Below are 45,654 nucleotides of genomic sequence, written 5' to 3'. Positions count from 1 at the left end.
GCTACGAACCAGGCGGTCGGAGGTTCGAATCCTCCTGCGCCCACCACTCTTTACACACTCTGCTTAGAGTATAAATAAGTTAAAGTGTTTGGTTTAAAACCAAATCGGTCGGAGGTTCATTCTTACAAGATACGTCCTGCTTCCAGCACTTTTTACACACTCTGCTTAGAGTATAAATAAGCAAACAGTAAAAGTGGGCGCATAGCTCAGCTGGATAGAGTACCTGGCTACGAACCAGGCGGTCNAAGTAACTAATGAAAGTGGGCGCATAGCTCAGCTGGATAGAGTACCTGGCTACGAACCAGGCGGTCGGAGGTTCGAATCCTCCTGCGCCCACCACTTTCTATTACTACTTAAGTTAATAGAAAAGAAGCCGACAAAAGTCGGTTTTTTTGTGTCTGAATTTTGAGAAAGTTTTCAGCTATCAGCTATCAGTTAAGCCAAACAAACACCTCAGCTAAAAATTTCAGCGTAGACGTAGAGCTTGCTCACGTTAGAAGCGCAGCTTCTAATTACTTACGTACAGCTCAAAACCATTCACTGCTCTTTAACTTAAGCTGTGGTATTTTAAACACCTTGTTTAAAAGGAACTTGCTGTATGTTTAAAGCTGTATTCATCACCTTTGTTTTACTATTTATCACTATTTTTAATGTGGGCGCGCACGCTCACACAGCTCAAACAACGCCAATTGTTGGCGCTGCTCAATACAAACATTATTTGCCGCAGCTACAAAATAAACGTGTTGGCCTTGTGGTAAATCAAACATCGCTTGTCGAAAATACTCATTTGGTTGATGCTTTACTCACTAAAAATATAACCATAACCAAAATTTTTGCACCTGAGCATGGCTTTAGAGGCGATCACGACGCTGGTGCCCATGTTAAAAATGCGGTTGATAGTAAAACCGGTGTCCCGCTTATTTCTATTTATGGTAAAAACAAAAAACCAAGCGCTGAGGCTCTGAGCGAAGTAGATGTTATTATTTTTGATATACAAGATGTGGGCGTGCGCTTTTATACCTACATAAGCTCTATGCATTACATGATGGAAGCCGCAGCCGAGCAAGGTATTGAGTTTATTGTGCTTGATAGGCCAAACCCCAATATTGCCTACGTTGATGGGCCAATACTTGAGCGCCAATTTAAATCGTTTGTAGGTATGCACCCAATCCCCGTGCTGCACGGCATGACGGTAGGCGAGCTTGCTAAAATGATCAAAGGCGAAAGCTGGATCAATAAAGCGGCTGATTTAAAGCTTACTGTGATCCCAGTTGATCATTACACGCGCTTAACATCCTACAATTTACCTGTAAAACCCAGCCCTAATTTACCGAACGATCAATCAATTGCGCTGTATCCGTCGCTTTGCTTTTTTGAAGCAACCCCTGTAAGTATTGGCAGAGGCACCGACTTTGCGTTTCAAGTAATTGGCTACTCACCCGTTGCGCTTGGGAATTTTAGTTTTACACCGCGCTCGATAAAAGGGGCGGCAGCAAACCCTAAATTTAAAAATACCCCTGTAAAAGGGCTCGATTTACGCACAGCAAACACGCGCGGGCTTGATTTAAGTTACTTAGTAACGGCTTATAATAAATTAACTGAAAACAATATTACCTTTTTTGAACGCGCTGATTTTATGGATAAATTGGCTGGCACTAACAAACTACGTTTAGCTATTGAAGCAGGGCAATCAGAGCGGCAAATAAAACAAAGTTGGCAGCAAGGGCTTGCAGCATTTAAAAAGCAACGAGCGCCGTATTTGCTGTACAAGTAAGGGGTATAAATGGCTTTAGTAATAAAAAAAAATTAAGCAGCTGTTTTAAAAAGGCTTTATTGGCACTTGTTAGCGCGACTCTTGTAGCGTGCAGTACGGCAAATAAGCCAAATGAGTTTACAGCAAGTGAGCTTAAGCAAAGCAAATTAGTAACGCTTCCAAACGCCCAAGTTATTGTCACTTTTCCTGAGGCTAACCCAAGCAGCCGTGAGTACGTAAATAACCGTGGCACATTTAAAGCGTATAAAGGGCGAGGGCAGTTATTAATTCAAAATAATAACGCGATAAGCGCCGATATTTTTATAAATAACCAAAAGCTTAATATTACCAACCAATTAGCCGCTAATACTTTATACGAGTATTCGCTAGCAAGGCGCACTCACAACGGTGTAAATACGTTTAAGGTTGAAAATATTAAACCTAAAGGCGCAAGCCTTACCTTGCGCTTTGAGTTTCCAACCTTAAATACCGCTGCGCAAAGTAATATAGACTTTAGCCAGGTCGATGCCCTTATTGAAAAAGACATACAAGCTGGTTTTCCTGGTGCGGTATTGGCTGTTATTAAAAGTGGCGAACTCATAAAGCTTAGTGCCTATGGCGATGCCAAACAGTACCAGCAAAGTGATTTAATGCTACTACGCCCAGAGCCAATGCAAACACATACTCTGTTTGATTTAGCCTCTAACACCAAAATATTTGCCACTAACTTTGCCCTTATGAAACTTGTAAGCGAAGGGCTTTTAAATATAAACAAGCCCGTACAAAGTTACTTACCCGAATACAAAGGTGATGGCCGCGAGCTGCGCACAGTTAAAAATTTACTTACGCATACAGCGGGGTACCCGCCTGTGTTTGATTTTCATCGTAAAGGTGCTAAAAATGGCGATGTGTATTTTTCGCAAAATAGCCAAACCACAAAGCAGCTGTTACTTACGCAAGTGCCGCTGAGCAATAAATACCCCGCACAAGCCGTTTACTCCGATATTGATTACATGATTTTAGGCGTACTGGTTGAGCGTATAACCGGGCAACCACTTGATGACTACCTAGAGCAACACATTTACGCCCCACTTAAACTGACCAATACGGTATTTAACCCACTTAAAAAGGGCTTTAAACGCGCTGAATTTGCAGCAACCGAGCTTAGCGGCAATACCCGTGATGGCCGTATTACCTTTGATAATATTCGTACTAATGTTTTGCAAGGCGAAGTGCACGACGAGCGAGCATTTTATTCGTTTGATGGCGTAGCAGGGCATGCCGGTTTATTTAGTAATGCACCCGATTTAGCTGTGCTTTGCCAAGTACTATTAAACCAAGGTGGCTTTGGCAATACCCAGTTATTTAGCGCATCAACCTTAGCGCAGTTTGTAACGCCACTATTAAACAACGAAACCTATGGCCTAGGCTTTAGGCTTGCAGGTAACAACCAAGCTAGGCGTTGGCATTTTGGCCCTTATGCAAGTGCACAAGCGTATGGTCACACCGGCTGGACGGGCACAGTAACGGTTATTGATCCAACCTACGATTTAGCCATTATTTTATTGACCAATGCGCGGCACACAAAAATAAAAGGAAGCCAAAAACATTACCAGTTTTTGGGCAAACAATACGAGACCGCGCAATATGGCTCGGTGGTATCGCTTATTTACGAAGCACTACTAAATCAATAAATTATCGTTTAGGCTAAAACGGCCTAAGTGCAGTGCCTTAAGTGATTTATTTGCAGGTGACTTAACTAAGCCAATCCATTAAGCTAAGCGGTTTACAAATTCAGGCCACATTTTTAAAACGGCCTGTAAAATAAGCGTTTCAACGTGAATAAAGCGAACGCACTTCGCTATTAATAAAGGTTAATTTATGTCTTGGTATTCTATATTACCGCCGCTCATTGCTATCGCTATCGTATTTTGGCGAAAAGAAGTAATAATGGCACTTTTGGTGGCCGTGGCTTCGTCAGAATTTTTACTCGCTATACAAGGCGAGGGTAATACCTTATTTGCTACATTTTTAAATACCATTGAGCGCATAATATCGGTGGCCAGCTCGCCGGGTAATACTCGCATTTTAATATTTAGTATTATGATTGGTGCCTTGCTTGCCTACATACGCGAATCAGGCGGCGTAGCAGCCACCGTTAATATGCTAATGAATAAAGGCATTGCAAAAAGTAAGCGCCAAGTTGGCTTTTTAACCATGTTTACCGGCATCGCGGTATTTATAGAGTCAAACCTCAGCGTATTAACCTCAGGTATTGTATCGCGTGGCTTGTTCGACAAATTTAAAATGAGCCGAGCGCGTCTTGCTTATATTATTGATAGCACCAGTGCACCGGTGTGTATTTTAATATTACTTAACGGTTGGGGCGCATTTGTACTGGGTTTACTTGGCAATTACGAGCTAAGCGAATCGGCGGTTTCTATTTTATGGGGCAGCGTAGGGTACAACTTTTACGCCATTATCACGCTAGTCATTGTGTTTTACACTATCGCGTTTGATAAAGTACACGGCCCAATGAAAGAAGCCGAGCAAAAGCTAGAGCTGCAAAAAACTGATCTAAAAGAAGAAGTAAAAGGCTCTAAAGCGCGTTACATGCTCGTGCCATTACTTACCTTAATTGTGAGCATGGTAGGCTTTATGTTTTACACCGGCAACGGCGTACTTGCAGAAGGCAGCGGCTCTAAATCGGTTTTATACGCAACGGTATTAGCCATTGTGGTTGCATATGTTTTAATGATTAGCTCGCGCCAATTTACTCACCATCAATTAGTCGACACCGGCTTTAAAGGCATGGGCGAGTTATTACCGCTGGTGAGCATTGTATTGCTTTCACTTACACTGGGCGCAAGCTTAAAAGAGCTAGGCACGGGCGTATTTGTCGCATCACTAGTGGGCGATTACCTACCTATTTACTTAATTGTACCAGTGCTGTTTTTAACCGGCGCGGTTATGTCGTTTACTACGGGTACCTCGTGGGGCACATTTGCCATACTTATTCCTATTGGCGTACCGCTTATTCAAGCGCTCGGTTTGCCACCTTCACTGGTGGTAGGCGCTATTTTAGGCGGCGGTATATTTGGCGATCACTGCTCGCCTATATCCGACACCAGCGCCGTATCGGCACTCGCCTCGGGGTGTGACTTACTCACCCACGTTAAAACGCAGCTACCGTATGCGTTATTTGGCGGCGCACTGACGTTTATAGCGTACTTAGTAACAAGCATAATAGTGTTGTAAAATTTGCCCGTTTAAATACTCAAAGGCCTGCTTAATCGCAGGCTTTTTTGTTTTAAATATGCAGTTAAGTACCCGTATTTATATTTTTTAGGTTATTGTATGGCATGAGCTTTAAGCTTTTTAATAGCTATAAATTCTTACTTTTTAACTTATACAAGGCTGTAAACCCACACTATGTTTGTAATAGATAATATCATTCTTGTTAGTGCCATTTTAATTTTACTAGGGGTTATCTCGAGTAAGCTATCTGCGCGCGTTGGCTTACCCGTGCTGGTGCTATTTTTACTGGTGGGCATGCTTGCAGGTGAAGACGGTATTGCAGGTATATCATTTGATAACGCAGAGGCGGCGCATGCTCTGGGCACGTTAGCACTGGCTATTATTCTATTTGATGGTGGGCTACAAACGCCAACCAGCTCTATTAAACAAGTGTGGAAACCTGCTTCGGCTTTAGCAACGGTTGGGGTGCTATTAACGGCTGTAATTACCGGCCTTGTCGCCACTTATATTTAGACTTACCCGTATTACAAGGCGTTTTGCTGGGCGCTATTGTGGGCTCTACAGATGCCGCTGCCGTATTTGCACTTTTACGTAGCGCCGGTATTCACTTAAATAAAAAGCTTAAATCAACCCTTGAAATAGAAAGTGCCTCGAACGACCCAATGGCTATTTTTTTAACGGTTGGTTTGCTCGAAATGCTAGTGAACGACATGCCAATAGGGCTGGGTTTACTGCAGTTATTTGCCCAGCAAATGGGCGTAGGCGCCGTTTGTGGGGTTTTAATTGGTAAGGTGTCGGTGTGGTTTATTAATCGAATAAAATTAAATGCATCAGGTTTGTATTTAGTAATGGTAACCGCATTTGGGCTGCTTTCTTTTGGCCTTTCTGCAACGCTTGGCGGCAGTGGCTTTTTAGCTGTATTTATAACCGGCGTTATTTTAGGTAACAGTAAATTTGTATATAAACGCGGCATTTTTCTTTTTCACGATGGTTTAGCGTGGCTTGGGCAAATAACCATGTTTGTTGTGTTAGGGCTTTTAATTAATCCCTCGTCGTTGGTTGATGTATGGCTAGAAGGGTTGTTAATTGCACTGGCACTTATTTTTGTTGCTCGCCCACTAGCGGTAGCGCCAATTTTAAAATTATTTGGCTTTAATAATCGTGAAACATTATTTGTATCTTGGGTGGGGCTAAGAGGCTCAGTGCCGATTATTTTAGCTATATTCCCACTGTTGTTTGGCCTTTCAGGGGCGGAGCTTATTTTTAATGTGGTTTTTTTCGTGGTGTTAATCTCGGCCACGTTGCAAGGCTCAACTATGCCTTGGATGGCTAAAAAGTTAAGTTTAATAGAGCCGCCACCCGATTTAGCAGCTGCAACGCTCGAAATTACCGCCCTAAATGATATTGATATAGAAATTGTAGAGTACACGTTAAGTGAGGTTTCTCGGGTTTCTGGGCGCAGTTTATCACATGCTGCACTGCCAGAAAGTGTAGTTGTAGCCATGATCACACGAGGGCCTTCAATCATACCGCCACGCGGCTCAACTAAATTAAAACCAAACGATCATTTATTTGTTGTTTTAAAACCCGCTAACAGACCTTTTGTTGATTTAGTTTTTACAGCAACCGATAAAACAAACCACCAAGATAGTTACTTAGCGCGCAACGAACTTAAAGTGAAAGGGGTTACGCTAGTAGGCGATATATTTTACTCATATCACATGAAAATAGACGCGCCAGAGGGCATAAGCTTGGAAGAGGTGATCAACCAAAAGCTCTCAGGAGAAATCAGTAAAGGCTCAATTGTGGTTATTGGTAATGTTCAACTACGCGTTATAACAATGGTACATACACGTATAGTGACCATCGGCCTAAAGTACTTACACAATCCAGAACAACGACTTTTAAAGCAGTAGCCTTTAAGGATTTTCTTTTACCTAGGGCGGTTTCAAATAAACTAACGAGATAATAAATACAAAGGAATGATATGAGTCAAATTCTTGGTGATACAGATGATAAGAGATCTTTATATGAGGCTCTCACTAGATACAACTATTTTCCAAATCAACGAGCTAATATAGGTGAGTTACCACCGAGTCTCGATACGAGGCAATTTACACCAGAGGTGGCAGAGGCTATTTCTAAGCTTGAAGAGTCTAATGGCAGATCTGGTTACGACTTAGTTGAATATAAGGCTACAAGATATAATAACGTGCCTAGAGTACTGGGACTTGTCCATCCTAGAGCTTACTCATCACTAGCCAAGTGTATACATGATAATTGGGGGGAGCTGAAATGTGTTACTGAGAACGAAAATAGTATAATTAAGCCTGAGTTTCACCAAAGTGAAAAGCGATTAGTTGTAATGAATTACGAAGAGCCATTCGTAAAAATTAGTCGCTCCCATACTTCTTCTTTTGCAAAACGATTTAGAGTTCACACTGATATAGCTAACTGTTTTAATAGTATTTATTCTCATTCAATTGCATGGGCTGCTGTTGGAGTTAAAGAGGCTAAAGCACAACAAAAAAGCAAAGAGTGGTTTAACCGTTTAGATACCTACCAACGAAAAACTAAGCGTAATGAAACTCAGGGAATACCAATAGGTTCTGCAGCCTCTAGTATTGTGAGCGAGTTAATCTTAGGCAAAGTTGATGAATCCTTAAAAGATAAAGGTTATGAGTTCCATAGATACATTGATGATTATACTTGCTACTGCGTGACTAGCGAAGACGCTCAAAACTTCATTCAAGATTTAGCCAACTCTCTCGCTATTTTTAAGTTAACACTAAACTTAAAGAAAACATCAATAATAGAATTACCAGCAGCTTTTGAAGATGAGTGGGTGTTAGATTTAAAAAGTGCATTACCAAGCCGTTTAGGTAACGCAGGAGAAAACGAGCCAAAAATTTCTGCTGACGAAGCGCTTACGTTTTTAAATAAAGCTATTGGAATTAATAAAAGCACGCCAGATGGAAGTGTATTAAAGTACGCAACGTCGTTAATCATTAATTATTTAGATGAAAATGCGGATATAAGTTTATTGGAAGCTCTTTTGAACCTTGCTTGGCATTATCCAGTTTTACTTCCGCTATTCGATAAGCTATTAGAAAAAGCAGAAATAAATGCAGGGGTTTTTGAACAGCAATTAAATGTAATAATACAAGAAAATGCTGATAAGTTCAGGTCTGATGGCATGTCTTGGCCTCTTCATACAATGCTAACTAATAACGTCATACCAAAAAAGGAAACTGCTGAAAAGGTCATTGCGAGTGGTGATTGCGTTGCAATTACTTTGCTACTAGAGATGCATGACTTCAACGCAATGATAGTTGAATTTGCGAATACTATAATTGCTGGTGATGATAACTATGAAAAAGATAGTTATTGGCTATTACTTTATCAATTATACCTAAAAGACCTGTTAATTGATGAACCTTATACTGACAAGGTATTTCGTTGTTTAAAAAAACATAAGGTTAATTTTATACCCCGAAATACGAAAACTAAAGCTGAAATAAACTGTGATAAAATTCAAAGTGAAATGACATCAAATGCGTTAAAAACCGTATTTTCAGAAATGACTATACCTGCTGTAAACAAAAATCCAGATGAAGATTCGGCTGTCTTCTAGTTTTTATAGAGTATTATTTAAAGCTTTTGTTAATGAAGGTGAATAAAGTTAGCTATATAGTGATTTTCCCTCTGTGCAGCGCGAAGCGCCTCTGTGTTCTCGGTGGTAATAAATATCTAAATTACCACCAACATTAACTGAGCTAAACTACCTAAGCCCCACACTGCCTAACTCCAGCACCCGCATGTTTAAGTGCTACAATCTGCCCTTTACCGTTATGCGCCATAGCCAGCATATCACCCGTATTTAGACCACTTTCTACCGCATGTTTACCCTTTAAATCACTGAGCAGTGACTGCTTAATTTGTACCAGTACCTCGTCATTACAGCTGGCTATGTACCAGTCGTTATCAACCTTTACGAGCGTGCCGTATTCTATGTGGCGTTGTTGGTGTAAGCGCAAGCTATTAGCGTGCTGAGTATCGAGTGCGTGTTTTTGCTCGGTAATGGCGCTTGTGTAACTGCCCGATGGGGTTATTTCGTGGGTTTTAATAATTGAGTAGTCGTGAATATCGATAGTGTTAAGCACCGTTTTAGGTGCGTAGTTAATGCCATTGCTGTTATCAAATACAATAAATGCGAATACGCCCAGTGCGCAGGCAAGGCTGGTTAACTGTAGCGTAAAACTAAGCCTTGAGGGCTTTTTATGGCTGGCATTATTAAGTAACGCTTTTTGTTGGGAAGCGCTGAGTGTAGTGCGTGCTTTTCGCTCTTTGTAGTGTTGAGTGAGCTTTTGATCAAACTGCTCATCAGGCTTGTTCATTGTTTGCTCCTAATAAACGTTTAAGGTTTTGCTTGGCATAGCGCAGCCTTGTTTTTACGCTCTCATGGTTGCTTTGCGTTATAAGCTCTATGTCGGCAAGGCTAAAGCCTTCTTGTTGTAAGGTAATGGCTTCGCGTTGCACAAAGCTCAGTTGCTTGAGTGCGCTATCGAACGCTTGGTAATTTATATTGCTAATACTGTTGTTATTACCTTGCTCATTTTGCTGCGCGGGTAGGTGGGTGTTTTCGTCAAGCTCTACAAAGCGCTGTTGTTTGCGGTATTCGTCTACTAATGTGTTGCGCGCGAGTTTAAATAACCACGCTTTTGGCGTGGTTTGCGCTTGGTAAAGGTGGCGTTTTTCGATTACTTTTAGCCAGGTTTGTTGGCTTACGTCGTATGCTAAATGCGTATTAGATTGCGTCACTAGGTAGTGATATAAATCGTTACTGTATAAGGCAATAAGCTGCTCTAAGTAGCGGTTGTCGCCACTTTTTGCGTAACTTGCCATGCAATCCTTGCTTGGCGTTTCAAATAACCATGACTTAATACTGAGTAGCATAGGCGTTTAGTCCGTTAAATAGAGTTATCTAATTTAAAATCGAGCTGTACGGTTTGATCTGTTTGTAATTGTGCCACACCTTCTATTACTTTGGGGCGATATTTCCAGCGTTTTATGGCTCTTATTGCTTCGCGGTCAAAGGTGCGTTTGGGCTCGGCGTTTATTACCACTGGGTTTATTACTTCGCCGGTGGGCGAAATACTAAAGCTCAGTTGTACCCAGCCTTCTATGCCATTGCGCGCAGCAGATGTTGGGTATTTTGGATTTATGCGCACTATGGGTGTTGCATCGCCTGTTGGGCGGTTAATCGTGCTATTTATATCATCTCCAAAATCATCAATAGTGATTGGTGTTAATTCGTTAATCGCTATTACAGGGTCGTTTGAGGTATCTATTGGTGGTGCTTTAGGCGGCGTTTTTGGTACAGGCGGTGGTGGCTGTATTTTTTGTATATGCCTTACTTGTGAATCCTCTGGTGCCTGAAAAATCTCTACAATAATATCGTCGCCGAGTTTTATAGGTGCGCGCTGCTCGCCACTAATTAGGTATTGCATAAATGCAAAGGCGGCAAAGGTCATTACTGCGCCGCCAATAACGGCGGTTGATGTTTTAATAAATGCTGAATTATTGGGTACTTCAAGTGTGTGCATAAGCCGCTCCGAGTAAACTTATTGGGTTGTTTAAAAGCTATAACGGGGGGCAAATCAAAAAGGGGTTAAATAATTTTATAAAAATTGCGGGGTTTAGTTACAATAGCGTTCGCTATATTTTTACTTATTAATTTTTTAGGCTGTTATGCAACTCATACAAATAGATAAAGCACGTTACCGCAAACATTTAAATAGGGTAATTATAGGGTGTGCGGCGGGTTTAGCTGTTGGCAGCTTGGCTATATCGCAAACGTTAATTGCGTTGTTTCCTGATGAAAGCGGGAGCCATTTTCATTGGAATTTAACCGGTGTTGTTATAACAAGTTTGGCCATTGGCTGGCTGTTAAATAAATACCGTACCCATAGTTTTATGACCGAAGTGGTGTACGTGTGGGAGCTAAAACAAGCGCTTAATAAAATAACCCGCAAAATGCCAAAGCTAAAAGCGGCAGGGCGCGAGGGTAATGCCGATGCATTATTAGCGATTCATTATAGTTATGCGGGCTCACGGCTTTTATGGCAGCTTGACGATAACACCATTACTATGGATGAGTTAGCTATAAAACAAGCGGAGCTTGATAGTGTGGCGGCCAAGTATAACCTGACTTTAAATGCCGATGACTATAACGAGGCTATATTAAAACAGTTTTAAAGCCTAGGTGGTTAAATTAGCTAAAGGAGCCTTAATGAAAAAAGTACTGATAGTGTGTTTAGGTAATATTTGCCGCTCGCCCACAGCAGAGGCGGTGTTAAAAGCGCGTGCTAAAAAATTAGGCGTTGAGGTAAAAGTCGACTCGGCAGGGACTATTGGCTACCACGAAGGTAAAACGCCAGATAGCCGCTCAATGGCTGCAGGCGAAAAACGCGGTTATAGCTTTAAAGGTATATTTTCGCGCCCAGTTCGCAGCAGCGATTTTACTGAGTTTGATTTAATTTTAGCGGCCGACACACAAAACTTAGCTGACTTAAAAGCGCAATGCCCCACCCACTTACATTACAAGCTGGCATTGTTTTTAGAATACGGCGAGCAAAGCCAAAGCGCCATACCCGACCCATACTACGGCGGCGATGATGGCTTTGAAAATGTGCTCGATTTAATTGAAGCCGCGAGCGATAAAATACTCGCAAAGCTTTGAATAAAGCTACCTGAACAAAAAGACGCTATAATACCTTGCGTGTCATCTGGCTATTTTAAAGTCGAGCTGTACTTGAGTGCTTGCAACAACGGGTTGGCCGTCTTCAAATTTTGGTGCATAACGCCATTTTTTAAGTGCCGTAAGTGCCGACCTTTCAAACTCTTTCCCCCCTTGTGAGCTAACTACCTCTGGGTTTTTAACAAAGCCTGCGGTATCTACGTCAAATTCAACAACGACAATACCATCTCGCATTTGGCGTGCTTTGTTTTGTGGGTACTCAGGGTTTTTGCGGTATATAGGTGTTTGCTCTTGTGTTTTTTTCCACGGCACCATTTTAGCAATTGCTAAACAATGCTTAGTGGCTTGTTCGCTTTGGCCTGTTTTTTCGTAAAGGTTAACAAGCTTTGAGTGCGCAGTAAGCTCAGCGCTGTGATCAAAGCTTAAGTTGTTATCAAATACCGATACAACATGGTTTAGTCGTTCAATGGCTTCATTGTATTTTTTCTTACCTTGAGCAAACGACGCCATTAAAAAGTCGGCTTTAATGCGCTCTACGGTGTTGTCGTCTAGGTTATTACGGTAGTAGTCATCGGCTTGGTTAAGTAGCGTTTTAGCTTTATGGTATTTTTTATGAGCAAATTTTTTGGCAAGCAGCGAGGCTGCTTCAAACTGCATGTCGGCAACAAATTTAGGGTTGTTTTGTGTTTTAGCTATTTCAATTATACGGTCGTAATCGTTATCGGCTTGATAGGCCGAGCGGGTGTTTTCAGCCTTGCCTATTAGGGCATCGATTGTTTCTATTGCATTTTTACCGTGGTTATTTGCCAGTATTGTATAGGCTTGCGAGTAAAGTTCGAAGCGTTGCTCTGATACATTTTTTTTGTCGTTGATAGAGCGCGGCGCTGTAATTGCTTTGGCGTAATTAATAGCAAGGCTTGCGGTGTTATCACTTTTATCACCATAAAGCGCAAGGCCTGTAATATAGGCATGTTTAGCTGCTTGCTCTATGTTTTCGTCTTTTTTAACAGCCGTTAAATAACTTTGGTATGCATCAGAAAAGGCGGCTTTATCATCGCTTACTTGGCTTGCATTGGCCTGGCTTGCAAAAGCCGTAAAGGTTAATCCGATAACTAAGGCGAGGTGTTGTGCTTTCATAATAATCCCTATTAGTGTTCAATATAGAAACAAAATACCACAAGTGATAATGGTTTTCATTATCTTTTGCGTGGACACTTGCTTATAAAACTAACTAATTACCTAATACCCATGTGCACTAAGCTGTAACTAACTTTCGTCATTATACTGTACTAATAGTGCCTGCTGAGATAACTAGGTAACACCGTTTTAGCTTTTTATAGGTGCGGTGTATTAACTTAATGTGTAAGCAGCGTGGTAAAAGTAATAAAATTAAAATAGCAAATGCGTTCAAGTTTGTCATTGTTTTGGGGAAATAGCCCTAGGTAGTGGGAGTTTATTGCATATTAAGATTGAAAATAGGCTGTGCAATCGCCATATATTTGCCATAAACCTAGTGTACTACGATCTAACTTTAAACATTTGTGATATTATCACCTTATGGTGTCGTAGTTATTTAATTATTTGGATTTGTCGTGGCGCAAGTAAGAGCAAGAGCCCAGCTTAATGTTGGCAAAAATAGTGATATTCCCGCAGAAATAGTGTCTTTTAGTGGCTTAAAAGACGGCCAAGAACACGTTGCGTTTGTATTTAACAATGCTGATGTAAATCAAAATGTGCCGCTTATTCGCATGCACTCTGAGTGTTTAACCGGTGATGTGTTTCATTCATCGCGCTGCGATTGTGGCGAGCAGTTAAATGAGTGTATTGAAATGATGCACGAGCAAGGCGGGGTGTTATTGTATTTACGCCAAGAGGGCCGAGGTATTGGTTTATATAATAAAATTGATGCTTACGTGCTGCAATCTCAAGGTATGAACACTTACGAGGCTAATAATCACTTAGGTTTTGCTGACGACTTACGTGATTTTTCGGACGCGGTATTAATGCTCAACGCACTTAATTTAAGCCACGTTAAATTAATGACCAATAACCCTAAAAAGCTTAATGCATTAAAAGATGCCGGCATTGAAGTAGACACCGTTATTGGTACCCACGCGCACATTAAAGCAGGCCTTACAGGTAACAAAGCTTACCTAGAAACCAAAATAAAACACGGCGCACATATGTTAGATATTAAAAAAATTAAAAAACCTTAACTATTTAATCATGTAGTGTCTGTTAATCCCCCCTCACGCCAAGTTATACTTGGCGTGTTTTGTTTAATTTAAGAGCCAGTATGTCTAACGAATTACGAATTTTTAAAGCCGATGCCGGGCTAAAGTGGTTTAAAGCCGGTTGGCATATTTTTAAAACCCAGCCATTTACCTTTGTAGTTATGCACTTATTAATAGGCATAGTGGGCATACTGTCGTTATTTTTACCTTTGCTGCAAGTTGTTGCGGCACTTGCTACGCCTTTTTTAACCGCCGGTTTTTACCAAGCGGTGCTTAGCAAGCAGCAGGGCGGTAAAATTATGCTGGCCGACATACTCAAACCCTTTAGCGCAAAAGGTAACCGTTTAGGACTACTACGTTTAGCGCTTTACCAAATGGGGGCGGGTATTTTAATGGCCTTATTAGCTAATGGCCTATTTGCCGATGCGGTGGCTATTATGAGCCAAGAGGGGCTTGATCCTAACATTGCGCTTGAGCAAACCTTAAATAGTATTTCGGGCGCCAGTGTGGTGCTATTTTTAGTGGCAATGGCGGTGTATTTAATGGCGTTTGCTTACGCGGTACCGCTTATTTATTTTAGTAAAGAAAAACGCATTTTAACGGCGCTTAAAAATTCGCTATTGGTTTTTTATCATAACCTGTTCGCATTGAGTGTTTTTGGCATTATTTGTGTGTTATTTATGGCGCTTTCTATGTTCTTATCGTTCTTACCGCTGTTGATTTTAATGCCAATTTGCTACATTAGTTTCTTTGTATCTTATCAGGCTATTTTTATGCCAGTTGTACCGCCAAGTGACGATAGCAATGTTAAACCACTTAGCAGTGAACAAAGCGGGCGCTTTGACGCTTAATGGATGATAAGTTAAAACAAAAGCTTAAAAACTATGTACTGTGGTTACTTGGGCGCCAAGAGTATTCGCGCCGCGAGTTAACCTTTAAGCTTCAGCAAAAAGAAGCCAGCGACGAGTTTATAGAAACCCTGCTTAATTGGTGCGAAGAGCACAATTTTATTAACGAGCAACGCTATTGCGAAGGGTTTGTCAGAAAACACATTTTTAAAGGCCATGGCTTAAAGCGCATTCAAAGCGAAGCCATAGGCAAAGGGATTGACCGTTCACTACTTGAAAGAGTGGTTGAAGAGCTTGAAATAGACTGGTTTGAGCTTGCGCAGGAAGCGTACAACAAAAAGTATTCAACTACACCGGCCAACCTCGAGTACAAAGATAAAGCTAAGCGCGTGCGCTACTTAATGTACCGAGGATTTAGCTACGAACAAATTGATTTTGCAATGCAAGCACAGTAAATACAGGTGAGATTTTCACATGCAGCACATGACTACGGCACAACTTAGGCAACAGTTTTTAGACTTTTTTGCCAGCAAACAGCACCAAATTGTCCAATCGGCTTCACTTATTCCGGGTAACGATGCCACGTTGTTATTTAACAATGCCGGTATGGTTCCTTTTAAGGATGTGTTTTTAGGCGCCGAAACTCGCCCTTACACGCGTGCTACTAGTGCACAGCGTTGTGTGCGTGCTGGTGGTAAACATAACGATTTAGAAAACGTAGGTTACACAGCGCGTCACCATACATTTTTTGAAATGCTAGGTAACTTTAGTTTTGGCGATTACTTTAAACAAGACGCTATTAAGTTTGCGTGGGAGTTTTTAACTGAGGTTGTTAAATTACCACAAGAAAAACTACTTGTTACTATTTACCACGACGATGAAGATGCATTTGGCTTTTGGCACAATGATATTGGCCTAAGCGAAGATCGTATTATTCGTATTGCTACCTCAGATAACTTTTGGTCAATGGGCGATACTGGCCCGTGTGGCCCGTGTTCTGAAATATTTTACGATCACGGTGAGCACATTTGGGGCGGTCCTCCGGGCTCACCTGAAGAAGATGGCGACCGCTTTATCGAAATTTGGAACCTTGTATTTATGCAGTACAACCGTCAAAGCGACGGTACTATGGAGCCGCTGCCTAAACAATCTGTTGATACAGGTATGGGCCTTGAGCGTATTGCTGCTATTTTACAAGGCGTGCATTCAAACTACGAAATCGACTTGTTCCAAGGCTTAATTGCAGCTGCGGCAAGTGTAACTAACGCACAAGATTTAAACGATAAGTCGCTACGCGTTGTTGCGGATCATATTCGTTCGTGTGCGTTTTTAATTTCTGATGGTGTTATGCCATCAAACGAAGGCCGTGGTTATGTATTGCGTCGTATTATTCGTCGTGCAGTACGCCATGGTAACAAGCTTGGTGCACAAGGTGCGTTTTTCTATAAACTGGTTGCAGCGCTTATTGAACAAATGGGCCAAGCCTACCCAGAGCTTGCAAAGCAGCAAGAAATTATCGAAAAAGTACTGCGCATTGAAGAAGAACAATTTGGTAAAACCCTTGAGCGTGGCTTAGCTATTTTAGAAGAAAGCCTAAGCGAGCTTAAAGGCGATGTTATTCCTGGTGATTTAGTATTTAAATTATACGACACCTATGGTTTCCCTGCTGATTTAACGGCCGATGTAGCCCGTGAACGCCAAATGACAATAGACCATGCAGGCTTTGAAGAGTGCATGGCTGTACAGCGTAAAACAGCGCAGCAAGCGGGTAAATTTGGTGCCGATTACAACGAGCAATTAAAGTCAGAAAAACACACTGAGTTTAAAGGCTACGACAGCACACATCATAGCGCTACAGTAGTAGAAGTTTTTGCAAATGGTGAGTCGGTTTCTATTTTAGAAGACGGCCAACAAGGCATTGTTGTACTTAATCATACGCCATTTTATGCAGAATCTGGTGGCCAAACAGGTGATACCGGTACCATTACTGTTGCAGGTGGTGAGTTTACAGTGACTAACACTACTAAACTGGGTAATGCGTTTGCGCACCACGGTAGCGTACAAGGGCGCATTGCGGTTAACGATAAAGTAGATGCCACTATTGATGATGCACGCCGTGAACGCATTAAGAAAAATCACACAGCTACGCATATTTTACACGAAGCACTGCGCCAACTATTAGGTGAACACGTAAGCCAAAAAGGCTCACTGGTTGAGCCTGAGCGTTTACGTTTTGACTTCTCGCACTTTGAAGCTGTTACTAAAGACGAGCTACGTGAAATTGAGCGTGTAGTTAACGATGAAATTCGTCGTAACTTTGCCCTAAACACTGAGCTTATGGCGATTGATGACGCTAAAGCAAAAGGGGCAATGGCGCTGTTTGGCGAAAAGTACGACGATGAAGTACGCGTAGTAACCATTGGCGATTACTCAATTGAACTGTGTGGCGGTACGCACGTAGAGCGCGCGGGTGATATTGGCTTATTTAAAATTGTATCTGAAAGCGGTATTGCTGCAGGCGTACGCCGTATTGAAGCTGTAACAGGCGCAGATGCAGTGGCGTATGTAAGCGAGCAAGAAAAACAGCTAAACGATGTAGCAGCGCTGGTAAAAGGTGATAGCGCATCGGTACTTGAAAAAGTAACTGCGCTTCTTGAAAAGTCTAAAGGCCTTGAAAAGCAAATTGCACAGCTTAACGATAAGCTAGCCAGTGCAGCGGGTGCGTCTTTACTTGATTCGATTGTTGAAATTAATGGCGTTAAGCTATTAGTGGCAAACGTTGAAGGAACTGAATCTAAAGCGCTTCGTGGTATGGTTGACGATCTTAAAAACAAGATTGGCTCAGGTGTTATTGCATTGGGTGTTGCCAGCGGCGAAAAAGTAAGCCTAATTGCCGGTGTAACGAAAGATTTAACCGGTAAAGTTAAAGCCGGTGAGCTTGTAAACCACATGGCAGGCCAAGTAGGCGGCAAAGGGGGCGGTCGTCCTGATATGGCACAAGCGGGTGGTTCACAGCCAGAAAACCTAAACGCCGCGCTTGAAAGCGTGACAGCCTGGGTAAGCGAGAAAGTTTAAGCTTACGTGGCACTTATTGTCCAAAAGTTTGGCGGCACTTCGGTTGGCTCTATTGAGCGAATAGAAGCGGTCGCCGACCTTGTTGTTAAAACTAAGCAGCAAGGTCATCAAGTGGTTGTGGTTCTTTCGGCCATGTCGGGAGAAACCAACCGCTTAATTAACCTCGCCAAGCAAATAGATACTCGCCCGAGTAGCCGAGAATTAGACGTACTTATTAGCACTGGAGAACAGGTTTCTGTTTCGCTCCTTGCTATGGCTATTATAAAACGTGGCCATTCGGCTGTAAGCCTACTAGCCGATCAGGTTAATATTCAAACCGATAACATGTTTGGTAAAGCCCGTATTGAAGAGGTTGCTGCGACGCGTTTAAAGCATGAGCTTGAGCATAATCGGGTTGCGATTATTGCCGGTTTTCAGGGGCGCGATGTAGAGGGCAATATTACAACCCTTGGACGCGGCGGCACCGATACCTCTGCGGTAGAAATAGCCACGGCAATAAAAGCCGATGAATGTCAGATCTATACCGACGTTGATGGCGTATACACTACTGATCCTCGTGTAGAACCAAACGCACAGCGAATGCGCCATGTAACGTTTGCCGAAATGCTAGAGCTGGCAAGCTTAGGCGCAAAAGTATTGCATATTCGTGCTGTTGAGTCGGCTGGTAATCATAAAATGCCGCTAAGGGTGCTTTCGAGTTTTGAGCCCGATGAAGGAACGCTAATAAGTTTTGAGGAGAGCGATATGCCAACTAAGGTTGTGTCGGGGATTGCGTTTAATCGTGACGAATGCTTGATAAAGGTACATGGCGTACCATACTGTGTTCATTCTCTTACAAAAATTTTGAAACTTTTTGCAGAAAATGGCATCGAAATAGATATGATTAGTCAAGTTAATCATAACTTTGAAAAAATAGACTATGCCTTTACTGTGCATTCAAATGACTATTTGCAAGCACACGATTTACTAACTCAACAACAGGTAAATCTGCAGGCTGATAGCATTTCTAGTGATACAACAGTTGCAAAAGTGTCGGCTGTTGGCATAGGAATGAAGTCTCACAGTGGTGTAGCGCATCAATTTTTTGATGCATTGGCGCAAGAAGGCATACACATAGTTTTAGTATCGACGTCTGAAATCAAGGTATCGGTTTTAATTGACGAGAAGTATTTAGAACTAGCAGTAAGAGCGTTACACTCAGAATTTTTAACAGAAAATGGATAGTTTGGGAGTTTTTACTTACTTTTCAATCAATTTTTCATTAAAATGGTCAAGCGGAATCTTATAATTTATTGGAACATGGGAGCAAGAGAATGCTAATACTAACTCGTAGAGTAGGTGAAACCCTAATGATTGGTGACGAAGTAACTGTTACTGTATTAGGTGTTAAAGGAAATCAAGTTCGAATTGGTGTTAACGCACCTAAAGACGTTTCAGTGCATCGTGAAGAGATTTACATGCGTATACAAGCTGAAAAGTCTAACCCTAATCCGGGCAATGCTTAATCAACTCGTATACTTAGCTGAGTAATGCACTTAGCTATACCAAAAGCCACTCACTGAGTGGCTTTTTTGTTTATAAAATCGCGCATTTCATCGGTTAATACACTGCTAGAAATATATTGCATACCTTTATTATGGTGTACTAAGTAGCCGTGGTTAGTTTTAATGATATGGGTTATTTCTGCCCACTTAAATGTATGGCTTTTATAGTGGTTCTCGGTGCTAATAGCGTCATCGGTAAATGAAAGAGTAACCGTTGAGCCCGAAGCACGACTAAACATTTGGCGCGTAACCCACCAAGGCCTACGGTAATAAAAGGCAACGCATTCTAATACACCCAGCATTATTAAAAATGTACCTAGGTAATGATCGTCCATAGCGTAAATACTAATTAAACCTAAGCACACCAGTAATGCCAGCAAAAAATACTTTGGCTTAGCTGCTTTACTATAAGAGTGGGACTCGTCAAAGCATTCGTAGTAGTAGGGTTTATCGAGTGTGTAAGTGGTGGTCAGTGCCATAATTGCTAATAAGTAATAGTTTTCGCTATTTTAACAAGCTAGCGTAAAAATCACACCCGTTAATGTAGGCTATGCATTATAAGAGTTAGAAGCCGCTTTTTATTAGCGCAAAAAAAAACGGCTTATTAAAAGCCGTTTTTTACGTTACCAAACAGATTAACAGTTAGTTTCTTCTGCGTTAACGCCTTCTTTTACATTTTCACATGCATCTTCAACAGAGTTTTGCACGTCAGTTACTGCTTCATCAATACGCTCACCTGCTTCTTCTGCGTGGTTGTCTTCACAACCCATCATAAAGAAACCTGCAAATACGGCGATTAGTGCTGCTTTTAAAGTTGTTGAGTTCATAATGTAATTCCTTGTATATGTTGATTGTTTAGTGTTTTAAGTATGTTAGTAGCTACCTGGGCGATTTACCGCGCAGCGCACCTGAAACTAAAGAAATCACTAAAAGTACTAAAAAGATAAAGAATATAATTTTTGCTATACCAGCTGCGGCACCTGCGATACCACCAAAACCTAACACTGCAGCGATTAAAGCAATAACTAAAAATGTAATTGTCCAGCGTAACATTGTTTTCTCCTTGGTTATCAAATTCGTTCGAAAGTAATAATGCCAGTTGCGTGCCAGAGTTTAATTTTATTAATTTTCAATATGTTATGGTTTTTGGGCGAAGATTATAAATTTAGGATTGGTAAGTTTTACGTTTAACGATGTAACTTATTCACACTATTGTAAAGAGAGTAAAAAAATAAATATTTTTTGTGCGCTGCTTTACTAGTCTTGGTAAGACCAATTTACATTTTAGCCCAAGCTGATTTTTTACCTGCCGTTTAACTTACTATTTTTTATAGTTTTTAAGTTTTTTTGGGTTTAACCATATAACCTTTGCCTATAACGGTTATTTTTATCATCTATATCTAAGCCAATTTAACCCTGTATTAGCTATGTTAACTATTATGGCTGTATGTTAGTTTAATTTTAATTGGTTTTACCAATTGACAGGTGGTGGACAAAGTTAAAAGTTTTGTTATCATTCGGTGAATAATTATTTAAATAAAGCGGTTTTTTATATCGCTATATAGTGCAGGGGGAGAAAAATGGATATAGGAGCTGTACTCACAACCGCAGGTAGCTTGATGCTTACGGGCATGGTGGGCGTGTTTGTATTTCTTTCAATATTGATTGGTGCTGTGTCACTCATGTCTAACTTGGTTGCTCGTTTTGACGAGGCTGAAGTTGCAATACCGGTTAAATCACCATCTTTAAAATCTCAAGGTGTGCCAAACGAGCACATCGCTGCTATTAGTGCTGCCATTGCTCAGTACAAATCAAATAATAAATAAGAGGCACACATGGCTAAATTAAAATTAACAGAACTTGTTTTACGCGATGCTCATCAGTCTTTACTTGCAACCCGTATGCGCTTAGATGACATGCTCCCTATTGCTAGCAAACTTGATGATGCCGGTTATTGGTCTATTGAGTCGTGGGGCGGCGCTACGTTTGATTCGTGTATTCGTTATTTAGGTGAAGATCCGTGGGAGCGTATTCGTGCCCTTAAAAAAGCAATGCCCAATACTAAACAGCAAATGTTATTGCGCGGGCAAAATTTATTGGGTTACCGCCACTATGCCGATGACGTGGTAGAAAAGTTTGTAGAGCGTGCCCACAAAAATGGTGTAGATGTATTTCGTATTTTTGACGCCATGAACGATGTACGTAACTTAGAAACGGCAATTAAAGCGGCTGTAAAAGTAGGAGCACACGCACAAGGTACTATTTCTTATACTGTAAGCCCTGTGCATACCCTTGATATGTGGTTAACCCTTGCAAAACAGCTAGAGGATTTAGGTTGTCACTCTATTTGTATTAAAGATATGGCAGGCTTATTAAAACCATACGATGCAGAGCAACTTATTAAAGGGCTAAAAGAAACCGTTTCTATCCCTATTGCTATGCAGTGCCATGCAACCACAGGTTTAAGTACAGCTACGTATCAAAAAGCCATCGATGCGGGCATTGATATGCTTGATACCGCAATTTCTTCAATGAGTATGACTTACGGTCATTCAGCTACAGAAACCATTGTAGCGATTGTTGAAGGTACGCCCCGCGATACCGAATTAGATTTAAACCAGTTAGAAGAAATAGCGGCTTATTTTAGAGATGTACGTAAAAAGTACGCTGCCTTTGAGGGGAGCCTTAAAGGTGTTGATGGCCGTATTTTACTCGCGCAAGTACCTGGTGGCATGTTAACCAACATGGAAAACCAACTTAAAGAGCAAGGCGCAGCAGATAAGCTAAATGAAGTGTTACTTGAGATCCCACGCGTGCGTGAAGATTTAGGTTTTATTCCGCTAGTTACTCCAACATCGCAAATTGTAGGCACACAAGCAGTACTAAATGTGCTTACGGGTGAGCGTTATAAAACAATTACCAAAGAAACCGCCGGTGTTTTAAAAGGCGAGTATGGTTTAACACCTGCACCTATGAACAAAGAGCTGCAAGAGCGAGTGCTTGATGGCAGCGAGGTTATTACGTGTCGCCCTGCAGATAATATAGCCCCAGAGCTTGCATCGCTTGAAGCAGAGCTGCAAAAAGAAGCGCAAGAACAAGGTTTAACACTTGCTGATGAGCAAATAGATGATGTGCTTACCTATGCATTATTCCCACAGGTTGGCCTTAAATTTATTAAAAACCGCAACAACCCAGATGCCTTTGAAGCAGTGCCAAGTGCTGATGATGCAAACGCTAAACCTGCAGCAAAACCTGCAAGTAGCAAAGGTGTTAGCGCTGAGCAATACAGCGTTAAAGTTGACGGTAAAGTTTACGATGTAGTGGTTGCGCAAGGTGGCGAGCTTAAAGAGGTAACGCTAAAAGATTCAGAGCACTTACCACAATCAGCATCGGTTGCATCAGGTGAAACACTGAATGCGCCACTGGCAGGTAATATTTTTAAAGTAAAAGTAAAAGCAGGCCAAGCCGTAAACGAAGGCGATGTGGTTGTTATTATGGAAGCGATGAAAATGGAAACCGAGGTTCGTGCAATGCACTCAGGTACTGTGGCTGAGGTCTTAGTGTCTGAAGGTGATGCTGTGACAACGGGCGATGCAATTATAGCGATGGCGTAGGAGTAGCTTTAATGGAAGGTCTTTTAAACCTTTGGCATGCTACCGGCATTGCTAACTTTACGTTTCCTGGCTTAATAATGATTGCGGTAGGGTCTTTGTTGTTGTTTTTAGCCATTGCTAAAAACTTTGAACCCCTATTACTGCTGCCGATTGGCTTTGGCGCAATACTGACTAATATTCCGGTTGCTGGGCTTTCTGACCCAGGTGGTTTGCTTTATTACGTGTACTACGTAGGTATTGATACGGGGATCTTCCCTTTATTAATTTTTATGGGAGTAGGGGCGCTGACTGATTTTAGTGCGCTTATTGCCAACCCGCGTATGTTATTACTGGGTGCAGCCGCGCAGTTTGGTATTTTTGCCACCTTGTTTGGGGCAATTTTATTAAACTATGTACCTGGCTTTGAATTTAGCTTACAAGATGCCTCAGCCATTGCCATTATTGGTGGTGCCGATGGCCCTACAGCTATATTTTTAGCATCAAAGCTTGCCCCTGATTTACTAGGTGCCATTGCGGTTGCTGCTTATTCTTACATGGCGTTAGTGCCAATTATTCAGCCGCCTATTATGCGCGCATTAACTACACCTGATGAGCGTGCTATTAAAATGCCAGAGCTGCGCAAAGTATCTAAAAAAGAGAAAATAGTATTTCCTTTAATGGTACTGAGCTTAACCGCTATGTTTTTACCAGCGGCTATTCCCTTAGTAGGTATGTTCTGTTTAGGTAATTTAATGCGTGAGTCTGGTGTTGTAGATAGGCTTAGTAACAGTGCCCAAAACGAAATTATTAATATAACCACGATATTTTTAGGTTTGGCAGTGGGCTCTAAACTAGCGGCCGATCAGTTTTTAACTGTAGAAACTATTGGTATTTTGGTGCTCGGTGCGTTGGCATTTGCTATTGGTACAGCGTCGGGTGTGTTTATGGCAAAAGGCCTTAACAAGCTTTCTAAAACACCTATTAACCCTTTAATTGGTGCTGCGGGTGTATCGGCAGTACCGATGGCGGCGCGTGTAGTTAATAAAGTTGGGCTTGAGAATAACCCACATAACTTTTTACTTATGCATGCTATGGGGCCAAACGTAGCTGGGGTGCTAGGAAGTGCCGTAGCCGCAGGTATATTACTGGCGCTTGTTGGCTAGTATTTAGGATTTAATCCAACCGATTAGCGCAGTTTACTGCGCTTTTTTTATGCCTATAAAACTGTACGTATTAAAGTTTGTTTGCAGACGTGTTTTTGTTTACAGTGAGGGCTATGCACACTAATAAGGATAGTCATCATGCTTCACACCCCTTTGGCAAAATATTTACCTCATGTTAGTAGACTCGTTTTTGGCTGTATGGGCCTAGGCGGCGGTTGGAATAAAGACGCCATTACTAAGGCTCACTTAAAGCAAACTCACGAGTGTATTGATGCAGCCATAGCTGGCGGCATTAACTTTTTTGATCACGCCGATATTTATACCTTTGGCAAAGCCGAGCAGGTATTTGGCCAAGCACTAGCTGAGCGACCAGAGCTGCGCGAGCACATGTATATTCAATCTAAATGCGGTATACGCTTTGAAGATGATAAAGGCCCCAAGCGTTACGACTTTTCGGCCAAGTGGATTGAAGAGTCAGTTGAAGGTTCACTTAAACGTTTAAACACCGATTATCTTGATGTGCTTATGCTTCATCGCCCTGATCCGCTAATGGAAGTAGAAGAAATTGCACAAGTATTTAGCTGCCTACAAGAAAGCGGCAAAGTACGTAATTTTGCCGTATCAAACATGCAGCAGCACCAAATGAACTTTTTACAACATGCCTTAGATATGCCTATTGTTGCTAACCAAATTGAAGCAAGTTTACAAAAACACCAATTTGTTGATGAAGGTGTTTATGCAGGTAATGCAGATGGAAAAGATCTTAACTTTACACCGGGCAGTGTAGAGTATTGCCGCCACTTTGATATTCAAATACAAAGCTGGGGAAGTTTATGCCAAGGGCTATACACAGGGGGCGATTTAACAAATGCATCGCAAGCCGATATAAATACCAGCATACTCGTAAATAAGCTTGCTGCACTTTACGATACAACGCCTGAGGCAATTGTTTTAGCTTGGTTATTACGCCACCCTGCATTAATACAGCCAATTATTGGCACAACGAACGTTGAGCGTATTGCAGCGTCATGCGGTGCGCTAAATGTTACGTTAAGTCGCGAACATTGGTATGCATTGTATGTAAGCGCCAAAGGCCATGAATTACCATAATTAAGGTTTAGGAATGAATATATTTGTTATTTTAATTTGCTTGTTTGTCGCTCTTGCAGTGCTGATACCTTTGCTTGAAAAGTACCAAGGAAAAATGGGGTTAGGTGGCGCAACCAAATACAGCAAATATATTTGGCCGCTGGTTATGGTTTCTTTAGTCGTACAGCTAATTTATGTATTAATGAACTAATAAACTAATAAATTAATAAAAAACACAAAAAAGCCTTTGCAGGTTAACCCTGCAAAGGCTTTTTTAGTATCTATAACTTATACGTTACTTAAGTGCTAGCTGTAGTTCGCGATTGCGTTCAAGCTGTGCAATAAAGTTTTCGGCAATAGGTTTAAACTTAGCAAGTTCAGAGCGTGGTAATGGCTCAGACTTAGGTAACTTAACGGTTTTAGGATTACGGTGTACACCATTTACTAAAAATTCGTAGTGTAGGTGCGCGCCTGTTACACGGCCGGTAGAACCCACTGTACCAATTTTGTCACCTTGTTTAACCTTTTGGCCTGTTTTAACAAGCTTTTTGTTAAGGTGTAAGTACTTAGTTACGTACTGTGTACCATGGCTTATAAATACGTAGTTACCATTGTACTTACTGTAACCTGCTTTAATTACTTTACCGTTACCCGAGGCTACAACTGGAGTGCCTGTACGTGCTGCGTAATCAATGCCACGGTGCGCTCTTACTTGCCCTGTTACCGGATGTAAGCGACGTGGGTTAAAGCTCGAGCTAATATACTTAAAGTTTACCGGCGCACGTAAAAATGCTTTTTTCATGCTGCGCCCTTCAGGCGTATAAAAGCTGCCGTCGGTATGGCGAATAGCCGCATAACGCTGGCCTTGGTTTATAAATTCTGCAGCAATAATTTTACCAGTGCCAATAAACTCGCCATCAACATAATGCGACTCGTAAATTAGCCCAAACTGATCGCCCTTACGAATATCGTTGGCAAAATCCACATCCCAACCAAATATATCAGCAAAGTTCATTATTTGGCGCTCGCTTAAGCCTGCAGCAATTGCTGAGGTCCAAAAGCTGCTAGAAATTTCGCCACCGGCTGTTTTGCTCAGTGTTTCTATTTCTTTGCTATCTATTGATGTGTCGTAATTACCTTCGTCATTTAAGGTAACAAACAAAGTATCTGTTTTTGAAATAACATAACGAAGCTGAGCTAAATCACCGTTTTCTGCTGTTGCAAAACTAAGTATTTCACCTGGGTGAATTTTAGTTAGTTTGCGTGTTTCAGCATTGGTGTTAATTAGCTTGTGAAGCGTTTGCGCTGAAAAGCCAGCACGCTTGAAGATAATTGCTAAATTATCGCCGTTTTTAACTTGATGATCGACTAAGTCGTATTCTGGCAGCTTTTCTGCTGCTTCTGGCGAATTTAATTCAGTTAATTTTTCGTTGTCTTCAACTTTAACTTGTAACTCGTAACGCTTACCAATTTCTAGTGCATTTGCACTATTGTCTTTGGATGCAGTCGCTTTTTCTGAAGGAAGAAAGGCTAAGCCAACAATAGCAGAAACCAAACCTAGAATAAGCAATTTGTGTTTTTTGGGAAGCGTGTTAACCACGTGAACCATAACGTGCCTTTTCTGCTGTCGTGAAAATAAAATATATATTAATGCAGGATATACGTAATAAGGTACGAATACTAGTAAATAAAGCTAAAAGCCCCGCAAATGTTAGTAAAATGACAATTTATAGTTGTTTAAGTTTATCGATTTAAACTGATTCTAAAGTGCGCTAAAATCGGCGTTTAAACACCATTTCTAATTGCCTAACACAGTGAGACTAAGCTTATTGAGTTTAGTTGCATTATTCGCATAAAAAATTGTTTTAATTAGGTAGAAATTTGTTATGTTAGCAACATAAGTGCTTTTGGTTTAAATCTGTTTTGAACCCTTATGTAGCAAGTCATCTAGTTGCCCCTTCGTTGGCAGAATTTTGGAGTAATACACAGTGGATTTACAAACCGCTCTAGCAGAGATAAAACGCGGTGCAGAAGAGATATTAATTGAAGACGAATTAGTTGAAAAACTAAAGTCGGGCAAAAAGTTAAAAATTAAAGCCGGTTTCGATCCTACCGCGCCAGACTTACATTTAGGTCACACTGTACTAATTAATAAAATGAAAACCTTTCAAGATTTAGGTCATGAGGTTATTTTCTTAATTGGTGACTTTACCGGCATGATTGGCGATCCAACAGGCAAAAATGTAACACGTAAACCACTGACCCGTGAAGATGTACTTGCCAATGCTGAGACTTATAAAGAGCAAGTTTTTAAGATTTTAGACCCAGCTAAAACCACCGTTGCGTTTAATTCTTCGTGGATGGAAAACCTGGGCGCAGCAGGTATGATCAAACTTGCAGCTAATCAAACTGTAGCGCGTATGCTAGAGCGTGACGACTTTAAAAAGCGTTATGGCAACGGACAACCTATTGCAATTCACGAATTTTTATACCCACTCGTACAAGGCTGGGATTCGGTTGCACTTGAGTCAGACGTAGAGCTTGGTGGTACTGATCAGCGCTTTAACCTTTTAATGGGGCGCGAGCTTCAAAAAGTAGAAGGCCAAAAGCCTCAAACAGTATTAATGATGCCATTACTTGAAGGTACTGACGGCGTTCAAAAAATGTCTAAGTCGCTTGGTAATTACATTGGTATTACTGATGCGCCAAACGATATGTTTGGTAAAGTAATGTCGATTAGCGACGTACTTATGTGGCGCTATTACGACTTACTAAGCAGCTTATCAATCGAAGAAATTGCAGCGCAAAAACAACGCGTAGAGCAGGGCACTAACCCGCGTGATATTAAGATTGAGCTGGCGAAAGAGTTAATTGCACGTTTTCACAGTGAAGAAGCTGCGCAAGCCGCACACGATGACTTTATCAAACGTTTTCAGAAAAAAGCGCTACCTGATGAAATCCCTGAGCTGACAATTACGATTGCAGAAGAAGGTATTTTAATTGCTAACCTACTTAAAGAAGCTAATTTAGTAGCCAGTACTTCTGAAGCAATGCGCATGATTAAGCAAGGTGCAGTAAAACTTAACGGTGAAGATAAAATCACTGATACAAAACTTGAAGTAGCAAAAGGCACGACCGCTATTTACCAAGTAGGTAAGCGTAAGTTTGCCAACATTACTGTAGCGTAAGCGCAGTTAAAACTAAAAAACCAGCTTAGGCTGGTTTTTTTGTGCGCGTATTTTGGCTGCTAAAAAACCACTAAATCAGCTTTAATATCTCAATACTGATAATAACTAACAGCCAAAATGCACGCGCTTGATTTAATCTATTTATAATCACAGGGACGTCTTCGGCTTTTGGGAGTCGCTCGGTTCCAATACGCATTTTATTAAAACGCTTACCAAAATAAACCGCAGGGCCGCCTAGCTGTACGCCAATAGAGGCGGAGCACACACTTAAAATCCACCCTGTATTTGTTTGATAAAAGTGTCTGCCATAGTGCTTTATGTAATGCATACTTTGTTTACTGGCTTTGCTTGCGGCAATTGTTAATGCAAGTAAGCGTACGGGGATAAATTCGATTATAAACAAAAGTATTTTAAGCGGTTTTAAAAAGTGGCTATTAGGTGATATATCGGCGCGCCAAGCATGCTGCATTAAAGTCAGTAGCCGATACGCTAAAGCGGCAATTGGCCCAAGTAATAAAAATATAAATATAACGGTAAAGTAATTACGGGCAGTTCGTAAAATTAAGCTTTCAATTAAGGCTTTGATCATACCTGGCGCTGAGAGCTTATTGACCTCTCGGGCAAGCAGTGGCTTTACGAGTTCACGCGCGGTAGATTTTTGGTTTTGTTTTACTAACTTTGCAACACGCAGGGCTTTTTTTTCAATCGCTTTGCTTTCTAGGCACAAATATAAAATGAGGCCCGCGAGCAGCTCAGGATAAAAGGCAAATTCAAGCAGTAACACAATAATAATAAGAATAACGCTTAAAACTAGCGCACAGGCAAGAGTGGATGCTAAATAAAGGTAACTTTTAGGCTCACTTGGTTTATAAACCCGTTTTCCTATAGCACTAAATACAGCGGTTAATACTGTATTAGGGTGATACCAGCTTTTTAACGGGAAAAAGCGCTCAGCAATGAGCGCCACAAAAAAGGCAATAAAGTTCAAATGGTTTTGAACAATATTGCTTAGCATTTACAGCGTAACTTTTGTTAGTTTTTCCAATAGTGCAACAACCATTTTTGATGAATTGATTGATGCAGTCTCTAAGTATTCTTCAAACGATTGCGGCGACTCTTTACCGGCAATGTCAGACATAGAGCGAATAACCACAAATGGCGTATTAAGCGCAAAACACGTTTGTGCAATAGATGCGCCTTCCATTTCTACTGCAAGCATTGTAGGAAAGTCGCTGCGTGCTTTATCAATTCGCACTGGATCACACATAAATGAATCACCCGTACAAATTAAGCCTACTAAGGTTTTTACTTCGCTAATTTGCGCAATGGTTTGCTCGGCAGCTTCAACTAGTTTTGGGTGTGCGGCAAAGCCTGCTGGCATTTGTGGAACTTGGCCGATTTCGTAGCCAAAAGCGGTTACATCTACATCGTGATGGCGTACTTCTGAAGAGATAACAACATCGCCAACACTTAGAGAGGGATCAAAGCCACCGGCAGAACCTGTGTTAATAACACAATCAGGATTAAAGTTATCAATTAATAACGTGGTTGCAATCGTTGATGCCACTTTACCAATACCCGATTGCACAAGTGTTACTGTATTACCTGCTAATTCGCCTGTGTAAAAGGTAAACCCTGCTTTTGTTAGCACTTGTGGGTTTTGCATTGCTTCACGTAAAATTTTAACTTCTGGCTCCATTGCGCCAATAATACCAACATTCATAGTGTTTGATTCCTGAGTTTGAATACGTAGATTATACGTGAAGTTAGCAATAAAAAACAAAAAAGCGAGCTGTTTTACGGCTCGCTTTAAATACTTTTAGGAGAGTATTTAATTCTATTTTAAATTTCGGCTAACGCAGTGGTTTGCGCTTTAGCCTGAGAAGGTGACAATACCGCAGGTTTACTTACACGATTACGTGTTGGACGAGCCGATTGCACCGCTGCAGGTTTGCCTAATTTAAACATAATAGCATCGCGCACCTCAGAAGGGCGGTAGCCTGATTTTACTTTCATACGAATATGTGGAATGCCAGCGGATTCTAAAGCGCCGTTTACAAACCAGTCGCGCTGCGCTTTGTGGCCATCTTTATTGGCGTTGTTAACTAAATCGACCGCAGCCACTATCGTCATTTTTTCTTTATCTACCAGCACAAAATCGAGTTGCTTATTTTTAGCTTTAGCTAAAGCTGCACGTTTTGATTTAGCTGAGAGGCCTTGTTTGCAGTCGATTACATCGATGAGTTTGACGCGACTCACAATTTTATATTGATCACCTACCGCACGCTCTAAAAGATTTAAAAATGCACCCTCAACCTGTGTAAACACGGTTTGTTTGCGGGTAAAAGGATAGGGATTGCCGCCATCATCACTAAATTTTGACGCAACCACAGAGGCCCCAACCACTAATACTAAAATTGATAATAAAGCGAATTCCATACGGTAACTCCATAACAACAAATTGACACTGCTCAAGTAAAGCAATTTACGTGCCTAAAAATTGGTTGTTATGGCTAATTACCGTATGTATTTATTATTGATGCAGTAGGGCTGTTAGGCTTTGTAACCGCCCTCAATTCCTTTAACGGCAATCGCGACTGCATCATGCGCATGGAGCGATTCATAATGATTAATTTGCAGCCAGTAATCACTAAAGTTATCGTTTTCAAGAACCGCTTTAATTTTACGTGCAGCGTCTTCACAAAACATTAAATTTTGACCGTTAAGGCGGGCAAATTCTTGCTCATCTTCACGTTTTACTGCCGCTTGTACGGGGGTTTTTAGCTCAGCTTCTAATGTATCAATTAAATTTACTACGTCAAATTCACTAATCGTGTTGTCTAGCTTTACTTTAACGTTTGCAATTGAACGCTGTGAGTGAGGTGTTGCCACAATACCCTGCGTTGTACCTAGCCATGCTAAAACGTCTTTTTGATTAAGTGTTTCTTGGTTAAACTTTTCGCTAAAAGCATTTTGAATAAGTTGGCGAGCAAGTGCTGCAGAGCATGGACAGGTTGATGAATAAGTAACATCAACGCTTAGCTCGTAGCTAATTACGCTATTTTCAATAGTGCTGGTTAGGGTAATTGGGTAGCTTTTCCAACCTGCTTTACCGCTTAATAACGATTTACGACGCAGCGGTAACTCAAATTTAAACTCTATTTGGGCTTTGTCACTTAATCCTTCGTGGCTGGTGATAAAGGTATCGAGTGCTTGAGCTAAAGTTTGTGGGTTAACTTGTTGCTCTGTAGAGAGTAAATCAAGCGCTAAAAATAAACGCGACATATGAATGCCTTTAGCGTCTTCTTTATGCAAATTAACAAAGGCACGCGCTTTTGCGTTAACGGTAACGGGTGCTAAATCTTTCGATTCAAAAATAAATGGCAGTTCTATTTCGCCCATACCAACCCAGTCTAACTTACCTGTTTGTAAGGCGGGAGCCGTATCAGCTATATCGGGCATGTTGGTTTGCATGTGCGCTACTCGTTATTGGTCATAATAAAGCGCAGCATTTTACACTAAATAATTTATTGCTGAAATGATGAGTTTAACAAGTAGGCAAAAGTAAACATGAAAATTTTCTGTTTTTGTCGCACAACATGAATATAGCTAATAGAAAAATGCTAAAATCTGCTGCAAAATGCGTTTGACTATTAATAGGCACTTTTTATTTATGCCTAGTAACGAGATACACTGACCTATGACCGATTCTTCTTTGAGCCCTTGGGCTCGAGTACTTTCTAGTTTAATAACTCGCTTTGGCGAGTTAAAAACCGCGGCAATGTGCTACGCGCTTTTATTATGCGTGTCGCTTATATTGTCGAGTATGTTTTATTATGTGGCACTGGGTGAGGTTAATTTAGTTGATATTTTAGCTGTGGTATTTTTTACCGCGGTTGTATCTCCCTTTATGATCAGTATTTTACTCAACTCGATTAGACAATTAGATGCCTCATACGCTTATTTAGACAGCGCCACAAAACAAGAAAAGCTGTTAAATCAAACATTAAAAGATAATATCAACCGCCTCAACATTGAAATAGATGAGCGAAAAATGGCTTTTCATGCCAAGCATCGCGCCATTGAAGAGCTTCGCCGCGAAATAGCAGAGCGTAAAAAAACACAACAAGAACTTGCTCAGCAAGGCATGCTCCTTCGCTCTATTGTCGACTCTTCCCCCGATTTATTTTATTACCGAGATAACAACGGCGTGTTTGCCGGCTGTAATAAAATGTTTGAAGAGGTTATGGGCAAAACCAGCGCTGAACTAATTGGTAAAACAGTGGAGCAGATTTTCCCAAGCTACTTTTTAGCAGAAGTACTCAGAACCGATAAACAAGTCGAGCAAACGCATCAAGCGCTGACAATTGATGTTGAATATATGGTTAATGGTGAAAACCGTTGGTTTGAGCTGCGTAAATTACCGTTTATAAATGATCAAGGTGACTACATAGGTTTGCTTGCATTTGGCCGTGATATAACCAGCCGTAAAGAAGCAGCACAAGCGCTTGAAACAGCTTATAAGGATAAAGGTAAGTTTATAGCAACGCTTAGTCATGAGCTGCGCACGCCATTAAATGGCATTGTAGGTTTAACCCGAATGCTACTTGATACAGAGCTTAATAAGCAGCAACGCAGTTGGTGTAATACGGTTTTTTCGAGCGCTGAAACCTTAGGTAATATTTTTAACGATATTATAGATTTAGATAAAATAGACCGAGAGCAGTTAGATATAGCAACCGACTCTATTAACGTTTCAGACTTTATTAACGATGTAGTAAACTTTGCCGGTTTAATTGCTGAACAAAAAGAGCTTGAATTTTCAATTGAGCGAAATGGCACATTAGATGTTTATGCACTCCTAGACCCAACGCGTTTACGCCAAGTGGTATGGAACTTAATTAATAATGCCGTTAAGTTTACCCAGCATGGCGAGGTAAAACTCACATGTAGCCGAGACGAGCGTAACGACGGGCCGTGGCTTGAACTTAAAATATCAGACACAGGGCAGGGGATCCCAGAGGATCAACTCTCGCGCATATTTGATATGTACTACAAAGCCCCAGATTTAAGCGGTAAAAACGCGATTGGCTCAGGCATTGGTTTAGCCGTAACCAAAGCGTTGGTCAGTGCAATGAAAGGTACTATTTCGGTAACCAGTACAGAAGGTGAAGGCAGCTGCTTTACAGTACACATACCGCTTAGCTTATGTGTAGCGCCTACCGAACAAAGCTATGCCGGTAGAGGTTTATATATTTTACTTGTAGAGGATGTGCCATTAAATGCTGAAATTGCGACAAACCTGTTAGAGCAGCGCGGCCATGAAGTAATTTGGGCCGAAACGGGTGAAGATGCACTCTCGTTTGTAGAAACCGAAGACGAGCTAGATTTAGTACTACTTGATATGCAACTGCCCGATATAAATGGTGATGAGGTGGCAAGACAAATACGTGCCGATAGCCATTTTGATAAATTACCTATCGTTGCGCTTACAGCGAATGTACGTAGCGCCGAAGAAGACTTAGAAGGCATTTCGGTGCAAGGGGCGCTTGCTAAACCCATTAATACAATAAAGCTTGATAAAATACTGGCTGATTTGTTTGATATTCAACAAAGTGAATCAGACAAACCGCTACTAACGGTAAGTAAAGAAGCGCTTGAGGGCATTAATGCAGGTGTGCTTGATGTTGAAACCATTGAAGACTTTGTAAACTCTATGGGGCTTGAAGTATTTAAGCGCAGCAGTGGTTTGTTTGAAAAACTAAACCCGCAATATCAGCAAGAGCTGCAAAGCGCGTTAAATGAAAACGACAGGGAAGAGTACAAATCGGTGGCGCATAAGCTTAAAGGTGCTGCGGGCTCTGTAGGATTAAACGACGTACAGTTACATGCTAAAAAGATGGAACACGGTGCGCTTGATGAATCAGATGAAGTACTAAGAGAATGGTTAGATACATTGGCAGATAAAATAAATGAAGGACAAATTGCCCTTCATTCGTTTTTACAATTATTAGAGTAAGCGGTTTACTCTAATTAAGCGTCGATTTTACCAATAAAGCGGTAACCTTCACCATGGATGGTGCTGATTAGCTCAGAAGTAGAATTATCACTTTCGAAGTGCTTACGAATACGACGAATCGTTACATCTACTGTACGGTCATTAGCGCGAAGCTCACGGCCAGTCATATGCTTAATAAGTTGCTCACGGCTAAAAATACGCCCTGGAGAATCAAGCATTAAACGCAACGCTCTGTATTCACCTTTAGGTAAACGCTTAGCATCACCATTTGGTGACGTTAAACAACGGCTGTTTTCGTCAAGTTCCCAACCATTAAATGTAATTACACCGTTGGTTTCTAGCACTGACTCTTCGCCGCCTAGCGCTGTACGGGTAATTAAGTTGCGAGCGCGTATAGTCAATTCACGAGGGTTAAAAGGTTTAGTGATGTAATCATCAGCACCAATTTCTAAACCTAAAATACGGTCTACATCGTTATCACGGCCGGTTAAAAAGATTAAACCGACTTTACGTTTTTGGCGTAATTCACGTGCTAAAATTAGCCCGTTTTTACCCGGTAGGTTGATGTCCATAACTACAAGATTGACGTCATCATTATTTGTAAGCTTGTCATGCATATCATCGCCATCAATGGCTTCAATAACTTTGTAACCTTCAGCTTCAAATAAACTCACGAGGTTTAGTCGAGTTACGTCTTCATCCTCTACGATTAGAATGACTGGCGTTTGCATTATTAATTAACCTTTTTGGAATATTTTATTTACAAAAAATCGAATCTTAACTAAATAATTCGATTACTAGAGATTATAGGATTATACCCAAATGTTAACAAGAAAAAACAAGTTGGATAAAAATAAAACAGTAGGGGTGTTCCAAACTAACCAAAAGGCATTGTGCAAAAACTACTGTTTAATGATATATAACGGATGCAGCTTTTTGAATTATGAAAACGAAGCCATTTCCTTTAATAATTGATACATCCACCAATCGCTTAAAGGTACTAAAAATAATCGCGCAAATTCAAAACGGAATTATATCATTTTATAACCTTTCATCAATGTATGTGATACTGCAAAAGCAATAAAGTTCAGAAATTGTATCGCTTAATTATTAGATCAAGTTAAATAATTAAACATGAAATATCACATGCTCTCTCTATAAGGTCATTAAATGGTAATTCAAGTAAAAAGCGTAAATAAATACTCTTTTTTTAAACACTTTTTATGGAATTGTAATAACAAAGCGTACGCCGGGTTTTGCATCTAGGTCATAAAGTATATGCCCACCCAGCGCTTGGGTTACCAAGTTGTACACTAAGTGCATGCCTAAACCACTTGCCCCTTGGCCCCGCTTAGAGGTTACAAATGGGTCAAATATCCTATTTTTGACATTTTTATCAACGCCTTGGCCGTTATCTGTGTAGATTATTTTTATTTGTGGGCCCGTTATTTCTATATCAAACTTAATTTCGTTATTTTCGCTATTGCTAAAACCATGAATGGCAGAGTTTAAAATAAGCTGTTGGAATATTTGTTGTAGTGGCTCAGATTTACTCTCAATGGTTAAATCACTCGGACAATTGATCACAACGTTAGGCTTTGACTTTATTAACTCTGATTGAATCGACATTAACACATCAGATATTAACCTATGGATGTTTACATGGGTTTTAATCCCATCATCTTGAATTACAGCTACCTTTTTAAAGTTAGAGATAAGGTCGGCCGCACGATTTAGGTTTCTATAAATTAAATCAAGGTTTTCGATACCTTCGTCAATAAAGCGTTTTAATTGGTTAGAAGTAAGAGACTTATTATCAAAACTAAGCTGAATATCGGCAAGTTTATCGCGCAGCAAGGTTGAGCCAGTAATACCTAGGCCAATTGGGGTGTTAACCTCATGGGCTACGCCGGCTACCATTTGCCCTAATGAGGCCATTTTTTCGTTTTCTACTATTTGTTCTTGGTATTGGTGCATTCGCTCAAGAGTAGAAAGCAGTTCTTGGTTTGCTTCACGCAGGGCTATTGTTCTTTGGCTTACCTTTTCTTCTAAGCTTTGGTTGAGTTGTTTAATCTCTAGTTTGTCTTTTTCATGACGTTCTATTTGCTTACGGGTGCGAGTAAGCATGATATTTAAACTGTTTGATAAGGCTGTAACCTCTTTTACGCTGGTGCTGGGTGCGCGTACGTCATAGTTATGATTTTTTGATACGTCTTGTAGCAATACACTTAAGTGTTCAATAGGGTTAGCGATACTTTTTTGTGTTTTTATCGCTATAAAGTACACAAAAAACAAAATAAACAGGGTGAGGAAAATATCTATAATAATTTTTTGTTTTATAAATTCATCTAGGCTTTCTAAACTACCACGCATGTAAACGTAACCCACCACCTGCTCGTTATTAAGCACAGGTGTTATTAGCTCAATGTAGTTGTTGGTCACTCTTGGCTCGTTAAGCTCTTTAATGCTGTCTACGCGCAGCGGAACAGGTGGGGTTTTTTTAGCATTAAAGCTAATAAAAAATACAGGTTTACTCGATGTTTTCTCTATTGCGTAAATATGAATGTTTTTAACAAGGGGGATTTTATCAAACGACTTTAGGCGTTTTTCTTCTGTTTTTCTGTCGTCTTTTACCAATGAATCTGCGGCATCAAAAGCAACAATATCGGAAAGGATCACGAGCTTGTTTATGATCAGTTCCTTTTGTTCTTTTACACTCATATAAGTGGAAATTGAAACCGATAAAGTTAAACAAATAGCAGTGATAAGCATGATGGTGTTGATCAGCGCTTTTCGAATACTTTTTTGATGTACTTTTTTTGGCATTATTGCTGCATCGCCTAAGCATGAATATTTATATTTAGAACTTTAGTTTAGCAAAAACCATAGAAAGTGAAGGGAAATAGTGAAATTAATTCTGATATTTATTCGAAAGTTAGGCTAAGTATTAATTACACTTAGCCTAACTAAGTATAATTAGTTAGCTACTGTAAACGGCAAATTTGTTATTTTTGTAAACAGTGTGGAAGCTACCAAACTGCGCCTCTAAAATTGGCGGGTATTTTAAAAAGCTATTAGCCACTATGCTTAGCTTTCCTACCTTGGTTAAGTGCTGCTTAGCATTTGATAAAAATGCTTCTGCAATTGTGTAGTCGGTCGCTATGCCAGTATGAAAAGGCGGGTTACTAACTATTAAATCAAACTTGCCGCTAATACTTTTTAAGCCATCACTTAAAATAGTGCCGCCTTTAATATTATTAAGCTTTAATGTTTGCTCAGTAGCATAAGTTGCAAGTGCGCTCACATCGCTGCAAGTAAAAGTCAGTGCTGGGTTTTTAATACCTAAAAAAGTGGCTATTAAGCCCGCGCCACAGCCAAAATCCAGTACATTACCTTGTTTAGTGGTAGGGGCATTTTCTAGCAACATTTTTGTGCCAGCATCTAAAGCGCCGTGGTTAAATACACCCGGAACACTGATAGCATCAAACTCTACTCCTGCTACATTTACTCTAAACGTTTTATGGTAGCGGCTAATCTCAAAGGTTGGGTTGTTCTCTAGTTGCTCAAATGAGAGCAAAATACAATGTTTAGCAGAGTCAATTTTATTACTGTACTGCGCTTTGCCCGCGAGCTGTTTTTCTATCGATTTAACGCCACTTTTATTTTCGCCTACCACAAGTAGCTGTGCTTTTTCGTTAATAACGGCGCGAATATTATCAAGTGCCATTAATACTTCAGGCTTTGATTTTGGGTAGTAAAGAATGACTAAATCGTAATCGTTGGCGGCCATTTCATGGTTAACACACACGTTTATGCCATTTATTTTTTTAGCAAATTCCCCATTAGCATGGTTATAACTAAATGCGGTGATGGCACTTTGAGGATTTAGCTGCTTTAGCTCTGCTAAAAAGCCATCTTGAACAAAGTTGACCACCAAGATAGATTTTCCCACTAGTTCTTCGCTATTACGAAGCAACAGTAAACTTGGGTTGGTTAATACGCTCATAAATGGCTTTGCCTTACAAATTATTGATTAGTAAATTAGTGTAATTATTTTGTGCGCTCAAACATTAAGTCCCATACGCCGTGACCTAAACGGTGGCCGCGCTGTTCAAACTTAGTTAGTGGGCGCGAATCAGGGCGAGGTACGTAGTCGTTGGTAGATGACTGATTTTTATAGCCTGGCGCTGCTTGCATAACTTCTAGCATGTGCTCGGCGTAGTTTTCCCAGTCAGTAGCCATATGAAAAACACCGCCAATTTTTAATTTTGTACGCAGTTTTTCAGCAAATTCTGTTTGCACTATACGGCGTTTATGATGACGCTTTTTATGCCATGGATCAGGGAAGAATAATTGCAGCGTTGTTAAGCTTTCATCTGCAAGGCAGTCAGCGAGCACTTCTACCGCATCGTGTTCAAATACACGTAAATTAGTAACACCGGCTTCATCTGCATCCATTAAACATGCGCCAACGCCTGGGCGATGTACTTCAATACCAATAAAGTTTAGGTGCGGAGCATTTTTTGCCATTTCAACTAATGACTTGCCCATACCAAAACCAATTTCTAATACTACATCATTGTTATTGCCAAATACTTGAGCTAAGTCGAGTAGGCCGTTTTTATGCTCAAGCCCCATAGTTGGCCAGCATTTTTCAATTGCGGCAGCTTGGCCTTTAGTTAAGCGGCCTTCGCGTTTTACAAAACTGCGAATTGTGCGGATATACTTACCTTCTTGCTTAGCTTGCTCAAGGTTGTTGTTACTTGATTCACTCATATTATTGGCCTGACAAAAACAATGTGTTTAAAAATGGTTGCGTATTATCCCTGACCACGCAGCTAATCACAAGTATTAGCGTGTTATAGCGCCTTCATAGCTTGATCTTTTTATTAACTGCAATAGACTGAGCCGCTATTGAGCATGAGTAAAAGTAGTATATGTTGGATTTAAATAAACAGCAGTCAGACAAATTTGCTAACCAAGTGGTTCAGTGGTATCACCTTCATGGGCGTAAAACATTGCCTTGGCAACTAGGTAAAACACCTTATAAAGTGTGGGTGTCAGAAGTAATGTTACAGCAAACGCAAGTTGTTACGGTTATTCCATACTTTGAAAAGTTTATGGCAAGCTTCCCAGATATCATTGCTTTAGCAAATGCAGATGAAGATTTAGTGCTGCATCATTGGACTGGCTTAGGTTACTACGCACGGGCACGTAACTTACATAAAACGGCCAAAATAGTGCGAGATAAATACCAAGGTAAATTTCCAACTACACTTGAAGAAGTCATGGATTTACCCGGAATAGGGCGCTCTACCGCAGGTGCGGTATTATCGCTGTCGCTTGGCCAGCACCACCCTATTTTAGATGGTAATGTTAAGCGAGTGCTTGCCCGTTATTTTATGGTTGAAGGGTGGTATGGGGTAAAAAAAGTAGAAAACCAACTTTGGCATTTGTCTACCCAGTTAACCCCTAAAAACAATGTGACTGAGTTTAACCAAGCCATGATGGACTTGGGCGCCAGCCTTTGCTCTCGCAGTCGCTTTGATTGCCAAGCGTGCCCACTTAATAGCGATTGCGGTGCGTTTAATGCCGGTAAGGTTAAAGAGTTTCCTCATTCTAAACCTAAAAAAGTGGTTCCTAAAAAGAGTTGTCATCAGTTAATAATTCAACATAACGAGAAAGTTTTAATGGAAAAACGCCTAAGTAGCGGTATTTGGGGCGGTCTGTTTGGCTTTTTTGAGTTTAACGAATACAGCGAAATGGTGTTATTTTTAAATCAGCAAGGCTTAAAAACCGAGCTGGAAGAGCTAACGCCTTTTACTCATGTGTTTTCGCATTTTGAGCTGACAATAAATCCACATGTGCTTAATATTAATAACGTACCGGATGTAGTAAACGATAAACAACTTGTGTGGTACCCACTCGATCAATCTATAGAGGTGGGTTTAGCCGCACCGACTAAAAAGTTGGTTAAACAAATGAGCCCAATAGGTTAAACTATTAGCATTTAGCGCTTAAGAGAGTCAATTATGGCACGTACAGTATTTTGTCAAAAGTTACAAAAAGAAGCCGAAGGGCTTGGATTTCAGTTATACCCTGGTGAACTAGGCGAGAAAATTTTTAATAATATTTCTAAAGAAGCATGGGGCCAGTGGCAGCATAAGCAAACTATGCTAATTAACGAAAAGCATTTAAATATGATGGACCCAGAGCACCGTACGTTTTTAGAAGAGCAAATGGTTGGCTTTTTGTTTGAAGACAAAGACGTAGAAATTGAAGGTTATCGACCTCCTGAAAAGTAATTTTTAGGCATAAAAAAAAGGGCTATATAGCCCTTTTTTTATAGCTATATTTTATAGCGTTTCTTCATCAGTATTCGCTGAGCGCACTTGTTCTTTTAAAAACTGCGCAGCTTTAGAGTATTCAATTTCAAGGGTATCTCTTTGCGCTATTAGCTCATCAGTATCAAGCTCAGTATTTCGACACTTCTCTTCAAACTCTTCTGCACATTGCGCAACGGCCTCTGCACCAATAGTTTTAGAGATAGCCTTGAGCTGATGACAAGCACTGCTTATCTCGTCTCTGTCATTAACCATAACGCCGGAATTAATACTTTTAATTAGGCTTTGGCTTTGCTCTAAAAACATTTTGAAAAAGCGTAATTGTTTGGCTTCGTCGCCGTTTACATAAGTCGATACCGCGTCCATATTAATAGGCATGGCAGGTTTTTGATGAATAACAACAGTTTGGTCTTTATTATGCTTATCATACCAACGCTTTAAGGTATCTTCTAAGGCATTAAGCTCTATAGGCTTAGTAATAAAGTCATTAATACCTACCGCCAGGCAACGCTCTTTTTCACCTTTGAGCGCATTGGCAGTAACCGCAATAATATAGGGCTGAGCGTCTATAGAGTCTAACAACTCGGCTTCATCACGAATTTTTTCAACCATATCGTAACCTGACATTTTTGGCATATGTAAGTCGGTTAATATGAGCGAGTAATTGTTTTGACGCCACATATCTAAACCTTCTTCACCGTTATTTGCCACTTCAACGCCATAGCCAAGTATATGCAGTTGGTCGGTTAAAACTTGCTGGTTTAGTAGGTTATCTTCTACTAATAAAATGAGTTTATTTGCATCGCGTGCTTGTTCAACATTTAAATAATTGTTGAGTGTTTTTGTTTTTTTAATTTGTTTAGGTTGATGCAAGCCTGCAGCTACCAATATCGACATCATAAAGTTAGATTTACACAGCGGTGAGGCATTAATATAAAATACATTTTTATGGTTTATAGCGGCTTCATCAAGCTTACTTAATACCACTACTTGTTGATTATTATCTTCAAGTGAGTAAATAAGACGACGCAGTAAAGAGTTAACTTTTTCCATATCATCTATGCCATCGACAACCCAGATAATGTCGTGCTGCTCTTGTTGAGCTTCTATTTCTTGCTGGTTGTGCACGTAGGTAATTTTAGCGCCCATAAATGATAAATAGCGGTACATTGCTTTTTCGCGCTCTAAATGATTACTCACTACCACTACATGTTTGCCATTGAGCGCATTTTTATGTGCGTACTTAATTTTTCCCGAGGTACCAAATGGAAGCTCAACGGTAAATTCGCTACCAATGCCTGCATGGCTAGTTACATTAATCGTCCCGAGCATAAGCTCGGTTAAACTTTTACAAATAGAAAGTCCTAAACCAGTGCCGCCGTATTCACGGGTAATTGAGTTTTCGGCTTGCACAAACGGGTTAAATATTTCTCGCAGTTGCGCTTGGGTCATGCCCTTGCCATTATCGGTTACGCAAAAACGCAGCGTAAAATGATCTGCCGTATTATGGGCCACTTCTACTGATATTTTTACGTGCCCTTGGCGTTTATCATCAGTACTGGTGAACTTAATTGCATTACTACAAAGGTTATACAGTACTTGGCGAACCCGTATTGTATCGCCAGTTAAATTAGTTGGAATATCTGGCGCAATAGAAAGCTCTAAATCTAATTTGCGCTTTTTAGCAACAGATGAAAGCACGCGAGCCACTTCTTCAATCGTATCAGTAACTGAAAAAGGCGTAGGGTCAATATTTAGCTTACCCGCTTCAATTTTAGAGAAGTCTAAAATATCATCCAAAATACTTAATAGTGAAAACGCTGACTCACGGATAATAGTACTTAAACGATGCTGCGCGCCATCAAGCTCTGTTTGTCTTAATAAATCTATAGTGCCAATAACGCCGTTCATAGGCGTGCGAATTTCATGGCTCATAGTGGCTAAAAAGGTCGTTTTAGTTTCGCTAGCGCGTTGTGCTTTTAATGTCGCTTGCTCTAATGCAATTGTTCTTTGTTGTACTTCGCTCTCAAGGCCAGTTTGTAATTTTTGAAGCTCTTTTTGCGCAGCCTCTTTTTCAGACATTACTGAGTTAACTTTATCTAGCAGCAAGTTTATGTTTTTAGCCACGCCAGATAAGCCTAAGTCTAGTTTTTCACTTACTTTACTGTCGTAATTGCCATTTTCGGTAATCGCTTGAAGTTCTTCATTTAATAAATGGCTACTTTTACGCAAGCGAGTATTTATGTAGGTATTAAATAGTAGGGCTAATGCAAATAAGGCAAACACGCTTACAATTGCAATAATATAGGCTATTACTTGCGAGTCTTGCTGCGTTAAAGGCGGTGCTGGTAACTGCTGTTTTATTATTAGCTCACCAATAGGCTGGTCGTTCAAAAGCAATATATGGTGCAATACACCTTGCTCAGTTAAATGCTCATTTACTTTTTTAGACTCGATAGCGGGTTTAGTGCTGCTATATACAAGTTGGGTTTCTGAGGTGGCATTAAAGCGATAGAGCGTATATTCAAACTCATCATCTAATACTGAAGTAAGCTCAAGTAGCTGGCGAACCTTGCCTTGCCCATACATAGTAAGTGCATCTACCATTGGTAAATCAAGTTGCTGTGCTAGCTGCGTAATACTTACTTTTTGTTTGGCTGCTGGTGCAGGTTGTGTGTTTTGCGAATAAAACGCAAAGGCAACAATAGCAAGCGCTGTTACTGCAATATTAATTATTAAAAAAAGCGGCAGTAAGCCTTTCACCGGCGAAGAGAATTTACTCTGCATTGATTGTTCCCATTGGTATTTGTTTGTACGATAAGCCCTTATCGTATTTTCACAGTAATCGTATCATTTACGTAAAATAATTCACTACGTTTTTAGTCTGGTTTAATTGATTAAATTAAGGTTTTTTGTGAGTTTTTGTTGGATAAATAAACATTAGTCTATAAAAACTCGCTTTGTTGTGTGAAAACCGTTCAAACAGTTATAAAGAGTAAAAAAAAAGTTGACTTGTAAGGGCAAAACTCGTTTAATACGCCGCACGCCCAGATGGCTCAGTCGATAGCGCTGAGTGGGAATTGCATTAAAAATCATTTATGATTTTTAATTAGCACTGTTAAAGTGCCTCGATAGCTCAGTTGGTAGAGCAGAGGATTGAAAATCCTCGTGTCCCTGGTTCGATTCCGGGTCGAGGCACCATTTATTTTAAGTTCTCAATCTTTAAAATTGAACGTGCCTTAGCACACAGTTTAGTGTGCCGACTTAGCTCAGCTGGTAGAGCAACTGACTTGTAATCAGTAGGTCAACCGTTCGACTCGGTTAGTCGGCACCATTTATTTAAATTAAATGTTTTAAACATTTAATTGCACTGTTTAAGTGCCTCGATAGCTCAGTTGGTAGAGCAGAGGATTGAAAATCCTCGTGTCCCTGGTTCGATTCCGGGTCGAGGCACCATTTATATTAAAGCCCTGCATACACATGCAGGGCTTTTTTTTGCTTAAAATTTATTATGGACAAAACAGTCCATATTAATTGGGTATATCCTCTCTTTTTCTCCCTTGTTTGCATGCGCATAATTACCTCATCAAAAGGTTAGGTGCTGTTATTACTCACTCCATTTACTCACTCAATATGATTGATTTAAGTAATAGAGTGCAGGGTACCTTTAGCCTTAATAATGCCAATCCGCAGTAATACTTAATCATTTTTCGGGGCTAAACGTGTCGCTACCGGCGTTAAAAATTCTTATTTATAACAACTAAATAGCGAATTTTTTGCCTAGCTACCAACATGATTTTCGAGCCTCAAAATAGATCACTTGATTAAGCGTATTGGTATAAGTAATTTAAAGCTGGAGCTAATTATGATCACGCAAATTGTTAAGTTTGAAATTAAAGACGAGCACATCGCACAATTTAAAGCGCTACTAGAAGAAGACAAGCAAGGCGCTAAAGCCGAAACAGGTCTTATAGAGATGCGTTTATATCAGGATAAAAACGAGCCAGGCGTCTTTTTTGCTTATGAGCGTTTTGAAGATCAAAATGCAGTTGATTACCATGGCGCACAGGATTACACACAAACGTTATTAAATGCGTTGCCTGAAATCAGCCAATCGGCGCCACAGGTCATGTTATTAGAAAATACAGTGCCAGCTCCGCTGCATGAGCGTAATACAAAAGTTGTTAACCCTGAAGATGATATATGTATTGTGTTTTTTATTTTTAAGATTAAGCCAAGTTTTAAAAATAAAGTCATTGAGCGTTTCGCAACTCATGTAACGCAAACGCGCAGCCAGGAGCCTGGTAACTTAGTGTTTGATTTATATAGTATTGAAAATAACGACGATACATTAGTTGTTTATGAACATTGGCGCAGTGAATCTGCGTTGTGGGATATTCACTTTAAACAGCCGTACGCAGTAAAAACAAGCGAATTATTAGCGCAAGCAGTTGTTGGCGATATGCAGCAATATATGAGCTTCGTTAAAGAAATTTAAAGGCTTGTGTTTAACAACATTACTTATCCCATTTAGCAAATAGTGTATTACACGCTATTTGCTTTTTTGTATAAATACCCTCCAAATTCCCTGCCGGTTTTTATAATAACTGACTATTATGTTAATTCATCGCAACGTATGTAATGTTATGTAAAGTAAGTTGAGCAAAATTTGCCAAAGTGCTTGAATTACATTCATAAATGGCAGTAATTTAGGTTAACTATGATTTGGCAAACTAAGCCAACTTTATTGGCTCTTAGCTTGGTATTGTTGAGCGGCTGTGCGGGT

40 protein-coding genes, 4 tRNA genes and 1 pseudogene (1 of these 45 running past the window's edge) are annotated in these 45,654 nt (G+C 40.5%); 28 read left to right on the top strand and 17 right to left on the bottom strand.

Annotated features, from left to right (window positions below):
• Positions 1-262 precede the first annotated feature (262 nt).
• From AN390_RS12420 to drt4, 6 genes and pseudogenes are all read left to right on the top strand, one after another.
• Positions 263-339, top strand: a tRNA-Arg gene (locus tag AN390_RS12420).
• 259 nt (positions 340-598) lie between these two features.
• Positions 599-1,774 carry an exo-beta-N-acetylmuramidase NamZ domain-containing protein gene (locus AN390_RS12410; RefSeq protein ID WP_055254832.1) on the top strand — a complete coding sequence of 392 codons (1,176 nt, stop codon included), beginning with the start codon at positions 599-601 and terminating at the stop codon, positions 1,772-1,774.
• 59 nt (positions 1,775-1,833) lie between these two features.
• Positions 1,834-3,447, top strand: coding sequence for a penicillin binding protein PBP4B (gene pbp4b, locus AN390_RS12405; protein ID WP_236695098.1), 1,614 nt, complete (start codon positions 1,834-1,836; stop codon positions 3,445-3,447).
• A 187-nt stretch (positions 3,448-3,634) separates the two neighbouring features.
• Entirely contained in the window at positions 3,635-5,011 is a 1,377-nt protein-coding gene (locus tag AN390_RS12400; RefSeq protein WP_029773935.1) for a Na+/H+ antiporter NhaC family protein, read from the top strand.
• Positions 5,012-5,185: 174 nt separating this feature from the next.
• A pseudogene (locus AN390_RS12395) lies at positions 5,186-6,927 on the top strand (potassium/proton antiporter).
• A gap of 71 nt (positions 6,928-6,998) precedes the next feature.
• Positions 6,999-8,645 carry an antiviral reverse transcriptase Drt4 gene (drt4, locus tag AN390_RS12390; protein ID WP_055254828.1) on the top strand — a complete coding sequence of 549 codons (1,647 nt, stop codon included), beginning with the start codon at positions 6,999-7,001 and terminating at the stop codon, positions 8,643-8,645.
• A gap of 151 nt (positions 8,646-8,796) precedes the next feature.
• On the opposite strand, the gene AN390_RS12385 is transcribed toward drt4, so the two are convergent.
• Genes AN390_RS12385 through AN390_RS12375 form a run of 3 tightly spaced genes read right to left on the bottom strand, consistent with a single transcriptional unit; the run spans position 8,797 to position 10,617 of the window.
• Positions 8,797-9,408 carry a hypothetical protein gene (locus tag AN390_RS12385; protein WP_055254826.1) on the bottom strand — a complete coding sequence of 204 codons (612 nt, stop codon included), beginning with the start codon at positions 9,406-9,408 and terminating at the stop codon, positions 8,797-8,799.
• Positions 9,395-9,967 (bottom strand): sigma-70 family RNA polymerase sigma factor, encoded by a 573-nt coding sequence (locus tag AN390_RS12380; RefSeq protein WP_024031593.1) that lies wholly within the window; start codon positions 9,965-9,967, stop codon positions 9,395-9,397. The genes AN390_RS12385 and AN390_RS12380 overlap by 14 nt, the downstream gene beginning before the upstream one ends.
• Positions 9,968-9,981: 14 nt before the next feature.
• Positions 9,982-10,617 carry an energy transducer TonB gene (locus AN390_RS12375; protein ID WP_024031594.1) on the bottom strand — a complete coding sequence of 212 codons (636 nt, stop codon included), beginning with the start codon at positions 10,615-10,617 and terminating at the stop codon, positions 9,982-9,984.
• A 145-nt stretch (positions 10,618-10,762) separates the two neighbouring features.
• Here AN390_RS12375 and AN390_RS12370 point away from each other — a divergent pair, with 145 nt between their 5' ends.
• Together AN390_RS12370 and AN390_RS12365 are read left to right on the top strand one after the other, a co-directional pair.
• Complete coding sequence (locus tag AN390_RS12370) at positions 10,763-11,269, top strand: DUF3087 domain-containing protein (protein ID WP_055254824.1); 507 nt, start codon at positions 10,763-10,765, stop codon at positions 11,267-11,269.
• A 34-nt stretch (positions 11,270-11,303) separates the two neighbouring features.
• A complete protein-coding gene (locus AN390_RS12365) occupies positions 11,304-11,753 on the top strand; it encodes a low molecular weight protein-tyrosine-phosphatase (RefSeq protein WP_024031596.1) in 450 nt (149 codons plus the stop codon).
• A gap of 42 nt (positions 11,754-11,795) precedes the next feature.
• Here the strand turns inward: AN390_RS12365 and AN390_RS12360 are convergent, their stop codons facing one another.
• Positions 11,796-12,908: an energy transducer TonB gene (locus AN390_RS12360; protein ID WP_055254822.1), complete on the bottom strand. Its 1,113-nt coding sequence runs from the start codon at positions 12,906-12,908 to the stop codon at positions 11,796-11,798.
• 455 nt (positions 12,909-13,363) lie between these two features.
• Between AN390_RS12360 and ribA the strand changes: the two genes are divergently transcribed.
• From ribA to csrA, 6 genes are all read left to right on the top strand, one after another.
• Positions 13,364-13,987 carry a GTP cyclohydrolase II gene (gene ribA, locus AN390_RS12355; protein ID WP_024031598.1) on the top strand — a complete coding sequence of 208 codons (624 nt, stop codon included), beginning with the start codon at positions 13,364-13,366 and terminating at the stop codon, positions 13,985-13,987.
• An 80-nt stretch (positions 13,988-14,067) separates the two neighbouring features.
• Positions 14,068-14,856: a BPSS1780 family membrane protein gene (locus AN390_RS12350; RefSeq protein ID WP_004587511.1), complete on the top strand. Its 789-nt coding sequence runs from the start codon at positions 14,068-14,070 to the stop codon at positions 14,854-14,856.
• Positions 14,856-15,308, top strand: coding sequence for a regulatory protein RecX (locus AN390_RS12345; protein WP_004587512.1), 453 nt, complete (start codon positions 14,856-14,858; stop codon positions 15,306-15,308). The genes AN390_RS12350 and AN390_RS12345 overlap by 1 nt, the downstream gene beginning before the upstream one ends.
• A 19-nt stretch (positions 15,309-15,327) precedes the next feature.
• A complete protein-coding gene (gene alaS, locus AN390_RS12340) occupies positions 15,328-17,928 on the top strand; it encodes an alanine--tRNA ligase (protein WP_055254821.1) in 2,601 nt (866 codons plus the stop codon).
• Between the two features lie 6 nt (positions 17,929-17,934).
• Positions 17,935-19,152 (top strand): aspartate kinase, encoded by a 1,218-nt coding sequence (locus AN390_RS12335; RefSeq protein WP_055254819.1) that lies wholly within the window; start codon positions 17,935-17,937, stop codon positions 19,150-19,152.
• Positions 19,153-19,241: 89 nt separating this feature from the next.
• Positions 19,242-19,433, top strand: a complete 192-nt coding sequence (csrA, locus tag AN390_RS12330) for a carbon storage regulator CsrA (RefSeq protein ID WP_004587515.1) — start codon at positions 19,242-19,244, stop codon at positions 19,431-19,433.
• Between the two features lie 50 nt (positions 19,434-19,483).
• On the opposite strand, the gene AN390_RS12325 is transcribed toward csrA, so the two are convergent.
• The 3 genes from AN390_RS12325 to AN390_RS19660 form a co-directional block, all read right to left on the bottom strand.
• Positions 19,484-19,951 carry a YcxB family protein gene (locus AN390_RS12325; protein ID WP_004587516.1) on the bottom strand — a complete coding sequence of 156 codons (468 nt, stop codon included), beginning with the start codon at positions 19,949-19,951 and terminating at the stop codon, positions 19,484-19,486.
• A gap of 156 nt (positions 19,952-20,107) precedes the next feature.
• A complete protein-coding gene (locus tag AN390_RS12320) occupies positions 20,108-20,299 on the bottom strand; it encodes a hypothetical protein (protein WP_004587517.1) in 192 nt (63 codons plus the stop codon).
• Between the two features lie 52 nt (positions 20,300-20,351).
• Positions 20,352-20,525, bottom strand: coding sequence for a DUF1328 domain-containing protein (locus tag AN390_RS19660; RefSeq protein WP_002961939.1), 174 nt, complete (start codon positions 20,523-20,525; stop codon positions 20,352-20,354).
• A 527-nt stretch (positions 20,526-21,052) separates the two neighbouring features.
• On the opposite strand from AN390_RS19660, the gene AN390_RS12315 reads away from it, so the two are divergent.
• The 5 genes from AN390_RS12315 to AN390_RS19795 all read left to right on the top strand — a co-directional run bounded on the left by AN390_RS12315 (position 21,053) and on the right by AN390_RS19795 (position 25,528).
• On the top strand, positions 21,053-21,298 hold the full coding sequence (locus AN390_RS12315; RefSeq protein WP_024031602.1) for an OadG family protein: 246 nt from the start codon (positions 21,053-21,055) through the stop codon (positions 21,296-21,298).
• A gap of 9 nt (positions 21,299-21,307) precedes the next feature.
• Positions 21,308-23,086 carry a sodium-extruding oxaloacetate decarboxylase subunit alpha gene (gene oadA, locus AN390_RS12310; protein ID WP_055254817.1) on the top strand — a complete coding sequence of 593 codons (1,779 nt, stop codon included), beginning with the start codon at positions 21,308-21,310 and terminating at the stop codon, positions 23,084-23,086.
• An 11-nt stretch (positions 23,087-23,097) separates the two neighbouring features.
• Entirely contained in the window at positions 23,098-24,228 is a 1,131-nt protein-coding gene (locus AN390_RS12305; RefSeq protein WP_055254815.1) for a sodium ion-translocating decarboxylase subunit beta, read from the top strand.
• Between the two features lie 138 nt (positions 24,229-24,366).
• On the top strand, positions 24,367-25,338 hold the full coding sequence (locus tag AN390_RS12300; RefSeq protein WP_004587521.1) for an aldo/keto reductase family oxidoreductase: 972 nt from the start codon (positions 24,367-24,369) through the stop codon (positions 25,336-25,338).
• A gap of 13 nt (positions 25,339-25,351) precedes the next feature.
• Positions 25,352-25,528, top strand: coding sequence for a hypothetical protein (locus AN390_RS19795; protein ID WP_164488080.1), 177 nt, complete (start codon positions 25,352-25,354; stop codon positions 25,526-25,528).
• Between the two features lie 84 nt (positions 25,529-25,612).
• Here the strand turns inward: AN390_RS19795 and AN390_RS12295 are convergent, their stop codons facing one another.
• The gene (locus AN390_RS12295) at positions 25,613-26,926 is read right to left on the bottom strand and encodes a peptidoglycan DD-metalloendopeptidase family protein (RefSeq protein WP_004587523.1); all 1,314 of its coding nucleotides are present in this window, start codon (positions 26,924-26,926) and stop codon (positions 25,613-25,615) included.
• Between the two features lie 379 nt (positions 26,927-27,305).
• On the opposite strand from AN390_RS12295, the gene tyrS reads away from it, so the two are divergent.
• Positions 27,306-28,505 (top strand): tyrosine--tRNA ligase, encoded by a 1,200-nt coding sequence (gene tyrS, locus AN390_RS12290; RefSeq protein WP_055254812.1) that lies wholly within the window; start codon positions 27,306-27,308, stop codon positions 28,503-28,505.
• 70 nt (positions 28,506-28,575) lie between these two features.
• Here the strand turns inward: tyrS and AN390_RS12285 are convergent, their stop codons facing one another.
• The 4 genes from AN390_RS12285 to folE2 all read right to left on the bottom strand — a co-directional run bounded on the left by AN390_RS12285 (position 28,576) and on the right by folE2 (position 31,979).
• Positions 28,576-29,520, bottom strand: a complete 945-nt coding sequence (locus AN390_RS12285) for a regulatory signaling modulator protein AmpE (protein ID WP_055254810.1) — start codon at positions 29,518-29,520, stop codon at positions 28,576-28,578.
• Positions 29,521-30,228, bottom strand: a complete 708-nt coding sequence (mtnN, locus tag AN390_RS12280) for a 5'-methylthioadenosine/S-adenosylhomocysteine nucleosidase (protein ID WP_004587526.1) — start codon at positions 30,226-30,228, stop codon at positions 29,521-29,523. It lies immediately after the preceding gene.
• 119 nt (positions 30,229-30,347) lie between these two features.
• A complete protein-coding gene (locus AN390_RS12275; RefSeq protein WP_024031608.1) occupies positions 30,348-30,944 on the bottom strand; it encodes a DUF2726 domain-containing protein in 597 nt (198 codons plus the stop codon).
• A 114-nt stretch (positions 30,945-31,058) separates the two neighbouring features.
• Positions 31,059-31,979: a GTP cyclohydrolase FolE2 gene (gene folE2, locus AN390_RS12270; RefSeq protein ID WP_055254809.1), complete on the bottom strand. Its 921-nt coding sequence runs from the start codon at positions 31,977-31,979 to the stop codon at positions 31,059-31,061.
• A gap of 226 nt (positions 31,980-32,205) precedes the next feature.
• Between folE2 and arcB the strand changes: the two genes are divergently transcribed.
• Positions 32,206-34,524 carry an aerobic respiration two-component sensor histidine kinase ArcB gene (arcB, locus tag AN390_RS12265; protein ID WP_055254807.1) on the top strand — a complete coding sequence of 773 codons (2,319 nt, stop codon included), beginning with the start codon at positions 32,206-32,208 and terminating at the stop codon, positions 34,522-34,524.
• A gap of 14 nt (positions 34,525-34,538) precedes the next feature.
• Here arcB and arcA read toward each other — a convergent pair whose 3' ends face one another.
• From arcA to trmB, 4 genes are all read right to left on the bottom strand, one after another.
• Entirely contained in the window at positions 34,539-35,255 is a 717-nt protein-coding gene (gene arcA, locus AN390_RS12260) for a two-component system response regulator ArcA (RefSeq protein ID WP_004587530.1), read from the bottom strand.
• A gap of 490 nt (positions 35,256-35,745) precedes the next feature.
• A complete protein-coding gene (locus AN390_RS12255; protein WP_054983844.1) occupies positions 35,746-37,350 on the bottom strand; it encodes a HAMP domain-containing sensor histidine kinase in 1,605 nt (534 codons plus the stop codon).
• 154 nt (positions 37,351-37,504) lie between these two features.
• Complete coding sequence (locus tag AN390_RS12250) at positions 37,505-38,530, bottom strand: methyltransferase (protein ID WP_055254805.1); 1,026 nt, start codon at positions 38,528-38,530, stop codon at positions 37,505-37,507.
• A 44-nt stretch (positions 38,531-38,574) separates the two neighbouring features.
• Positions 38,575-39,300 (bottom strand): tRNA (guanosine(46)-N7)-methyltransferase TrmB, encoded by a 726-nt coding sequence (gene trmB, locus AN390_RS12245; protein WP_024031613.1) that lies wholly within the window; start codon positions 39,298-39,300, stop codon positions 38,575-38,577.
• Between the two features lie 161 nt (positions 39,301-39,461).
• On the opposite strand from trmB, the gene mutY reads away from it, so the two are divergent.
• Positions 39,462-40,523 (top strand): A/G-specific adenine glycosylase, encoded by a 1,062-nt coding sequence (gene mutY / locus AN390_RS12240; RefSeq protein WP_055254803.1) that lies wholly within the window; start codon positions 39,462-39,464, stop codon positions 40,521-40,523.
• Between the two features lie 33 nt (positions 40,524-40,556).
• Positions 40,557-40,829, top strand: coding sequence for an oxidative damage protection protein (locus tag AN390_RS12235; RefSeq protein ID WP_004587535.1), 273 nt, complete (start codon positions 40,557-40,559; stop codon positions 40,827-40,829).
• 51 nt (positions 40,830-40,880) lie between these two features.
• Here the strand turns inward: AN390_RS12235 and AN390_RS12230 are convergent, their stop codons facing one another.
• The gene (locus AN390_RS12230) at positions 40,881-43,655 is read right to left on the bottom strand and encodes a hybrid sensor histidine kinase/response regulator (RefSeq protein WP_055254801.1); all 2,775 of its coding nucleotides are present in this window, start codon (positions 43,653-43,655) and stop codon (positions 40,881-40,883) included.
• A 338-nt stretch (positions 43,656-43,993) separates the two neighbouring features.
• Here AN390_RS12230 and AN390_RS12225 point away from each other — a divergent pair.
• The 5 genes from AN390_RS12225 to AN390_RS12205 all read left to right on the top strand — a co-directional run.
• A tRNA-Phe gene (locus AN390_RS12225) sits at positions 43,994-44,069 on the top strand.
• Between the two features lie 57 nt (positions 44,070-44,126).
• Positions 44,127-44,202, top strand: a tRNA-Thr gene (locus tag AN390_RS12220).
• Positions 44,203-44,248: 46 nt separating this feature from the next.
• A tRNA-Phe gene (locus AN390_RS12215) sits at positions 44,249-44,324 on the top strand.
• 409 nt (positions 44,325-44,733) lie between these two features.
• Positions 44,734-45,366, top strand: coding sequence for a putative quinol monooxygenase (locus AN390_RS12210; protein WP_055254966.1), 633 nt, complete (start codon positions 44,734-44,736; stop codon positions 45,364-45,366).
• Between the two features lie 222 nt (positions 45,367-45,588).
• Positions 45,589-45,654, top strand: partial view of a TolC family protein gene (locus AN390_RS12205; protein ID WP_055254799.1) — the start only. Its footprint extends 1,350 nt past the window's final position; only the first 66 of its 1,416 coding nucleotides appear in the window; the start codon lies at positions 45,589-45,591; the stop codon falls past the right edge of the window.

The sequence above is a fragment of the Pseudoalteromonas sp. P1-11 genome (genome assembly GCF_001399995.1).
Classification (GTDB): domain Bacteria; phylum Pseudomonadota; class Gammaproteobacteria; order Enterobacterales; family Alteromonadaceae; genus Pseudoalteromonas; species Pseudoalteromonas atlantica.
This window is presented reverse-complemented; position numbering and strand designations above follow the sequence as displayed.

Bases quoted from the DNA above. Each gene is read 5' to 3' on its own strand.
- oadA (WP_055254817.1), top strand. From the start codon at position 21,308: ATGGCTAAATTAAAATTAACAGAACTTGTTTTACGCGATGCTCATCAG.
- AN390_RS12350 (WP_004587511.1), top strand. From the start codon at position 14,068: ATGTCTAACGAATTACGAATTTTTAAAGCCGATGCCGGGCTAAAGTGG.
- AN390_RS12275 (WP_024031608.1), bottom strand. From the start codon at position 30,944: ATGGAATTCGCTTTATTATCAATTTTAGTATTAGTGGTTGGGGCCTCT.
- alaS (WP_055254821.1), top strand. From the start codon at position 15,328: ATGCAGCACATGACTACGGCACAACTTAGGCAACAGTTTTTAGACTTT.
- AN390_RS12360 (WP_055254822.1), bottom strand. From the start codon at position 12,908: ATGAAAGCACAACACCTCGCCTTAGTTATCGGATTAACCTTTACGGCT.
- AN390_RS12400 (WP_029773935.1), top strand. From the start codon at position 3,635: ATGTCTTGGTATTCTATATTACCGCCGCTCATTGCTATCGCTATCGTA.
- AN390_RS12255 (WP_054983844.1), bottom strand. From the start codon at position 37,350: ATGCCAAAAAAAGTACATCAAAAAAGTATTCGAAAAGCGCTGATCAAC.
- AN390_RS12345 (WP_004587512.1), top strand. From the start codon at position 14,856: ATGGATGATAAGTTAAAACAAAAGCTTAAAAACTATGTACTGTGGTTA.
- AN390_RS12385 (WP_055254826.1), bottom strand. From the start codon at position 9,408: ATGAACAAGCCTGATGAGCAGTTTGATCAAAAGCTCACTCAACACTAC.
- arcA (WP_004587530.1), bottom strand. From the start codon at position 35,255: ATGCAAACGCCAGTCATTCTAATCGTAGAGGATGAAGACGTAACTCGA.
- AN390_RS19660 (WP_002961939.1), bottom strand. From the start codon at position 20,525: ATGTTACGCTGGACAATTACATTTTTAGTTATTGCTTTAATCGCTGCA.
- AN390_RS12315 (WP_024031602.1), top strand. From the start codon at position 21,053: ATGGATATAGGAGCTGTACTCACAACCGCAGGTAGCTTGATGCTTACG.
- AN390_RS19795 (WP_164488080.1), top strand. From the start codon at position 25,352: ATGAATATATTTGTTATTTTAATTTGCTTGTTTGTCGCTCTTGCAGTG.
- AN390_RS12230 (WP_055254801.1), bottom strand. From the start codon at position 43,655: ATGCAGAGTAAATTCTCTTCGCCGGTGAAAGGCTTACTGCCGCTTTTT.
- AN390_RS12305 (WP_055254815.1), top strand. From the start codon at position 23,098: ATGGAAGGTCTTTTAAACCTTTGGCATGCTACCGGCATTGCTAACTTT.
- AN390_RS12210 (WP_055254966.1), top strand. From the start codon at position 44,734: ATGATCACGCAAATTGTTAAGTTTGAAATTAAAGACGAGCACATCGCA.
- drt4 (WP_055254828.1), top strand. From the start codon at position 6,999: ATGAGTCAAATTCTTGGTGATACAGATGATAAGAGATCTTTATATGAG.
- AN390_RS12285 (WP_055254810.1), bottom strand. From the start codon at position 29,520: ATGCTAAGCAATATTGTTCAAAACCATTTGAACTTTATTGCCTTTTTT.
- AN390_RS12320 (WP_004587517.1), bottom strand. From the start codon at position 20,299: ATGAACTCAACAACTTTAAAAGCAGCACTAATCGCCGTATTTGCAGGT.
- AN390_RS12380 (WP_024031593.1), bottom strand. From the start codon at position 9,967: ATGCTACTCAGTATTAAGTCATGGTTATTTGAAACGCCAAGCAAGGAT.
- mtnN (WP_004587526.1), bottom strand. From the start codon at position 30,228: ATGAATGTTGGTATTATTGGCGCAATGGAGCCAGAAGTTAAAATTTTA.
- AN390_RS12325 (WP_004587516.1), bottom strand. From the start codon at position 19,951: ATGGCACTGACCACCACTTACACACTCGATAAACCCTACTACTACGAA.
- AN390_RS12370 (WP_055254824.1), top strand. From the start codon at position 10,763: ATGCAACTCATACAAATAGATAAAGCACGTTACCGCAAACATTTAAAT.
- AN390_RS12375 (WP_024031594.1), bottom strand. From the start codon at position 10,617: ATGCACACACTTGAAGTACCCAATAATTCAGCATTTATTAAAACATCA.
- AN390_RS12295 (WP_004587523.1), bottom strand. From the start codon at position 26,926: ATGGTTCACGTGGTTAACACGCTTCCCAAAAAACACAAATTGCTTATT.
- AN390_RS12300 (WP_004587521.1), top strand. From the start codon at position 24,367: ATGCTTCACACCCCTTTGGCAAAATATTTACCTCATGTTAGTAGACTC.
- AN390_RS12365 (WP_024031596.1), top strand. From the start codon at position 11,304: ATGAAAAAAGTACTGATAGTGTGTTTAGGTAATATTTGCCGCTCGCCC.
- AN390_RS12235 (WP_004587535.1), top strand. From the start codon at position 40,557: ATGGCACGTACAGTATTTTGTCAAAAGTTACAAAAAGAAGCCGAAGGG.
- csrA (WP_004587515.1), top strand. From the start codon at position 19,242: ATGCTAATACTAACTCGTAGAGTAGGTGAAACCCTAATGATTGGTGAC.
- mutY (WP_055254803.1), top strand. From the start codon at position 39,462: ATGTTGGATTTAAATAAACAGCAGTCAGACAAATTTGCTAACCAAGTG.
- trmB (WP_024031613.1), bottom strand. From the start codon at position 39,300: ATGAGTGAATCAAGTAACAACAACCTTGAGCAAGCTAAGCAAGAAGGT.
- folE2 (WP_055254809.1), bottom strand. From the start codon at position 31,979: ATGCAAACCAACATGCCCGATATAGCTGATACGGCTCCCGCCTTACAA.
- AN390_RS12410 (WP_055254832.1), top strand. From the start codon at position 599: ATGTTTAAAGCTGTATTCATCACCTTTGTTTTACTATTTATCACTATT.
- arcB (WP_055254807.1), top strand. From the start codon at position 32,206: ATGACCGATTCTTCTTTGAGCCCTTGGGCTCGAGTACTTTCTAGTTTA.
- AN390_RS12250 (WP_055254805.1), bottom strand. From the start codon at position 38,530: ATGAGCGTATTAACCAACCCAAGTTTACTGTTGCTTCGTAATAGCGAA.